We start from the raw sequence: 55,046 nt of genomic DNA, 5'->3' as shown, positions 1-55,046 counted from the left end.
TCCGGTGTGCCCAGCGTCTCTGCGATCCGCATCTGCAAGCCGTACGCCGTGGTGACCGCGCCTGCGCCGTCGATACGCACCAGGGCCACCTCAATGCCGCTGTCGAGCGCGGCGGCCCGCGCGAACACCTCCCATGGCGCGACCACGTCGAGGGGATCGAACCCGTCGAACACCACGATCTCGATGCGCACGGCTTCTAGTTGAACATGTCCAGGACGAGCAGCACTCCGGTCGCGACAAACAGCAGCACGAGGATGGTCACGGCGATCAGCCCAGCGACCGCGGTGGGCGTCATCCGGTGCCGTGGGCGTTCTTCGGGCTCCGACAGCCCGGAGCTCTGTGCCGAATCCGGTGGGGTCGCGCCGGGCCGGACACCGCCGCCGGGTTCTAGATCTGGCGTCTGGGCGGGGTCTGGGTCAGGGGGTTGGGCAGTTGTCATGGCCCAGACCGCGTACCCGAATGTGCCGTTTTGACACGTGCACCGCCGAAATCAGCGGCCCTGCCAGCGGGGTGTGCGCTTCTCGCGCCAGGCCGTGATGCCCTCGGTGACGTCCTCGGTGGCGCCTGCCACCTTGCGCATGGTCTCGCCGAAGCGGACCGACTCGATCCAGCCCATGTTCTCGGTGCGCCAGGCCACCTCCTTGGTTGCCCGTTGGGCCAGCGGCGCCGCCTCGGTGAGGGTCTGCGCCCAGGCCAGCGCCTGGGCCTGCAGATCCTCGGGTTCCACCAGGCGCCACACCAGCCCGATCTCCTTGGCGCGCTCGGCGCTGATCGGCTTGCCGGTCAGCAGCAGTTCCATCGCGTCGGCCCAGCGCACCCGCTGGGGCAGGCGGATGGCACCGACGATGGTGGGCACCCCGATGGACACCTCCGGGTAACAGAACGTGGCCTCGGTGCTGGCGATCACGAAGTCGCAGAACAGCACGCCGGTCAGCCCGTAACCGATACACGGTCCGTGCACGGCGGCGATGGTCGGTTTGAACAGCTCCATACCGCTTTCGAAGGAGTTGATCGTCGGTTTCTCCCAGAACGTGCCCGCGAAGGTGCCGACCGCGCCTTCACCGTCCTTCAGGTCGCCGCCCGCGCAGAACACGTCGCCGTTGGCGGTCAGAATCCCCACCCAGGCGTCCTCGTCGTCGCGGAACCGGTTCCAGGCCGCGTTCAGGTCGTTGCGCAGGGCGCCGTTGATCGCGTTGCGAGCCTCGGGGCGGTTCAGGGTGATGGTGGCGATGTGGTCTTTGCACTCAAACGTGACGAGGCTCATGGCTGCACCCTAATGTCAGGGGACCTGACCTTGATGGGAGTACGTGATGACGTCAATAGTGGACGCGACTGACCGGCTTACCGGGCTGGCCCGCGGGATGCGCGAGCTCGTCGCGGCCGAGGCGGCCGAGTCTGAGCGCACGCGGACCCTCACGCCCGCGGTCGTCGAGGCGATGTGGGACACCGGGTTGATGTCCGCGTTCAATCCCGTCGCCGCTGGAGGAGTCGAACCGTCGTTCGCCGAGATGATCGAGACGTGGATCGAAATGGCCTGGCAGGACGGTTCTTTCGGGTGGATCGGCATCGCCAACCTGCCGTCGTCGTTCGCCGCGGCCTGTTACCTGCCCGACGAGGGGTTCGCGGAGGTGTTCACCGCCAACGACAACCGGGTCGCATTGGGCGGGCAGTTCTTTCCCAACGGTCAGGGCCACGCCGTCGACGGTGGTTACCGGATCAGCGGATCGTGGAGTTTCGGTTCGGGCACGGGGCACTCCGAATACGTGGCGGCGGGCTTTCTTCCGATGGACGACGGGGAAGTGCGCTGGATCAGCGAGGGGGTGCCCGATATGCAGGTGGCCGTGATACCCAGGGAACAGATCGGCTTCAACGACGGCTGGCACGTCCAGGGACTCAAGGCCACCGGCAGCTACGACTACAGCGCCGACGATGTGTTCGTACCGGCGAGCCGGACGTTTCCGCTGTTCACCCGTGAGCCGCGCCGCGGTGCGTCACCGGCCACCCGGATGGGGTTGATGGGCATGACCGCGGCCGGACACGCGTCGTGGGCGCTGGGGGTCGCCAAGAGCATGCTCGACGATGTCGAGGAGCTCGCCGCCACCAAGTTCCGGATGAGCGATATGGCGTCGCTGGCCAGCCGCCCGACGTTTCAGAAGGGTCTCGCGCACCACGTCGCGGCGTGGCGCGCCGCGCGGCTGCTGGTGCTGCAGGCGTTCGGTGACGCCGAAACCGCCGTCGCCTCGGGTGCGGAACTGACCCCGACGCTGCGTGCGGATATGCGGGTGGCCGCGGTCTACGCCACCGACGTGGCCCGCCAATGTGCCGAATGGGCCCATCTGGTCGCGGGTACCAGCGCGATCCGCGAGGGCACCCGCCTGGAGCGGGCGTTTCGCGACATGTACACCGGCACCCAACACGCCTTCATCAGCGAGAAGGTCGCCATCGACTCAGCGCAGGTGTGGCTGGGTGTCATCGAGGATCAGTTCGGCCTCTGATCACCCGGTACGGGCGACGAGTTCGGCGATGATGCGGCCGAGTTCGTCACCCCGCTGCTCCTGAATGAAGTGGCCCGCACCCGCGACCGTCGTGTGGGGCTGGCCCTTCGCGCCCGGAACGTGGTCGGCGAAGACCTTGTCCCAACCGCGCGTTGCCGGATCACCGTCGGAGTACGCCGTGAGAAACGGCCGTCGCCACGCACCGAGCACGGCCATCGTCTCGCGTCCGATTGCGGCACCGGAATCGTTGCGAGTCAACGGAATCAACGCCGTCATCTGCCGCAGGCCGGCGGTGAACCTGCGGTCCGGGAATGGCGCGTCGTAGGCAGCCAGGACATCCGGGGTCAGCGGCCCGGCCACCGCGTCGAGAAAAAAGCTCGGAACGAGTTCCGGTGACCTCTGGTAGAACGCCACGTAATCGAGGAGAGTCTCTTGATGAACGACCCGACCGTCGCCGACGCCGTGGTGCGGCCACTCGAGCTTGTCCGCGAGTCCGGGGTCGCAGGTGTGCAGGATCGTGTTGGTCGCGACGACGCGGGCGAACCGGTCAGGCTCGCGCGCGAGCACGCTGAGGCCGATGGGTCCGCCCCAGTCCTGTACGACCAGCGTGATATCGGTCAAATTCAGCCGTGTGATCGCATTGTGCACCCACTCGATGTGGCGTTTGAAGGTGTAGTCCGTCGGGTCGGTCAGCTTGTCCGACCGTCCGTAGCCGATGTTGTCAGGTGCGATCACGCGCAGGCCCGCCTCGAGCAGTACGCCGATAACGTGCCGATACAGATACGACCACGTGGGTTGACCATGCAGCAGCACGACGACGGGGGCATCGGCCGGTCCTTCGTCGACATAGTGCATTCGTACCGGCGGGATTGCCCGCGCATGCACCTCAACGTAGTTCGGCTCGAACGGGTAGCCGGGTAGCGCGGCGAAACGTTCGTCGGGCGTTCTCAGCACCTTCATAGCGCACCCTCGATGATCCGCGTGCGCAACGTCTTTCGGTCGAACTTGCCGCTGGGCAGGGTCGGGATCTGGTCGCCGCTGGTGATTACGACCCAGCGGGTGGGCACCTTGTACGCGGACAGTTGAGCGCGGGTGTGTTCGGCGAGGGACGTCAGGTCGACGCCGGCGTCGGCGGGTACGACGACGGCGCACACCTGCTCACCGCGCACCGGGTCGTCGACACCGAGCACCAGACACTGCGCGACTTCGGCGGATTCGTCGATGACGGCTTCCACTTCGAGCGGCGAGACGTTCGCGCCTGCGGCCTTGATGAGTTCGGTGGTGCGTCCGACATAGAACAGGCGCGGATCGCCGGTTCGGCGGTAGACGCGGTCGCCGGTGTGATACCAGCCGTCGTCGTCGAACGTCTCGCATCGCTCGCGCTTGTTGTAGCCCGCCATGACGCCGATGCCGCGCACCAGCAGTTCGCCGACGGTGCCGTCGGGGACCGGCGCGCCGGCGTCGTCGACGATGCGCATATCGGTGAAGACGAACCCGCCTGCGGTCTCGGTCATGGTGCGGTGCACCGGATATCCGTCGGGCACGTCGACCATCGCGACGTCCAGCGGTCCGTCCCGCAACATCGGAGCACTGGACAGGTCGCGGCTGGCGAACGTCGGGTGCTCACGCAGCTTCTGGGTGAACGCCGGCCAGCCGATCACGCCGGTGGCCTGCTCGCCCTCGACGAGGTCCAGCGCCGTGCCGGCGTCGAGTCGCGGCATCGTGATCACCGTGACAGGTTCGTGCAGCGCCCCGGTGACGGCGAGCAGGCCACCGATCCAGAAGAACGGCATCGCCGACAAGATCCGCGGCGGCCCTTCGGATTTGGTGACCATCCGTACCGCGCCGGCCCAGGTCGACGTCTGACGGACCAGCGTGCCGTGGGTGTGCAGCACGCCTTTGGGCTCCGCGGTGGAACCGGAGGTGTGCACCATGACCGCGAGGTCGGCGGGGCAGACCTCGGATTCGGCGGCGGCCAGCACCTCGGGTGAGACACCGGCGGCGCCGTCGTCGTACCGCATCGCCCAATCCCGGTGTGGCCCAGCGGTGAACACGATGCGGCGCAGATACGGCGCCGCGGTCAGCGCAAGCCGCTCGGCGCGCTGACCGGACAGTTGCGGCCACGCCGTTTCGAATCGGTCGGCGACGTCGATGCTCAACACCCGATCAGGTGCGACCAGCAGCGCGATGTCGGCCAGCCTGGCGACCTTGGCGATCTCGGCGGGGGTGTACAGGGTGCTCAACGGCACCGCCAGCGCACCGATGCGTGACACCGCGAGCCACCAGATGACCCAGTCCACGCCGTTGGGGAAGAACAGCCCCACGCGGGTGCCCTTACCGACCCCCTCGTGAAGCAGCCACCGCGCGATATGCGCTGAACGCTGTTCGGCCTGCTGGTAGGTGAGCCGGTCGGTCGGGGTGATCAGGTAGGAGTGCTGGCCGAAGTCGCGCGCGCTGCGGTGCAGAAGTGCGGGAACGGTCAGGTCTGGGAGCGTCACCCACCGATTGTCTCCGACCCGGCGATTTGAGGAGCCTTAGCCGCGGTGAGAGCGGCTGCCGCTCCACAAATCGCAGGCCGGGTGACCTGTCAGGCGCCCAGTGTGCGCTGGATGTCGGGCTTCATGGCGTTGAGCTGCGAACCCCAGTAGCCCCAGCCGTGGGTGCCGTTGGCCGGGAAGTTGAACGTGCCGTTGGAACCGCCGGCGGCCTGGTACTGGCGCTGGAAGTTCTTGTTGCTGTCCAGCGTGATGGTCTCGAGGAGCTGGCCGGCGATGTCGCCGCCGCCCCCGAGCTCGGACGGAATACCGTTGCCGGCGTACACCCAGATGCGGGTGCCGTTGCTCACCAGCCGTCCGACGTTGACGGTGGGGTCATTGCGCTGCCAAGCCGAACTGCCGGGGGGACCCCACATCGCCGTGGCGCTGAATCCGCCCGCGTCGCGCATCGCGACACCGACCAGCAGCGGCCAGATGCCCTCGGAGAGGTTCAGGAACCCCGACAGCGAAGCCGCATAGCGGAACTGGCCCGGGTGGTAGGCCGCCAGGATCAACGCCGCACTGCCCGACATCGACAGACCCACCACCGCGTTACCGGTGGGGGAGATCCCCTTGTTGGCTGCCAGATACGCGGGCAGCTCGGAGGTCAGGAACGTCTCCCACTGGTAGGTGTGGGTGCCGCCGTTGCCGACCGCAGGACTCTGCCAGTTGGTGTAGAAGCTCGACATGCCGCCGACCGGCATGACAACCGACAGCCCGGACTCGAAATAGCTCTCGAACGCGGCTGTCTCGATATCCCAGCCGCTGTTGTCGTCGCGGGCACGCAACCCGTCGAGCAGATAGACCGCATGGGGTCCGCCGCCCTGGAACTTGACCGGGATGTCGCGGCCCATGGCCGCCGACGGCACCATCAGCGTTTCGACGGGAAGGCCGGGACGCGAGTAGGCCGACGCGGTGGCTGTCGTGCCCGTCACGGCGGCAAGGCCCGGCAGGACCAAAGCGACCATCGCACCGACGAGCAGGCGTCGCACGAAACTGGATAAGAACGTCATATTTGTGAACCTCGCGAAATGCCGCACGGGGACGGCGGTGCCTGGATGACGCGGAAGTGCGCCGATGCTTGACGCCTGCCGCGGTCAGCGGACTGCTGCACACCATTTGTCGGCGTGAGCCGTTCGGGTGTTACGCCGTCTTCTCGAGGTCAGCAGCTCAGTTCGCCGACAGCCGCGCTGACGATCTCGCCCGCGGCGGGAATCGACACGCCGAGATCCTCACGCACCATCATGGCCGCATCCGAACTCGGCATGCCCTGGCCAACGACATTGCAGATTTTGTGGCCTTCAGCAATCAACTGTTCGGCCGTCAGGTATGGGTACCGGCTTTGCAGTTGGCGCAGGTATTCATCTTGGTCCGCCGCAGCCTGCGGCGCGAAAATCACCGAAGCGGCGAACAATACGATCAGCGCGCGCGCGAATTGCACCACACAATCACCTCCGAATAAGGGCCCCCGAACGCCACATACCAACCGCATCGGGTAATACATGTCACAGTCACAGCGTCGAGCTGCTTCGTAGGTCTAACTGTATTCGGCGCTCGCGCTTTGTCGAATCGACCCTCGCGACACGGGTGGCGTTATCGGGTCTGCGGAAGCCGGAAGTCGTCAGTATCCTCCTGATAAATGGCGCACGATCGTTTCGGCGGGACCGCCCGCTTCCGCCGTGGAGTGCAAATCGCGCTTCGCGGACGTCGCGACCCCGCACCCGTCGCCGGTCAACGTAGCCGCGCCACCAGCGGGGTGGGCGATATCCACACCCGCAAGGTTCTCGACCTGACGATCCGGCTCGCCGAGGTGATGCTGTCCTCGGGTTCGGGCACCGCGGATGTCGTCGCGACGGCCCAGGACGTCGCCCGGGCATATCGCCTCACCGACTGCGTGGTCGACATCTTCGTCACCACCGTCATCGTGTCGGCACTGCCAACCGCGGAGAGCCCGCCGCTGACCATTGTGCGCAGCGTGCGGGCCCGGTCGACCGACTACACCCGGTTGGGCGAGCTCGACCGGCTGGTGCAGCGCATCACCTCGGGTGGTGTGAGCGTCGAACAGGCCCATGAGGCCATGGACGAACTGACTGAGCGGCCGCACCCTTACCCGCGGTGGCTGGCGACGGCGGGCTGGGCGGGCTTCGCCCTCGGTATCGCCATGCTGCTCGGCGGCACCTGGCTCACCTGCCTGTTGGCCGCCGCCACGTCGGCGGTCATCGATCAAGTGGGCAGGCAGCTCAACCGAATCGGCACCCCGTTCTTCTTCCAACACGCGATCGGCGCGACGATCGCGACGTTGGTGGCGGTAGCGGCCTACTACTACGCCGGCCAGGGGCCGACCACGCTGGTGGCGACCGGCATCGTGATGTTGCTGTCCGGCATGACGTTCGTCGGGGCCATGCAGGACGCGGTGACCGGGTACATGCTCACCTCCGTCGCCCGGCTCGGTGAAGCCGTGTTGCTCACTGCAGGCATTGTCGTGGGGATTCTCGTTGGACTTCAGATCGGCACCATGGCGGGCGTCACGATCGAGTTGCATGTCGACGCGACGGAATCGTTCGTCACGCCGCACGGGGCGCTGCCGATCTTCCTCGCGGTGTTCGGCGCCGGGCTGGCGGGTGCGTCCCTGACGGTGACGAGCTATGCGCCGTTGCGGGCCATCGGCACCGCCGGGGTCGCGGCAGCGGCTGCGGAAGTGGTGTTGATCGGGCTCGGGACCGCTGGGTTCGGCCAGGTGTTCGCCAGCGGTGTCGCAGCCGTCGGCGTCGGCATCATCGCGACCGTGATCTCGATCCGGCGGCAGGCGCCCGCACTGGTGACGGCAACCGCGGGCATCATGCCGATGCTGCCTGGGCTTGCGGTGTTCCGGGCGGTGTTCTCCTTCGCTGTCGACGGCAACTTCGACAACGGGTTGCGCCAGATGATGGCCGCGGTCGCCACAGCGCTTGCGCTGGGCAGCGGCGTGGTGCTCGGCGAGTTCTTGGGTTCGCCGCTGCGGTACCGCGCAGGACGGATCGGCAACTTCTTACGTAAGGAGGGGCTGCCCGGCCTGCGCCGCGCTATCGGGCCCGTCGTACACCTGCAGCCGGCCGAAGCTGACCAAGCGGCGGGCAGCCACCGACCGTCGTCCCGAAGCGTCGCGCTGGAACCGCCCAAGTCCGACGAAGCCGACGACGACGATGAGGAAGAACCCGAACCTTCCGACGGCCGAGACGACGAGGCCAAGGACCCGTAGCGGCGTAACCGACAAGACGCCGCGCGCGTTACGGGCTAGCCTTACTCGGGTGACGAAGCGACGACGCGGCATGCGGTCCGCCACGGCAGTGCGGTTCGCGGCTGCGGGCGCGATGATCCTCGGCGGTGCGCTGGCCGCGGCCGGCCAGGCCGGCGCCGACCCCGTGCTCCCCATCCCGGCCGATCCGGGGGCGCCCAACCCGCCAGCGCCGCCGCCCGTCGGTGCGCCGCCCGTTCCAGAGATCGCACCGGTCTACGGCCAAGGACAGTCGCCGGGCCAGTTCGGCTTCCTGCGGGATCTTTGGCACACCTTCCACAGCGGCAACCCGCTGGCCGCGCTGACCGCGCCGTCTGCCGTCGCACCCGGTCCGCCGCCAGGGGCTGGGCCACCGCCGCCGTTGCCGCCGGGGCACATCTCGCTGACGGCCCCGGAGTCATCGACGCCGCCGGCGGAAGTCGCGGGGCCGCCGGTCCCTGTCGCGCCGGCACCGATCGAGCATCTGCCGCCGACGCCGTAACCGACCGATGAGCCGTGCGCCTTCGGGGTGTCTATATGGGCATGATCATCGTCGCCGGACATATCACCGTGAATCCCGCCCAGCGCGAGGGCTACCTCGCAACCTGCATGAGCGTTGTCGAACAGGGCCGTCGCGCACCTGGGTGTCTGGACTTCGCAATCACCGCCGACCTGATCGACCCCGGTCGCGTCAACGTCTTCGAGCGGTGGGAGTCGCGATCCGCGGTCGAAGCCTTCCGCGGCAGCGGACCCGATAACGACCACGGCGCAGCGATTATTTCGGCATCGGTCGCCGAATACGAAGTCGCCGATGCCCGCTCGTTGTTCGGGCCGGGTTGATCAGTTGGCGGCGTCGAGGATCTTGATCGCGAAAACGAGGGAGTCGCCGGGCTGGATACCCGCGGCGGGCTGGCCTTGCGGGTAGCCGTCCTCCGATGTCATCGCGACACCGACGGTGGATCCGACCGTCTGTCCCGCGATGGCTTTCTGGAAGCCCGGCACCACCCCGGTGAGCGGGAAGTCCACCGGGGCGCCGCGCTCGTAGCTGTTGTCGAACACGGTGCCGTCACGGCCGTTGACGCCCATGTAGCAGACCAACACCGTGGCCGAGTCTGCGACCACCGGCCCTTCACCGGCCTGCAGCGTCTGCACCTGCGTCTCGGTCACGCTGAACGGTGCGGTCACGTCGATCTTCGGCGCCGTCGTATCGGTGGATCCCGTGACTGCGACGCTGCCCGTGTCGCCGGTCAGGTTCCATTCAGCGGTGCCGGCGGCATCCGGCGGCGCAGACGGGCAAGCGTTGGCCGCTGCGGGCGGCGCCGATTCGGTGACGGAGGGTGCGACGAGTTCGTCGATAGACGGAGCACTGGTAGTTGTGGCGGTGGTCTCGGTATCGGAGCCACATGCGGCGAGCGTCATCGCGAAGGTCGCGGCGCAAGCCGCGATGACGACGGACGAGGGCCTACGGGAGAAGTTCACGCTGCGTCACGCTACAGCAGTCGTTGCCGTTGAAACCCGGCGCGTTTATATCGATGGCGTAGATACGTCGCCGAAAATACCGTCGAACAATTTGCTGAATACCCCGGCTACGCGGGTGGAGTGTCGGGCGCGGCCGCAATTAGGATTTCGAGGGGCGGCGGAGGACGCACGGGTTCCGGCCATGCGATCGGTTGATTCACCGGCGATATCGCGCATTGGAATCGGATGGGAGTCGACGTTGCTGAAATCGATGGTGAGCGTCGGTTTAGTTGATGTGCCACCGAACTCGGACGAACTCTTCTAATGTGAACTTCGCGGGCTTTCAGCTTTGGCCGCGTCGTCGAAAGAGATTAGCGCCGCTGATGTGAGGATGACGGTCTCGTGCATGGGGAAACGCGGGGGTGGGAATGGTCCGCTGGGCCGCACGATTGTGGAAGCAACAGGACCAATATGACTGGCTCAGCGCATACCTGAACGAGCGGGGACTCCAGAAGTTCTGGCGATACGCGACGTCCGCCTTCACGCTTGTGTTCGCTGCCTTGCCCATCCTGTTGCTGTGGAGTCCGGCCGGCCCCAACCACACCGCGACCACCGTCGTCGCCATCCTTGCCGTAGGAGTCGGCGTCGGCGGTGCACTGCTGTGGTTGCTGCGCTGGCCCACCCGGCGGCAGTCAGTGGTGTATTCCATTTCGGCCGGCATTGCGATCGGCGCAATGGCTCTTTCGATGTCCAACCCGTACACGGGTTTGATGGGGTGCACGATCTTCGCCGTCATCGGCGGTGTCGTCGCCTACTTCCACACCAGCGGCCTCACGATGGTCAACCTGGGCTTCGCCATGGTGTGCGCGACCATCCTCTCGTACCGGCTCATCTCCACCAGCGGCGACGTCGCGCTGGCGGTCGCGTCGTTCCTCACGGTCGGCGCGCTAAACATCGGTGTGCCCTTTGGGATCCAGTCGTTGATGCAGACGTTGCGAACCGACCTGCGCGGTTCCGACCGCGATTCGCTCACCGGGTTGCACAATCGGCGGTCGTTCCACAACACGGTCTATGAACTGATGATGCTCGATCGACCCCGTACGGGAATGTATCTCGTCATGGCGATGGTCGACCTCGACAACTTCAAGCAACTCAACGACACCCTCGGCCACGCCGCGGGTGATGAGGCCTTGGTGATGGTGAGCGCGACGCTTCAGGAGAACTGCCGCGCCACAGCGGTCATCTGTCGGCTCGGGGGAGAGGAGTTTTTGGTCGCCGACCTCGATGACAGCCCGAACCCAGCCAAGATGGCCGAGCGACTGCGCGGAGCTATCGCCAGAATCCCGTTTTCGGTGACTGCGAGTATCGGCACCGCGGGCGCACCGCTTGATGGCTACTCGCCCAGAGACAACCTCCAACTAATCGATGCGCTGATCCGCACTTCGGACCTGGCGATGTATGAGGCCAAACGCGCTGGCGGCAACCGCGTCTGCCACCATCCGACGCTGGTATCCGTCGACCGCGAAACAAACTGAGCGGTCAGTAATCCCAGACGGCAGGTACACACCGAAACACGTCGCCTGCATATGCCACCCGGCAAACCGACGGGAACGGCAGGTGAGTGGCCACCATCGACTCGCCGGTCGCCGCCAACTCGCGCAACAGGCCGACCCGCACCCGCACCGACTCCTCAGGATCGTGCTCAAAGCCGTTGTGCCACTCGGGGTTATCGAATCCTGGTGCGAACACAGCGTCGCCGGCGAATGTCAGTCGCTCGCCGCCGGAGGCGAGGCGGACAATGCTGTGTCCCGGAGTGTGGCCTCCCGTACGAGACACGAGCACACCCGGCGCCACTTCGTACTCGGACTCGAACGTTCGCAGCTGGCCGCGGTACTCGTCCAGGAACTGCGCGGCGACCCGCCGGAGCACGTCCGGCACTGGCTGAGGCATATCGGTCCGGGAGAAATCGGGCGCCTCCCAGAACTCGGCCTCGAGGCTCGCCACGTGAATCTGCAGATCCGGGCGAAGCCGCTCCTTCAACCCTTCGGTGAGCAGGCCGCCGACGTGATCCATGTGTAAATGGGTGAGCACCACGTCGGTCACGCTTGCGGGATCGATCCCGGCGGCCGCCATCCGCCGGCCCAACTGCCCGGCCCGCGGAAAGTCCGGAAACTCCAAGCCCAGCCCGGCGTCGACGAGGATGGTCCGCTGGCCGCTGCGCACCACGACCACGTTCAGCGGCCAGTCGAGCACATCCGGTGGCAGAAACCTGTCGTTCAGCCAACCTTCGAACTCGACTGCGTCGGCGTTGGTCGCCATCGTCTTGCTGGTGATCGGCAATACTCCGTCGCTGATCACCAACACCTCGATGTCGCCGACCGCCACCGCATATCGCGAGGGCACCAACTCGTCGAGCCCTTGGGTACCGAAGTGGGAAACGTTGTCCAAGCTCATGGTTCTCCTCCTGAGCGCCTTGTCCCGAAGACATGGGATTGCCCTGTCTTTCCCGTAGAACGCGCCGCAGTGCGAGGAGTTATCCAGAGGGGGCGGTGACCACGAGTTCGTGGTCACCGGTGGCCCAGGCGGATTCGAACACATCGATGCTGACCTGCTCGCCGCGCGTGTCGTCGCTGCCGCTGTCGCCGAGATAGACCGCGTCGTTGTCGAAATCGATGGCCGCGACGGTGATCATGTGACCGCAGTTGGTCCGGTCGCCTTCGGTGTCCCAGATGATGCGGGAGTTCACGCACACCATCGCCTGTTGCCCGTTGCCGAGATAGCCGGCCAGCGCGTCGATGCCGGTGTCGAACCCGCCGTCGGCGGCTTCGGCGTCGTTGGTGTAATCCGCGTCGATCCCGTAGTGCTCCAGGAGGAGCAGCAGATCGGTCGAGCAGGTGCCGTGGCCGACGCCGCCGTCGCTGGGATCGACACTCTCGTCGTACACCGGTTCGCCTGGTGAGCACTGGCTTGGCGTGGCGGCTGCAAGGTCGATGATCTCGCGTTCGGTGGGGGCAGTACCGGTGACTTCACCGACGACCATGCGGGTGGCCATCAGACCGCAGTCGCTCTCGCTCTGCTGCGCCCAGAACCGGGTGGCGGCCCCGGGGTCTCCGTAGACGCCGCCGAGGATTGCGGTGTCGTCGTCCTCGGTGTCGTCTTGAATCGCATCGACGCTTCGCGGGGTACGCGGTTCGTCGTGCCCGCGACAGGTGAACGTCGGCGTTTCCGGCGCGGCTACCGCAGCCTCCGGCGGGGCTGCCGCAGGTTCTGTCGTGCCCCCGCAGGCGACGCCGGCTACGACCGCCAATCCGGCGATAACCGTGGCTATGAACCTGATTCGGGCTGGTTCACCTCTTCGGCGCAGTGCCACCCCGTGAAATTAGCAGATAGTTGTCCCGGCTAAGCACTTTTACGGTGTTCGATCGCGAACTGACGGATACACGCATTGATCTCGTCAGGGATCTCGGCTGGCAAGGCGTGGGACGCGGTGGGCCAGAGGTGATATCGCCACGCCGGCACCACGGACTGCATCCGTCGAATTCCCTTTCTGAATCGTGAACGGTGTTGCCCGCCAGAAGAACTTGGACCGGGATAGATACTGAACGCAACAGACGGTCGCTGGGGAAGCGCAGCGCTGGTGTGCGCACGGGTGGAGCGAAGGCCGCGAATCCTGCCGTGAACAACCGGGCAAGCGTATCGATGGAGCTGCCCGGTGTGGGGTGGCCCGCAATCCATGCCGCGGCTCTTCCGGCTCGCACGGAACGTGGGCGCGACATTATGAGCGCAAGACTTCGCCAGAACGTTGCAGAAGTCCGCGCCACCGTGCTGGCCGGATCAACCAGTGTCACGGTCGCCAGCCGACCGGGCGCACGCGCCGCAGTGTGGGTGGCGAGCCAACCGCCGTACGAATGCCCGACGAGGTGTACTGCACGCAGTCTCAGCCCCTCGAGGACTTCGTCGATGCTGCGTGCGCAATCTGCGGGAGCGAACATCGTTTTCGACTGAATGCTTGCCCCGGGTTGGCCCAACATATCCAACGTGTAAACGGTGAAATCGCTTGCCAACCCCGCGACTTGCTCCCACCACATCGCCGACGTCAGGAAAAAGCCGTGTATCAGCACGACGGGTATGCCGTCGGCCGGCCCGTGCTGGTATACCCGAACGGTGCCGAACCTGGTTGGAACGTCGTGTACGACATTCGGTGGCGGGCTCAGCGCCCGTAACTCGTCATACGCTGCCAGATAGTGCCTGCGCGCGTCGGCGCACTTGAACCCGCCGTCAGCTAAGCCCAGCAAGAACACCTCCTGCCGACGCGGCAATGCACGATCGAGCCACGGTAACGCTCAACAAATCCTTCTTACCGCAAAATCGCCATGAGGTAGCCTCAGCCGTTGAGAACGGTCACATCCGTGTATGCGGGTGTCAGGGAATCCGGTGGGAATCCGGAACTGGCGCGCAGCGGTATGGGGGACGGGCTCGACATTAGTCACTGGGAGGCCACTGGAATCCTGGGAAGGCGTCGAGTCCGGACGATCCCGAGTCCGAAGACCTGCCGTTCTCACTTGTGTCCACCGGTATCTCGCGCTCGGATACCCCGGCATATTGAGGCAAGTTCTCGACGTGACTGTCACCGAGAAGACACTTCGTCGCACCGGCGCGACGCCCGTGCCGACGGTGCGACGTGTCTCGGTTGTCGCACTGACCACGGTGCTCGCGATCCTCACGGCGGTGAGCATCGTCGTCTCGGTCGCCTTCGGCGCCGAGCAGATTCCGCTAGGTGACGTGTGGCGCACCGTCATCGGCCGCTTCACCGGCGCAACCGTCGAGACGGGATACGACGTCATCGTCTGGGATCTGCGCTTGCCGCGCTCGGTGCTGGCGGCGATCGTCGGCGCGGGTCTGGCGCTGGCCGGCGCGCTGATGCAGGCCCTGGTCCGCAACCCGCTGGCCGAACCGTATCTGCTGGGCGTCTCGGCGGGTGCGGCGGTGGGCGCGACGGCAGTGATGACGCTGGGCGCGCTGGCCGGGCTGGGGATATGGGCGCTGTCCGGCGGTGCGCTGATGGGCGCGCTGGTCGCGACGCTGACCGTCTATCTGGTGGCGCGCGCCCAGGGCGGGCTCACCGCGCTGCGCCTGATCCTGTCCGGCGTGGTGCTGTCGTCGGCGTTCATGGCGTTGTCGTCGCTGCTGGTGTTCACGGCGGGCGATCCGCACGCCGCCGAAAGCGTGATGTTCTGGCTGCTCGGCAGCGTCGCCGGTGCGACGTGGGCGAAGGTGCCGCTCGCCGGTGCGGTGGTGCTGATCTCGTTCATCGGGGCGCTGCTGATCCATTCGTGGCTCGACGCCTACGCCGCAGGCGCCGACACGGCCACCTCCCTCGGCGTGCCGGTACCCGCCCTGCGCAACGCACTGTTTCTGATCCAGGCGGTCCTGGTCGGTGTGCTGGTCGCTGTCTCCGGCGGCATCGGGTTCGTCGGGCTCATCGTGCCGCACGCCGCGCGGCTGGTGGTGGGGGCAACCCATCGCGCGATGCTGCCGGTCGCCGTCTGCACCGGGGCGTTGTTTCTGGTGTGGGTCGACGTGATCTCGCGCGAGATGGCAGCACCGCGGGAGATGCCGCTGGGCATCGTCACCGGTCTGATCGGCGCACCGGTGTTCCTGTTCCTGATGGGGCGCCGCCGCTACGAGTTCGGAAACAGCACATGAGTGCGGCCGCGATGTGCGCGCAGGGCATCGAGTGTCGCCGCGGTGGCAGAACCGTGGTGGCCGGTGTGGATCTGGCGATTCCCGCCGGCACCCGGTTGGCGGTGGTCGGGCCGAACGGCTCAGGTAAGACCACGCTGCTGCGTGTCCTGTCGGGCTTGGACGCGCCGGCGTCCGGGGCGATCCGGGTCGACGGGGAAGATCTGCACCGCATGCCCGCCCGGCGCCGGGCCCACACGATCGCGGTGGTCGGGCAGGAGGAGCGGCCTTCGGGTGAGCTCACGGTCGCCGAAGCCGTCGGGCTGGGGCGGACCCCGTACCGCAATCCGTGGTCGGGCGCGGGGCTGGGAGAGCAGGGCATCATCGACGACGCGCTGGACGCCGTTGGGCTGCGCGGATGGGGCGATCGGTCGTGCTCACAACTCTCCGGTGGTGAGCGCCACCGCGTCGTGCTTGCGCGGGCGCTGGCTCAGCGCACATCGGTACTCGTACTCGACGAACCCACCAACCACCTCGATGCCGCTTGGCGGCTGAGGTTCATGCGGATCCTCGATGACCTCGAATGCACGGTCGTCGCCGCGATGCACGACCTCGACCTCGTACTACGGCATTTCGACGCGGTCGCCGTCGTCGCCGGCGGGACCCTCTTCGCGCACGGGCCACCCACCGAGGTGCTGAACTCGCGGCTGTTGTGGGAGGTGTTCGACGTTGCCGGTGACGTCGTCGCCCATCCCACGACGGGCCGTAGCCATCTCCTGCTCACCCACGCCGATCCGGCATTCAACGAATCACGAGGAATATGACAGTGGCACAACACCTTCGGGTCAGCCTGGCCCTTTCCGCACTGTTGGTGGGCTTGAGCACCGCGTGCGGGTCGCCGACCGACGCGTCTTCTCCCGCCGACACGGTGACCGTCACCAACTGCGGTGAGGAGGTCACCTACGAGCAGCCGCTGGAGCGATTGTTTGTCAACGACGGCGGAATGATCGCGATCGCATTGGCCGCCGGCGCGCGTGAGCAGATGACCGCGGTAAGTTCCATGGCCCGCGACGTGGACGTACTGCGACTCGAATACGGTTCGCAGGTCGACGATCTCAACGAAGTGGCGCCGGCACAACCGACCCTGGAGAACATCGTCGGCGCGCAGCCGCAGGTGCTTTTCGCCGGGTTCAATTACGGCATGGGGGAGGCACGGGGGATCACGCCGGAAATCCTTGCGACACACGGCATTGACGTCTACCAGCTGTCGGAGGCATGCCGCCAGATCGAGGGGGAGGCCAAGCGCGGCACCATGGACCCGTGGGTCGCGCTTGACACCGACCTGCGCAACATCGGCACCATCACCGGAAACGCCGAGCAGGGCGCGCGAGCGGCCGACGATATCGTCGCGAGGCTGCAAACCTTGCGTGCCGCACCGCAACCCGAGCAGAAGCCGACCGTCTTCCTCTTCGACAGCGGCAAGGACACCATATTCTCGTCCGGCGCGTTCGGCGGGCCCCAGGGCATCATCGACGCTGCCGGGGCCCGTAACGCCACCGAAGATGTCCAGGACACCTGGACGACGGTGAGCTGGGAACGGATCACCACCGCCGATCCCGACCTGATCGTGTTCGTCGACTACCCGGGCCAGACGGCCGAGGAGAAGATTGCAGCGTTGAAGAGCAACCCGGCGAGCCGGAACCTCAGGGCGGTCCGTGAGAACCGGTTCATCAACCTGCCCTACGCCATGTGGGTGTCCAGCCCGCTGAACATCGACGCCGCGGAGACGCTGCGATCAGTGCTCGAAAAGCACGGTCTTGCACCACAATCGGGTATCACGCCGAGCCTTGACGTGGCACAGCTCGATCTTCCGGGCAACGATTGGTTGAAGTGACCTTCTAGGTGCGCTTGAGTGCGAGCACGGGGATGGTGCGGATGCCGGCGGTTTTCTGCTCGTACTCGCCGAAGCCGGGATAGCGGCGGGCTTGTTCGCCGTAGATGCGGTCGCGGTCGGCACCGGAGATCTCGGTGACGCTGACGTCATAGGTTTCGGTGCCGACCTCGACGCGCGCGGTGCCGGCTGACGTGAGGTTGTAGTACCAGGCGGGATGCGTCGGGGCGCCCGCCTTGGAGGCGAACACGTAGATGGTGTCGGGATCGTCGTCGTCGGGCAGGTACATCGTGGGCGTGACGTTCTGCTTACCGGTCTTGCGGCCGGTGTGGTGGATGAGGACCATCGGAGCGCCTTCGAAGTTGCCGCCGACCCGGCCGTCGTTTGCGCGGAACTCATTGATTATCTGCGTGTTCCAGTCACTCATCGTGTTGACATTACGCCGACCGGCCCTACCCGGCCAGATCGGGGCTCAGCCGAACAGCGGCAGGGTGCGTTTGCGAGCCAGTGCGTCCATCCCGCGCTGGATGCTGGCTTGTACCTCGCGGTACTTTTGCTGCACGTAATCGTCGTCGTCAGCGCGGGCCGGATCGTGATCGACGTCCACGGCAGGCATTAGCCGCGTACGAATCTTCGCCGGCAACGGGATCTGCGGCAATGCGGCAGGCGCGATGCCCCAAGGCAGCGACACGGCGACCGGGAACACCTTGAGCCGCAACACCTTGTCCAACCGCAACGCACGCGACATTCGATCGCCGCGGATCAGCACCGGCATAGCGTCAGAACCTCCGACCGTCGCGATCGGCACGATCGGCACGCCGGCTTTGATCGCCATGCGCACGAACCCAGCTCGGCCGGCGAGATTGGCGACGTCCCGTTCGACCCACGGCTGCAGCGAGTCGACCTCCCCGCCGGGCCACACCGCAACGTCGCGTCCTTCGGCCAGTGCGGTCGCCATCGAGTCCGGTGCGGCCGGCAACACGCCCATCGCGCGGAAGTAGCGACCGATCAACGGGATCGCCATCAGCGCGTCGTGGGCGGTGCCGTGCAGGGTGCGCTCCTGACCGAACCGGCGCCACCATTGCACGCCGACGGTCCAGGCATCCCACACGAACGGAGCACCGGAGTGGATGCCGACGAGTAGCACCGGCGGATCGGGCAGGTTCTCCCACCCGTCGAATTCCATCCGGAACCAGTGGTCGACCAGGAAGTTCCACAGGTATTTCTGGCGCTGCATGGTCGCCTCGTCCTGCCCGCCCAGGTCCCACTCTGCGGCTCGTTCGCTGAACCAACCACTGACGCCACCGTCGGTGTCGGCACGCCGCTGCGCCATCGTGCTGCGGGCCTGCTCAGCGTGCTGCTCCGCCTGCCGGCGGATGGCGTCGGGACGGGTATCGGCGTTGGGCATGACAACCGGGTACCCACGATGTGGGTGCAGTCACACCCACGCTCAGCGCTGATCGAGTGCGTCGATGAGTTTGCGATTCGTCGTTGGTCCGTACCTGCATGGCACACGAAAATATGAGCACCAACCGGATCGTCAACGCCACGCCCGACACCGTGTTCGCGGTGCTGGCTGACCCGACCACCCACCAGGAGATCGACGGCACCGGCTGGGTACGGGAGTCACTCGATAGAAAACAGCTGAGTGAGGTCGGACAGGTCTTTCGGATGGCGATGTACCACTCGAACTTTGGCGGCATGCATTACGAGATGGCCAACCGGATCACGGTGTTTGAACCGCCGCGTGCCATCGCGTGGCTGCCGGGTCAGGGTGATGACGATGCCGAACTCGAGATCGGCGGCTGGTTCTGGCGCTACGACCTCGAGCCGGTCGGCGATGACCGGGCGAAGGTCACCCTGACCTACGACTGGTCGGCGGTGCCTGCGGCGATTCGGCAAAACATCGAGTTCCCGCCGTTTGACGGCCAGCACCTGGACAATTCGCTCGAGCACCTCGCCGATCTGGCCGAAAAATAGCTCGGGGACGCCTACGCCGGCTAATGGTGTGCGACTCTTAGCCTGTGGTGGATGTTCCGCGGAGAACGGTGCGTCGTGGCGCGAAGTTGGCGGGCCTGCCGGTGCGCGCCGCCGGCCGAGCGGTGCTCGGCTGGGGGCAACGGCTGGCCGGCGGCGATGCGGACCTGATCGCTGAGCAGTGGTCAGCGCGCAGTGCCGAGCAGGTATTCGCCGTGCTGGGCGAACTCAAGGGCGGCGCGATGAAATTCGGCCAGGCCATGAGCATCTTTGAGGCGGCCATCCCGGAGCAATACGCGGCCCCGTACCGAGACGCGTTGACGAGACTTCAGGCGGCCGCGCCACCGATCACGGCGGATCGGATCCACCGCGTGCTGGCGGAGCAACTGGGGACACGGTGGCGCGAGCGATTCGGCGCGTTCGACGACGCGCCGGTCGCGGCGGCCAGCATCGGGCAGGTGCATCGGGCGCTGTGGCACGACGGCCGCTCGGTGGCGGTCAAGGTGCAGTATCCGGGTGCCGACGTCGCGTTGATGTCGGACTTGCGTCAACTCAGACGATTCAGCCGACTGATCGAGCCGTTGTTCTCTGGGCTCGCGGTGCGACCGATGATCGATGAGTTGTCGGCACGGATGGCCGACGAACTTGATTATCGCCATGAGGCAGACAATCAGCGCGCGTTCGCCGCGGCGTTCGCGGACGACCCGCAATTCCTGGTGCCCAAAGTGGTCGCGTCGGCGCCGAAGGTACTGGTCACCGAATGGGTGAGCGGGCAACCGATTTCAGATCTGATTAGAACCGGCGATCAAGACACCAAGAACCACGCGGCCAGGTTGCTTTTCGAGCTCGGCGCCGCTTCGATGGCGCGGCTCGGCGCCATTCATGCCGACCCGCATCCCGGCAATTACCAACTCGACCCGGACGGCCGGCTGGTCGTGGTCGACTTCGGCTCAGTGGCCCCTGCCGATCGTTCGGCGCTGGTGTTCCTGGACAGCATCCGGCTGGCCGAGGTCGCCGAATCCGTGCAACTGGCCGACATGGCCGATCCGGAGCTGCAGGCGCTGGTGTTGTCCGAAATCAACGACGAGCTGAGCGGTCTGGGGTTCAGCGGTTCGAACACCCAGATCGACCCCGAGGATGTGCAGTCCTTTTTCGGCCCGTTCATCGAACCGGCTCTGGCGCAGTCGTTCCGGTTCAACCGGCATTGGATGCAGCAGCTGGCCCCGCGCGTGCCGGGGTTGGCGCGCGGCCAGGACTTTCTCGACGGCGCCGTGCTGACCATCCCTCCAGAGCACGCACTGATGTTTCGCACCATCGCCGGCATCGTGGGAGTGGCGTGCCAGCTCGAGGCCGAGGTGGCATTGCGCGACATCATCACCCGCTGGTATCCCGACTTCGAAAACCCGAAGATTCCCCCGAAACTCGCCGATGCATTGGGGATCGACTCCTGATGAGACGTGGGTCGATCGGCATCACGACGACGGTGTGCGCGTGCGTCGCGCTCGTCGTTTCGCCGGTCGCTGGGGCCGATCGCATCGAGCCGCCACCGATATATGGCTACTACAGCGCGGTCATCGACTTCGCGAAGCAGACGTTCAATGGCATGCCGACACCAATGGATTCGGTCAGCTTTCCCGTCGAGTTCACCACCCACTGCGACGTCAACGGCTGTATTCCGCGCTGGGACAACACCCCCGACCACGACCGTAACCCAGGCGCTCCGTTGGTATTCGAGTACAGATGGAACAACAACCGTTGGGAAACAACCGGCGAGTATCCGTACTTCTGTGATCGCAATGACCCGCGCAGCGCAGTGCCATCCACGCGGTCCGACTACCTGATCCCGAACCCTGACGGCAGCTACTTCGGCGAGCGGACGCTCACCACCCATGGAACGGGCTGCCCAGGGGAGGGGCCGGGGACCCATCGGGTGCCGATATCCCTGACACCCATCGACCCGCCGCCGCAGTAGGTGCGGGTTGACCGTCCGGCGCTAGAACTTGAGATAGCCGCCGTCGATACGCAGCACGTCGCCAGTGTGATAGCGGCTCGCCGCACTGGCCAGATAAACGGCCACCCCGCCGACGTCGTCGGGGGCGCCCCAGCGGCGCAGCGGAACCCGTGGCAGTACCCGCTCGCGGAACCGCTCGTCGTTCAGGCCTTCCGAGGTCATATCGGTGTCGAACCAACCCGGCGCCACGGTGTTGGCGCGGATTCCGTAACGGGCCAGCTCGGCCGCCATGCTGTCGATCAGCGAGGTGACACCGGCCTTGGAGGCCGCGTACGCGGGCTGGCGCGGCATCCCCTGAAACGCCCCGAGGCTGGACACCGCGACCAGGCTGCCGCCGCGGCCGGCCTCGATCATCTGGCGGGCTGCTTCGCGCAGCGTGACGAACACGCCGTCGAGGTCGACGCGCGTGACGTCCCGGAACGCCTCTAGCGACGTCTCCAGCACTGGAGTGAACCCGCCGCGCACCCCGGCGTTGGCGAAACACGAGTCCAGGTAACCGAATTCGCTACGGATCCGCGCCATGGCCGCGGCGGCGGCGTCCTCGTCAGTGACGTCGCAGACGACTGCCAGCACAGGTCGGCCGTGGCGGCGGAGCTGTTCGGCGGCAGAGTCCAGTCGGGAGGCGCTGCGCCCGAGGATGGCCACGGAGGCGCCCGCGCGGGCCAGGCCGTCGGCGAATCCCAAGCCGATGCCGGAGCCGCCGCCGGTGACGACCGCGACGTGGCCGGACAGATCGAAGGGGTTGGTGGTGGCTGATGGTTCGGTCACGGGCTGACCGTACGCAGACGTGGGGCACGCAGGCGCGGGAGGTCCCGTTACCCGCGCGTCCTACTGGTGACCCGCCATATTCGATTTCGCGGTATTCCACCCGGTCGCAGGCGCGGGCGCGGGCGCGGACAGCTGACCGATCACGAAGTCGGCCGCTTGGTCGGCCATCCCGTTCACCTTGTACGCGCTGTGGGCGGAGCGATTCAGTCCGCCGGGGTAGCACACCGGATCGCCGGGTGCACACAGTTGTATCGCCTTGTTGACGTAGAGGTCTCCGATGGTGATCGGCGGCGCGGAGCGGTCGGCCAGGCCCAGAACCCAATCGTCTGGCGTCCCGAAGAGCACCACTGCGGCAACGTGGGGCGCAACCGACGTGGGCATCGGCCCGGACAGGCCGGCAGGCAGATTGATTCCGGCCGGCACGACGCTGGAGGTCGCGTACCCGGCCACCGCCGCGCCCTGCGAGTAGCCGCCGAGCACGATCTTCGTCGCCGGGCACTGCGTGGCGATCGACTCGATCCTGTTCACTGCGTCCGCGACACCGTCGGCCGCCTGACCGAAAGCTAACGACGCGGGGTAATTCACCCCGTAGACCTCAATGGCTTGTCCGGGCAGACGAGCATTGAGTGCATCGACGAACGCTTGGCCGGTTGCCCCGACGCCAGGTGGTTCCAGCGTGCCGCGGGCAAAAACCACTTCTACTGCGGCACAGGAGTCGTCAGCGGCGAAGGCGCTGGCAGCGGGGACGGTGAGCATTCCGGCAATGGCAGCCATCCATGCCAGAATCAGGACGTTTGCGGATCGCGCGACTGCGCCGAAGACGGCCGGCCGTGATGTCCTCATCGATCGTCTCCATCCTCCGGTGAGCGCCACGCCAGTCCGTTCCGCTGTCGTCAGCTAAAAGCCGCGCGGGCCCACCGAGATTCCGTCGACGTCAAGTGATCTGGCTCACCTGCCTGTGCACGGCACTACCTCGACGGTCGGGAATGCTGCGTCGCGGCGGGTTGTTGTCGCGACCGTTCGCATACGCCAACTGATCAGCGCCGGAGGAATTATGGCGTCACAGCAATCACCACATGGGGGAGAGATCCTCGTCATCGGAGCCGGCGAACTCGGCGGCAACGTTGTCGCCGCACTGACTCATCGGGACGACGCACCGCCGGTGACTGTGCTGCTGCGGCCGTCGGGCACAGCCCGGCATGCGCAGCTGCGCGATGAGTTCGCGGCCCGCGGCGTCGGAATCGTAGAGGCCGACGTTGCGACGGCGTCGGCGGCTGAGTTTTCGACAGTGCTGAGACAGTTCCACACGGTGGTGAGCTGCATCGGATTCGCGGCGGGGGCGGGAACCCAACGCAAGATCACCGAGGCCGCGCTGGCGGCGCGGGTTCCGCGATACCTCCCGTGGCAGTTCGGCGTCGACTACGACGCCATCGGACGCGGCAGCCCTCACGACCTGTTCGACGAACAACTCGACGTGCGCGACATGCTGCGCGCCCAGAGCACCACCGAATGGGTGATCGTGTCGACCGGCATGTTCACCAGCTTCCTGTTCGAACCAGACTTCGGCGTCGTCGACCTCACCACCAATACCGTTAATGCGCTTGGCAGTTGGGACACCGAAGTCACCGTCACCACTCCGGAGGACATCGGTGTACTCACCGCGGAGATCATCCAGACCCGCCCGCGTATCGCGAACCAGGTCGTCTACGTCGCCGGCGACACGATCACCTACCGCGAACTCGCCGAGATCGTCGAACGGACCACGGGAGCCCAGGTCATCCGCAATGAATGGACCGTTGCGCAGCTACTGCACGACCTCGACCGAAACCCCGACGACGCACTACGGAAGTACCGCGCGGTGTTCGCTGAGGGCGAGGGCGTGGCGTGGCCAAAGGCCGGTACGTTCAACGCCATCCGCGGCATCCCGACGACGACCACTGAACAGTGGGCGCGCAAACACCTCAGCGCGAGACATTAGTTAGGGCTGGGAATATCGCCTCATGCCGCCCGGGCAGGGGGAGAATTGCTGCATGTCGACCGCGCTCTGGATCGTCGTTGCCCTATTCGCCGTGGGGACGGTGGTGGGCGGACTGATGCGGATGCAGGCGTGGTTGCGTAAGCCGGTACCGCCTGAAGTGATCGAGGCCGCGCACCGCGATGACGCCGAGGACGATTAGCCGGGGGAGTCGTGGTCTGTGGCCAGGTGCTGCAGGATTCGTTCGTTGAGGGTGGCGAGCGTGTCGAGTTCGGCCGGGGTGAACAGGTCGATGAAGTTCCGGCGGACGTCCTCGACGTGTCCGGGCGCGGCCTTCTCGATGGCGGCGCGGCCGGCCGGCAGCAGGCAGACCATGGTGCTGCGGGCGTCGTCGGGGTTGGGCTCGCGAACGATGAGCCCGTCCTTCTGCATACGTCGCACCTGGTGGGAGAGACGGCTTTTCTCCCAGCTCAGCGCGTTGCCCAGGCGGCGGGCCGACATGCGATTGCCGTCGTGAGCCGAGAGTGCCGCCAGCACCTCGTAGTCGGCCCCGGACAGCCCCGACTGCTGCAGGCGCCGGCTCAGGTGGGCCTCGAGCTGTTGATGCGCGTATACGAATGCTTGCCAGGCGCGGCCTTCAGCAGGGCTCAGCCAGTTCGGTTCCATCGGCATCATGTTACGCCGAATGGTTGATGTATCATCCAAGGAGGTGCGTCGGGCGTGCCGACGAAGGCCAGCCTGGCGTCCCTTGCCGTCAAGCCGTCCGACGAATGTCCCATGTGGTGGTTACCTGGCTGGCGAAGTCGAGCAGTTGCTCAAGGCTGCGGAACAGCGGGATGGCATCCACGATCGCCTCGTCGACACCGTCGGCCGCGAAGCGTTCGATCTTGTCGACCACCGCATCAATGGACGTGCCGGGTTCGAGGCTGATTCGCATGGCCGTCTTCAGCGCGTCAGGATCGCGGCCGGCTTCTTGCGCCGCACGGCGCGCAATCGGCCACAGCCGGTCGGAATCCTGCAGGCCCTCGACGCCGAGCCAGCCGGTGCCGATGCGGCCGACCCGACGCATCGCGGCCTCGCTGGCACCGCCGATCCAGATGGGCGGACCGCCGGCCTGGACCGGGCGCAGGTCGACATGGACCGGCGGCAGCGAGAAGAATTCGCTGTCCCAGGACACCGGAGTGGTCGTCCACCACTTCTGCAGGAATGCCAGCACGTCGTCGAGCATCCGCCCGCGGCGGCGCCTGTCGGCACCGCGGGCGATGTCATGTTCGTCCTTCATCCAGCCGACTCCCACGCCAACGTCGAGGCGGCCGTCGCTGAGCACATCGAGCGTTGTCAGTTGCCGAGCCAAATGTGTTGGCTCGTAGTAGAACGTGCTGAGCGTGCTGGCGTTGAGTCGCACGCGGCTGGTCGCTGTGGCGGCGACCGTCCACAGCAGCACCGGATCGAGGTAGCGGGTCATCTGCGGCGGCGGCTTTTTACCCGGATAGGTGGACTGCATGTTCACCGGCGTGACCAGTCGATCGCCGACCCACAGCGTGTCACAACCAAGGTCCTCGAGCCCTCGGCAGAACGCGCTGAGGCCAACGGCGCTGGTGATGGCCGGGCCGATGATGGGAATGACGAAACCAAGCTTCATCGTGTCCTCCGCTGGCTTTCTGCGGCTCAGCCGGGAACTTTGGTGACACCGAGGGCGATGTCGAAGTTCCCCGCGCCATAGCGGGCGACGCCCATGAGGACCAGGCCCGCTCCCTCTAGCCAGTGCGCCATTTTCAAGCCACCGACGTCCAGCGGGCGTAGCCCGACGCTCTCGATGAACTTCGACACGTGTGCTTTGGCTTGCGTGTCGTCGCCGGCGAAGAACACATCGAGTGTCTGGCCTTTCTCCAGGACGTGACCGAAGACGGTGTTGAATGCCTTCACCACGTTGGCGTCGGCCGGGGCCGCCTTGGCGACTTCCTGTGCGACCGAGGTGCTTTCGGGGATGGCGAGCCCGTCTGCCGTGGCATTGAAGGGGTTGGTGATGTCGACGATGATCTTGCCGGCCAGTGCGTCCCCGAACTGGCTGACGATTGGTGCGGCGCTGTCGAACAGCACGGCGAGGATGACGATGTCGCCGGCTGGGGCGGAGCCCCACGTTCCGGTCGTGACACCCTTGCCTAGCGCGCCGGCCAGGGCTGCGGCCTTGGCTGCATCGCGACTTATGATTTCGACGGTGTTGCCGCCCTGGACAGCCAGGGCGCCGATGGCCCTGGCCATGTTTCCCGAGCCGATGATGCTGATGCTTGTCATGATGTGCTCGCTTCTGCTTGTTGGTTGGTTGGTGGGCCGGTGGCCCGGGTGGGGATGAGGGGTCGGCTTCGCTGTTACGCCGTATGGGTGAGGAGCTTCCAGGGCTGCCCGCCGAGAAGACCCGCAAGGCGCCCTTGCATCTCGACGCCGGATGGCAGCGGGCGCCACCAGATGGTGACCTCGGCGATCTTGCCGTTCCCGTCGAGACGGATGCGGTCTATTCCGTTGACCACGGTGTCGTCGATCTGCAGGCGGAAGGGCGCGGCGTGGTGCGTCTCGCCGCTGAGAACCTCCCCATAGGTGAGGTCGGCGGCCGCCGCGCTGACGGTCCGGATGGCGTCCAGGACTGCCTCGCGGCCGGTGATCGGCTCGTCGTCGAGCGGGCCGATCAGCACCACATCCTCGGCGAGGATGTCCGAAAGTGCTTCTCTGTCTGCGCCGGCGTGCATGCTGTCGACGAATTGGTCGACGGTGTCGCGGTGCGGGGCCAAGGTGGTCATCAGATCGCCGCGACGCCGCCGTCGACAACCAGTTCCATGCCATTGACATAGCTCGAGTCGTCGGAAGCGAGGAACAACGCGGCCGATGCGAGTTCCTCAGGGCGGCCCATCTCTCCGCGTGGGATGAGGGATTCGAACTGCGCCTTCATCGCCTCGTCGAACAGCTCTTCCTGCTTCGCCGTGGCGACCTGGCCGGGGGTCAGTACGTTCACGCGGATATTGCGGTCCTTCAACTCCGAGACCCACACCCGCGCGTAGGCAAGCTGCACGGCCTTGCTCGCTGCGTACACACTCCACTCGGGGTAGCCCTTCAGCGATGCGTTCGACCCCGTCATGAAGATCGAGCCGCCATCGTTGAACAGCGGCAGCGCCTTCTGAACCGTGAACAACGTGCCGCGCGCGTTCAACCCGAAGGTGGCATCGAAGTGCTCCTCGGTGATCTCGCCGAGCCTTGCCTGTTCGCCTGTCCCGGCACTTGCCCACAACACGTCGATCGAGCCTTTTTCCTGTTTGACCGTGTCAAACAACCTGTCCAGATCGTCGAGATCGGCCGAATCACCCGCCACACCGGTCACGTTGCGGCCGATCAGTTCGACGGCCTCGTCCAGAGTGTCCTTCCGTCGGCCCGAGATGAAGACGTGAGCTCCTTCGTCAACGAACAGCTTGGCGCCGGCCAGTGCCAAACCACTTGTCGCACCGGTGATCACCGCGACCTTGCCATCAAGTTTTCCCATGATCTCTTCCGTTTCGTTGCGCCGATACTATGTATACCGATCTGTGTACCTAACCTACTCGCATTCATGCTCGCCGCGCAAGCTATGCACACCGATCGGTACCCAATTGGGCTAAGCTGGGCATATGACGGAGTTGGCGAAGGGGCCGCAAGGCTTGCGCCGCGGCAGGGGAGCGCGAGAGCGCATCCTCGCCGCTTCGCGGCAGCTGTTCCGCGATCAAGGCATCAACAGCACCGGCTTGGACCAGCTCTGCGCGGTGGCCCAGGTGTCCAAGCGCACGTTCTATCAGCACTTCAGCAGCAAGGACGAGCTGATCGCCGAGCACCTGCGTCGTTTCGATCCCGACGTTCTGCCCGAGGTGTTCGACCGCACCGACCTCACACCCCGCGAACGGCTGCTGGCCGCCTTCGACATCGAGGGGCCGCTGTGCCCGTTCATCGCGGCGGCCGTCGAAATCAACTCCCCGGACCATCCCGCGCGCGTGCACGCCCGCGACTACAAGAAGGCCTTTGCCGCGCGGTTCGCCGAAACCGCGCGCGAGGCCGGCGCTGCCAACCCCGAACAGCTCGGCGAACAACTGGCGCTGCTGCTCGATGGCGCCTCGGCGCGCAACCGAGTCCTCAACTCCGAAGGCTTCGCCACCGCCGCCGCCATCGCCGCCGTTCTCGTCGACAACGCGCTCCCCGCAGCAGAGGTACCGCTTGGCACACGCTGAGATTTCGACGTCGGCCGTTGGGCCTCAGCAGTGTTGCTCGTTCAGCGAAAGCGGCGGACGAAAACCTCACGGCTGATGGCGATTACGACGCCTGCTCGCTCAGGGTGGGCCTCGATCTGTTGATGCGCGTATAGAAGGCTTGCCGGGCGCGGCCTGATCACATTATCCCCAATGGTTGACGCATCATCCAAGTAGGTCTATGGTTGAGGAATCAACCAATTCGAATGTCATCGAGACGGGACACCTCATGAGCAGCATCAGCATCATCGGCGCCGGAACCATGGCCAGTGCGCTGGCCGAGCGGGCGCTCGCAGGCGGCAACGACGTCGAGATCGTCGGGCGTGACCAGGCCAAAGCGAAGGAATTGGCCGTCAAACTGGGTGGCGGCGCCACTGTCGGGACGACCGGAACCGCACCGGTGGGGGACATTGTGATCCTCACTGTGCCGTACTCGAGCGCGGCGGCGGTGGTCAGCGCGTACGGGGATGACTTGCGCGGCAAGATCATCGTCGACATCACCAACCCGGTCACCCCCGATTTCACGGGGTTTGTCACCCCAGAGGGCAGTTCCGGCGCGCAGGAAATCGCCAAGGCCGCCCCCTCCGGGGCGCTTGTCGTCAAGGCATTCAACACACTGTTCGCCAATGTTCTGACCGACGGCCCGGCCGAGGGGCACCCGTTGGACGTGTTCATCGCCGGTGACGACCCGCAGGCAAAGGCAAGCGTTTCGAGATTCATCGAGACCCTGGGGCTTCGCCCGATGGACACCGGGCAGCTGCAGATGGCGCGGGCCCTGGAGAACGTGGGCCTGATGCAGTTGGGCCTCATGACCCACTCCATCAAGCACACCAACTTCTCCCTCGGCGTCAACGTTCGCAGCTGAGCGCCCCCGTACCTACTTTGAAAAGGACAGTCACATGCAGGTTTTCATCACTGGCGGGACGGGCCATTCCGGTTCACACATCATTACCGAGCTCATCGCCGCCGGGCACGAGGTCACCGGGCTGGCCCGGTCCGATGCGGCCGCGGCGGCGGTGTCCGCGCTCGGCGCGAAGGTGCGTCGCGGCAGCCTCGAGGATCTCGACGGGCTCAAGGAGGCGGCCGCGGCCTCCGACGGCGTCGTTCACGTCGCGCACCGGCAAGACCTGCTGCCCTCCGGCGGGATCGACGCAGTGACCTCCGCGGAGGTCCCGGTCATCCAAGCCTACGGCGAGGCACTCGCGGGAACCGGAAAACCGTTGGTCGCGGCGGGTAGTATTGCCTCGTCGTCATTCGGGAAAATGGGGCGCCCGGCTACCGAGCAAGACCCGGCCCTGCCCACCGGGCGGGAGTACTCGGGCACTCTGCGATTCCGTAACGCCGTAGAACTCGCCGTGGTCGGCCTCGCCGAGCGCGGAGTGCGGTCGTCGATCGTGCGGTTTCCCACCATTGCGCACGACACGACCGACACTGCCGGATTCCTGCCCGGGCTGATCGCACTCGCGAAGGCGAAGGGCTTCGCCGGTTACCCCGGCGACGGCGCGAACCTGTGGAATGCGGTGCACGTCCGCGATATCGCCACCCTGTTCCGGTTGGCGCTGGAAAAGGGTCCGGCCGGGAGCTACTGGCACGCCGTCGAGGACGAGGGAGTTCCGTTCCGCGACATCGCCGAGGCCATCGGCAGTCGTCTGGGCCTGCCCACGGTCAGCGTGCCCGTGGACGAACTGATGCTGCCGGGATACTTCGGCATGTTCACGAATCTGGTCACGATGGACCTTCCGGCCTCCAACCTCATCACCCGCCAGACCCTGGGCTGGGAACCCACCCAACCCCGCCTGCTCGACGATCTGGACAACGGACACTACTTCACCGAACGCAGAAACGCTGTTGCCCACCAATAAATCTCACTCGCCAACAGGAGAACCATGACCGTATTCGCCTCGCACCGCGACACCATGGAGTCCTTCGTGGACTGCATCAACGGCGGCGTGGACACCGACACCCTCACCGGCCTGCTCGCCGAGGACGTGGTGCTCTACGGCCCGTTCAGCGATGAGCCGATCACTGGCCGCGAGGTCGCCGTGCAGACCATCAAGACCGTCAACGGGCTCTCGTCCGACGACACCTATCTGGAGGTCCTCAGCGGCGACACCCACCACGGCGCACGCTTCCGGCTGCAGGTCGGAGACGCCACTGTCAACGGTATATTCCTCGTCCTGCTGGACGCCGACGGCAGGATCGCCGAGGTCAACATCTTCTACCGCACGCTGCCGGCCGGCGTTGCGCTGCAACGTAAACTGGCGGTCGTGACTGGCATGCCGCCCTGGGAACTGCGGACGAACGGGGAGTGAGTCTCTGTCTGGGGCCTGCGTTGATGAGCATCCCCAGGTAGCTCAGACTAAGCGTAAAGCGGGGCCGTAGCTCGATGTGTTGATTGTCGTCCCAGCCAATCTGACTATCCGGCGACCTGGACCCGGCGTTACATGTAACATGCTGTCATGGCGGTGAGAGACAGGGTCGGCGAGTACCGCCGGCGCATGCGGGAGCGGGGCCTGCGCCCACTGCAAGTCTGGGTGCCCGACGTGCGCACCGACAGTTTTGCCGCCGAGGCTCATCGTCAATCGTCACTGGTGGCGCGGGCGAATGAAAGCAGCGATGACCAGGACTTCATCGAAGCTGTCTCGACGCCATGGGACGAGGAGTGAACCGAGGAGAGATCTGGACCGTAGCGGGGGGTGTCTACGCGACAAAACCGCGTCCCGCGGTGATTGTCCAGGATGATCTGTTCGATGCCACGATGTCGGTGACGGTTGCGCCGATCACCAACGCATTACTGGAGGCTCCGTTAATGCGCATTCGGATAGCCGGCGGAGATGGGCGGTTATGCGGACTCGACCACGACAGTGACGTGATGATCGACAAGCTCACAACTGTCAGGAGGTCGAACGTCCACGCGCGAGTCGGTCGGCTGACTGCGGAACAAGTCGTCGAAGTCGAGCGAGCCATGATGGCATTTCTCGGGCTTGCGCGGTAAACGAGAACCGTTGGGCAGGGAGGGCAATGCGGCTTAGTTGACTGGTAATCCGCCATATTCGATTCGGTCGTATTCCTCCTGCGAGGAGTCTCCGGCGATTGCTAGCTCTCAGCCTAGACGCCACCCCAGAGCCAGCGCTGGTCGCCGGTGACCTGCGCCCACAGCTCGTAATCGCTGGCCTGTCCGCGCATATGGGGCGTTGATCGACGAGCAGCCGCCGATTACCCGGCCGCGGGCGTAGTGAATACTGCGGCCGGCCAGACCTGGGTCGGCCTCGGTCGTGAAGCACCAGTCGGTGCGGGGGTTGGCAATCATGTACAGGTAGCCCACCGGCACCTTGATCCAGAACCAGTTGTCTTTTCCGCCGGCCTCGACCAGGAGCACACGGTGATCCGGATTGGCGTTGAGTCGGTTGGCGAGCAGACAGCCCGCACTGCCTGCTCCCACGACGATGAAGTCGAATTCGGCGACTAGGCGCATTTCCGGCATCGTCCCACCATGACGTCGGATGCGTGTCCCAGTGTGCACGACCGCACGGCACCGTCACGTGTGCGACGGATGTTTGCCGGCCGTGTCGACCTCGAGCGGTTCGTCGCCATTGCCGTGGAGGAGTTCGGCCGGCTCGACAGGAGCATCGGGTTCCTCAGTTTAGATAGGCTCCGTGAATGCGCGTACCTCGACGGATCGCACAGTTCAACAAGCGAGTCACCAACCCGGCCGCGCGCCGGATCACGCCGTGGCTTCCGTACCTCGGGACGCTCGAGCACGTCGGGCGAAATTCAGGTGAGCGATATCGAACACCGCCTTTGGTATTCAAGACCCACGATGGCTACGCCATCCTGATCGGCTACGGCCCGCAGACGGACTGGTTGAAGAATGTCCTGGCCGGCGGTCCGACGGTGCTGCGCAAGCGTGGACACGACGTCGCGCTCACTAATCCACAGGTGGTGAGCAAGGCCGAGGCGGCAGCTCTCGTGACACCGCATGCGCGGCTCTTCTACCGGGTGTTTCCCTATGACGAGGCAGCTCTGCTGCTGACGGGTGCGGGCATCGACCACTGACGGGGCAAGCTTCAACCGATATTGCTCGAGTGCCGACTTCCCATAGGTTGGTCGTCGAAGCAAATCCGGACCGGCGAGGATTCGGCCGCGAGTCAAGGCGTGAAAGTAGGGTGTCCCATGATACGAACATATCCCGTTCTCCGGCGCTCGTCGGTCTAGCCACCTTGGCGTTGGTAGGTCCATCGTGAAATGAAGCTTCGCCGACGCGTGCCGCGACAGTCGCACCGGAATGGAGGCGCCCGAATCTCGTGCACGTGCCGTAAGTCGTTGGTGTCGAGGCGCTTTGGCCATATCGATCCGACGCGGCAGACGAGGGTACTTCGGGTGCCACATGATTCATCAGATGAAAACGGCGTATTTTACTGGTAACACTGCATATTCGATTCCGCCGTATTCCTCCACTACTCAGCGGCGCATCGGCCGAGATGGGGCAGGGGAGAGGCGCTGATTCCCGGGATGGATGTGGCCCGATCCCCCCGCGCGCCCCTGCAAGGTTTCGAGACATGTTGGTTTGCTGGAGCTCGCGGTCGGCGGGAAGCATCGGCCAGTTAGCGGCGTCGGCGCCGAATCTCTTCAGCTCCAACTCGTTCCAGCGTCTTGAGTAGTCGACGCACCGTGTCGGGCACGTTCGCGTGAGGTCGGATTACCGCAAGAAGGTCGACGAGCCGTGGAGGAGGTTGACGGACCTCTGATCGTGCGGCATCGACGCGGGACAAAGCGTGAACGAACACGGCGAGTGTCTCACAACCGGGTAGTGCGGCTGCTGGGGCCAGTACGGCGTCAAAGCCGGCGTCGCGGGCGACCGCTGCGATCGCTTGGGTGGTGGCATAGTCGTCTGAGACGAGGTCTGCCTCGTTCACATTTAGATGCGAGCGAGTCTCCTCGTCGGTGAGGTCAAGTACCTGGTGAGCCCTGGTGCCAGTATTTCCCGGTCAGCTTGCGGCGTGGTGCGGTCGCGACCGCATCGGCGAGCGTCACACGTAGGAGCCGTCGATGAAGGATTCGGCCGCGCCGCGTACCTCCTCGTAGCGCTCCTCAGCAAGCAGGTCAATAGGGCGTTCGCCGTCCAGGAGGCGATTCTTGGCATGCAGCCACTGGCCGACGCCTCGGGCAGTCAATGAGCCTGAGAGCAGGAGGACGAGGTCACGGAGCTGCGCGAGCCGATCGTACCGGTCAGGGCGGATGTCGCCGGTTCGCCAGCCCCGCACGGCCCGGTCAGAGACCTGCGTTACTGTAGCGACGTCGACCTGCGTGACGCCGAACGGTTTCAAGGCATCGACAATCTCAGTGGCTTCGACTGCCCGGTCCAATGTGTCCGTCATAACGAGAAACCCTTCAACTTCCGGTTATACTACCGGTTATACTACCGGTTATACTACCGGTTATACTACCGGTTATACTACCGGTTATACTACCGGTAGGTAGCGGCGCCTGGCAACGCTCCCGGCGACCCGCGACGGTGCGCATCTCCACCGGGTCGCCGGCGCGCTCCGAAGACACGCGATCACTGGGCGAATAAATGTTCGAAGGTTGTCGGAGACGGATCTAAACTGGACCCAGTGCGCACCCGCGATGAGATCGACGCCGAGCAGCGCCTGCGGGCCCCGGTACGGCGGTCGATACGCGAACAGGGTGGCGAACCGTCGAGCCGTCAGGTCGACGAGCTGCTCGATCAAAGGGCGGGGCGGGAAAGTTGACCGACCAGACACAACCGGATCTCACGAGGCTGCCGTCCGGCGAGCTCGAATGGCCCGAATTCATCCAAAAGGCCGCCGGGGCTGGCGATCTCATCGAACGTCACTTCATCGAGTTGAAGTCGGAGATCGACCCAACCGGTAAGGACGGCGCAGCCAAGGTCGCGAAGTTCATCCTGGGCGCGGCGCACCGCGACCCCGAGCGCGCTGCGAAATACCTCGGCGGATACGCCGTGATGCTTCTCGGCGTCGGCGCCAACGACGTTCACGGCCTTGCACGGTTCGAAGCGAAGGATCTCGGGGGCGCGGTTCAGCAGTACCTCGGCGAGCCCGGCCCGCGGTGGGACTTCGTGCGCGTTCGTGTCGACGACGACCACGACGTCATCGTGATAATCGCCGAGCCGCCGGTCGTCGGGAGGGTATGGCCGTGCTGCCGCGAGGGCGTCGGCCTCGCCGACGGGCGGATCTACATACGCGGCGACGGAGAAACGCGCGAAGCGAACCACGACGAGATCCGGGCGCTCGTTGAGCGCGTGCGCGGGACGCCGGCGAGTACTCCGCTCGACCTCGACGTCACCCTCGATGGCGTAGTCCGCCGGTACACCTGCGACCCGTCCCTGGTCGACGAGTATGTCGGATTCGAGCGCCAGCGCCTCGAAGCGGCGGCACCCGAGCCGCCCGCTGTGAAGGCCGAAGAGGTCGGACGGCGAGTTTCTGCGGGCGCCGCCGGGTTCCTGTCGTCCGGCGTCGCCTCCAGTGTAGGAAGCAGCATTTTCGCTACAACGGAGCCTGACCCACGAAGCCGCGAAGAATACATCGCGGAAATCGACGAGTGGGAGCAAGAACTCCGCGCCGACTGGCCGAGGTTCCTTGGGCACGCCGCTGCCATCATCTGTCGCGAAGACCCTGCGCATATCGTGGCGCGCAGCCGCCGCTGGCTGGAGGACGTGAAGATCAAGATTCATCTCGACGGGCCCGTTCGAGCTGACGAAAATCCCGCGGACGACAAGGATTACGTGCCATTGCCGCGCCCACCGCGACCGTGGGGCCCGCGACCCGTCTCTCCGTTCACACCGGACGTTCTGCGCCTACCCAACATGATGGGTATCGATGTACCGCCCGCGGTCTATATGCGGTACGACAACATCGGCATCGACAACTCGGGATCGGTCGACCTGGAAGTGCTCGTGGGTGAGATGCGACCAAACGACCCATACATCAGCAGTGATGGGTTATTCCTCAGTGTGCCTTCCGAACACGGCGATCCGGTCATGGGGAAATGGACCGCAACAGCCAAGGATTACCACGAGATGCTGTCAGGTGAGTTGCAGCTCGAACTCGATGACCCACCCGACCTGACGGAAACCATGCGCAGTTTCCTCTTCAGATCCGACGACGAGGACGACGAAGAGGGTGACGACTGACGCGGCCTATCGCCCTGGAAATCAGCTTCCTCCAGGTGCTCAGACTGCCGCACGATGCCGTCCTGCCCGGGCGGCACGCTTCGAGATGCCGACTGCACTGAGAATCATCGACGAATCCGCCGAATGCTAGATTGATTGCGAAAACTGCCAAATGCACCGAGACCGGACAATCACAGCCTACGCGAAAACTATTGGGGCGCAGCACAGTCTAGCGTAGTTAACTTGACATAATGTCGCTTATCGGCGTTTGAGGACCTGGGCATTTACTGCCGGCCGTCCTGAGAGCGATCCTGCAAACTGACACCGCGCTGCAGATCCGGGCCGTGTCCGACCGCGCGTCGCCATAGACGGTCATCCATCGAAACCGTCCTCCGCGAAATGCGCACCGTCCTGACGGACCCCGTGTCCGCATGAACTGCATCACCGGCGGTACCGCAAGCGTTACGCCGCCCGGGCTCCGTCGAGTCATTTCGTCACTGTGACGTATTCGTGGGTGATGTACCGGCGCCCCGGCGGGGCCAAGCTTCACGTTCATCCCATCGCCGTTCTGGCCGAGCGCCGGCCGCTTGGGTGGTAGCCGGTCATAGTCCCAGCACACGCCGGAGTCCCCGATCAACCTCGTGCATGATGCTCGGCAGCACATCACCAATCCGCGCCGACAAGTCCGCCTTGTTCAGAGTGACGAGCGCAGTAACGTCCACAACTGAATCCCGTGGGAGGCCCGTGGCGGCCGCAGGAAGGAACACATTGCCGGGCATCGCTGCCAGGGCCGTATTGGCGGTGATTACTGCGCAGAGCACGGTCGCAAGGCGGCTGGCGTTGTACGGATCGGACTGAATAACCAGCACGGGACGGCGCTTGGCCGGTCTCCCGCTAGACGGCGCTCCGAAGTCGGCCCAGTAGAGCTCAGTTCGGCTGATCACCACTCGTCGTCCACTGCGTCCAGCACGCGGTGTCCCACGGCCACGCCGACGGCTTGCGCCTCGTCAACGCCATCAAGCCGCTCCAGGGCGCTGTCGATCTGGCGGGTCAGTGATTGGGTTTCCAACTCGTCAAGGTAGCGCTGCGCCGCTCGAGCGAAGAATTCGGAACGGCTCATGCCAAGCTCGGACGCCGTTCGAGATACCCGGGCGAACGTCTCGTCGGAGACGGAGATGGCTGTCTTCACCACAGGAGTATGACTCGGTATAACTACGTGGCGGGCCGGTGGCGAGGATTCCTCAGCGGTATCGGTCAACGGTTCCTCCATGCGAGGCACCATATCGACGCATACCGACAACTTGTCGGCACCGTGGCGCATACTTCCTCTTCCACGGCCGGCCGGTTGCTCGGCGGCGAGTTCACGATGCTTGATTGCGAAGCCTTTACGAGGCGATCTTCGCTCTCGAGATGGTCAAAGACAGCTTCCAACGTGCGATGCTGAGGGCATTGGAGGCAACCAGGGAACGGGTGTCGTGAACGGAGGGACTGGCGCAGTGGTTCCGCCCGGGAGGGGACGCGATTGATTGACGACGTTGGCGGCAAGCGGCTGGGACAGGGGCAAAAGCCAACGCCATACGACTTCGACAGTATTCCCAACTACGACGACCCTCTTCCCGACTACAGAAGCTTGGCCCGCGAAATCGGACATAGCATCGCCGCCACCCGGCCGCCGAATGTCCTGGCGCACAACGGCCGGGCATTCTGGAAGCTCACCGACGCCAACAGTGGAGCACTCGCCTGGCTCGCATTCACCCGGACAGATGCGCGGTCGGCGCTGGCCCGGCGCAAGGTATGGACACTGATCCCATACCTGCAGGTATTCATCGCGAACTGGTTCGTGAGCGTCGACCACGAGATCACCGATCAGAACCAGTGGATACACACAAACATCGACGTTTATGAGGCACGCGAACTGGCACTGCTGGTGCCGCAGCCAAACGTCGAGGACATCAAGCGGATCACCCGGCCCGAAGCGGTGCTGACCCTCGACGAGATCGACCGGCACAAAGTGACGACCGTACTGGGCAAGGGAACTGCTCAAGTGCTGAAAGCTCGACGATGACTCACTTGAACAAACAGGAATTCTGGGAGTGGGCGTAAGGCGCGCGACGCTGGTCAAGATCAGAGCCGATGCCGAACTCGCGTCGGCGCGCTAGGAAGTCACGATTACCGCTCGGCCGCATAATGGTCAGTGACCCGTACGGCGAAGGAGCACACCGGTGGCAGATTCGACGGTCCGCAGCACAACTCGGGTCGCTGGCTTTGAGGATCCCGAGCTCGATTTTCAACTGCTCCGCCAGCTCGGGTCGGCCGCCTACGGCGGGGCGTCGGTCGGTGAGTGCCTGGCGGCCGCCGCCCGCATCCGCGAAGCCGGCGCGCACACCTGGACCGACGTTTTCGCCGAACTCGCTGAGCAACAACACACCAACGCACAACAACTCGCCGCGACCGGCAACCGGCTCAGCGCGCGTGACCGCTACCTGCATGCGGCCAACAGCTACCGCGCAGCAGAGTACTTCTCCCCGTTCGGAACCGACAGGCACATCGAGCTGGGTCTCGCCAGCCGCGCCGCCTTCCTTGCCGCCATGGCCGAAAACCGCACGGACATCGAGGAATTGTGGCTTCCCTGGCGCGGGCAGCGGCTTCCCGGCTACTGGTTCACTCCCAAAGGCGGCGTCGGCCGCGGGAAGACGCTGATTGTCACAAGCGGATTCGACGGAACGCTCGAGGAAACCTATTTCCAGATCGGCCTAGCAGCCCTCGAGCGTGGCTGGCGGGTGCTGCAGATCTGCGGACCGGGCCAGATGGATACAGCCCGCACCGAACCGGCAACATCGTTCGTGCCCGACACCGAGAGCTGGGTGTCGGCATGGATCGACATCGCACTGGACCGCCCAGAGGTGGAACCCGACCGGCTTGGGTTGCTGGGCATCAGCTTCGGCGGCTATTTCGTGCTGCGCGCCGCCGCGCATGAGCCGCGCGTTCGCGCGTTGGTGGCCAACTCCCCCGTCATCGATCTGCGCGCATATATGGTTTCGTTTCTGGCCGGCATGGGCGGTGACCCCGAGCAAGTACTCGCACCCGCAGAAGATTTCAGCCTCGACGACATCGACCAAATCCCCGATGCCGAGATGCCGCCCACCATCAAGGAGATGTCGCGGTCGTTGATCCGACGCTTCGGACAGTCGACGTTCCTCAACTCATTTCAGTACCTACGGGAGTTCAACGTCGACCCCGCCGCGATTACCTGCCCTACCCTCGCGCTCGTCGGTTCCGGGGAGGGCGGTGAACCGATCCGCCAATACGAGGCGTTCGCCCAACAATCCGGTGGTCCGGTGACACAGCGGATGTTCACCACCGCCGAAGGCGCGGACACCCATTGCCAGCTCGGCAACCTGACCCTGTCCGCCGCCGTGACACTGGACTGGCTCGACAACATTCTGGACCGCTAACGGTGTCTCGCGACACGACTGATCGTCACGGGATAGTCCGCCGCGCGGATCGACGCGGAACACTCGCAGCGGCGCCAGAAGGTGCCATCCCAGGGATCGTCATACCAGCGAATCATCATCGTGCACTGCGCCCCGTGGCTGCACAGACCCGCAGCGCACTTGCGACATTCGGTCAGTTACTCGCTCCCCTCTGCGCCACCTCGGCGCTCGTAGCACTTAGCTGTATAAGCGGGAGACTTCGAATATCTCACCTTTGACCGTCCAGTTGTTACCACCGCCCGGAGGCGTTCGTTCTGCAGCGAGCAACTCCCCTGCCACGCAGAGGTGGTCGGAAGGATCCCATTTGACGCCGTCTCGGTAGGGAGAGACGAGACGGTGCACGGCGCCGAGCACTGCTCGGCGTTGATCCAATAGGTGGTGTTCGATCTCGATGGAATCTGCCGGAAGTACCGTTGCCAGCCGCGCCGTCACTTCCGGTAAGACCGTCGTGTCGGTGTGCGCCTGAAACGCGCAGACCACCCCGTCGAGGATCCCCTTCATCAGTCCGCCCCACACCGGCGAACGGCCGTGCGGCGGTCGAACCTCGACTCGGACGCCGAACGGTGTGTCGGACGCAGCTGTGGTGAATGCCTTTGGCTCGCCGCGTTTCAGCGCGAGCCACACTTTTGCCAGTTCGGTTCCATCGCTGGTCGCACCCAGGTCGGTCCAGCCGAACTCGGCCAGCGTTTGCTCCCGGCGCCAGTGACGGAAGGTATCCGACTGCGGTGCTAGCGCGTAGCGGTAGCCGAATTGATACGCCGCATCATCGGTACGCGGGAGCAACCCGGAGCCATGTTCGAAGCGAAACCCGTTTCGGCCGGCGGTCTCAAACGAGCCGATGTTGTAAAGCAGAATATTTTCGATATCGGCTCTGGGGTGCTTGGCACCGAAAAACGTGGCGTGCAATACCTGCTCGGACGACGGTTCAAGTTGTCGACAGCGACTACGGATCCCGTCGCGCAGACGCTGTTGCCAAGCAGCCAGGTTATCGAAAGGGATGTACTTATCGGCCCAAACCTCGACTGTGGCGCTGCCCTCCGACGGTCCGTGGATCGAGTGGCGAACCTCAGCTGACGCGGCCGTCGCCGGCGCGCTGTGCTTGGTTGAACTGGACGGTGCAGCGATGCGATCTGGGTGGCAGGTTCCGCACCGGACAATCAGCGCGCCGACCTCGTTGATCGCCCACTGATCGAGTTCAGCGACTTCCTCCGCCCACACCTTTACGTACGTTCCGGTCAAGGCACCCCCTTTGGAGTTCTCACCGTTGATCGTCCGGCAGTCGGCACGATGCAGACGCGCATGATTAGCGCTGTAGCTGCGCAAAATATTGATCACGTAGCCATCGGGGTGTGCGGCGAGCCATGCCAGATAGCCCGCGTCGTCGTCACGAAACTCAAAGACATCAGGGTCAGCGTCGCCATACTCTTCAGATTCGATCCCCTCTTCCAACAGTGTCTGGGTCGAAGAGTTCGTAGGACTGGATCCTGACCCTTCGGCGACGAACCGCGCATCCACCGAGGCGGTGACCTTGATGTCCGCCGGCACCAGTTCGACGTCGGCCCCGTGTGCGGCCTGTCTCATCGGGGCAGCCATCAACTCGTGGGGCTGCCCGCCGCCGCCGGAACGAGGGTCAGCCGACAGCATTCCAGGGTCGGCGATCGCAACAGGGCTGATCGCGCCGAGCCCGAGGGCGGCGGCGTACAGTCGAGCCCGTTCGACGGCGTCGTGAACGGCCCGTTCGCGCACCTGCCGCACCAACTCATCGCGTCGGGCCCTCGTCAGCGCCCACACGATGTTGGCGACCCGAAAGCCTTCGGTGTTCGTGACGTGCTCACCGACCCAGGACGACAGCGCGGTGAAGTCACGAAACCTCACCTCGATGTTGACGCTGGCATGGTGTACGAGCGGCAGCTGTTCGCCGTCCTGGTTCCACGGCCGAGTCGACCAGGTGCGCAACCGCTCGGTCGACCAGCGGGTGACCGCGGAATCGTCCCCCGCCTTCAACTCGGCCACCGACGCCTGCACCACGTCCAGATCACGTACCACCTGCGTGTATACCGGTTCCATCGACGGACCTGAGTAGCTGATTGATGCGTGGACGGTGCCTCGCTCAGGCGGTTGGGATTCCTCGAAGGAGCCACGAACCGTGATCTCAGTAGCCATGCAGTGAGACTAGCGTCGCCCACTGACATCGAAGCCGAACCGTCGCCGGCGCCCGCTAGCCAGAATCATCGAGAAGTACAGGTACACAACGGAATGCAGCCCGCGCCCGACAGGATCAGCCGCAGCGCGCTGAGGCTTCCCCCGTCGCACACCACCGCGTACATGATCAACGACCACGAGTCAGCACCCCTCGCGAACCTGGGCCGCTGCACGCAAAAAGTTATCCGTGGACGACCGCAGTCAGCTAACCTCTGATAATCAACTACACCGCGGTGAGCTGCCACGCGAGCCGCGATCGCTTCTTGGGGGAAATATGTTCCGGCTCTTTGCCGTCGCCGCGGCCACAGCTGCGCTGGCCTTTGTTGCGGCTCCGATCGCTTCGGCACAACCCGATCCAAAGATTCCCAACGGAGCAGCCAATTGGTGCCCGGGCGGGCAGAAACCGGGACAGGGCGGGCAACGATACTGCCTCGGCGAACCGTTCCCCGATGGCTCGTTCTACTCGCAGACCTGGAGCTTAGGCGCGGGCGGCCCCTTCGGACCGGGCTCCTGGAACAGGATGGCGTCGTGCAGCGCGATGGTAAACGGTTCGATACAGGGCGGTCTGCCCTACGGCGGTGTTCCCGAATGCGGGGGCGGGCCGCGCGTCATCTACTTCTGACGGTCTGGTCATCGAAGCGCGTAGCGAGGTCCGCGTCTGCCGTCTTGAGTAGATTCCTCCTCGGGAGGCAGGATGCACATCGACACAGACGTCGCGGTAATCGGTGCGGGCCTGGCCGGATTGACGGCAGCCCGTGTCCTACGCCGCACCGGTGTCGAGGTCGCCGTGCTGGAGGCCCGCGACCGCGTCGGCGGACGCACGTTGAATCACCGCCTCGGCGACCCGTACGGCGATGCCGTAGTCGAAGTCGGCGGTCAATGGATCGGACCGAACCACAAGCGCATCCGCGCACTGATCGACGAACTGGGCATCACCACATTCGACACCCACGACGAGGGAGCGAAACTGTGGGAGCGCTACGGCCGCATCCGCCGCTACCGCGGTGAGGTCCCCAAGGCGGGCCTGTTAGGCCTGGCCGACGTGCAGATCGCATTGACGCGGCTGGAACGGATGGCGCGCCGAATCGACCCCGCGGCGCCGTGGGCCGCCAAACGTGCACTGGATTGGGACCGCCAAACCGTCGCGTCCTGGGTGCAGCGGCACGTGCGGACCTCGCTGGGGCGCTCGTTCATCGGGCTGGCGTGCGAAGCCGTCTGGGCCGCCGACGCCGCGGACCTGTCGCTGCTGCATCTGCTGACCTACACCAGCTCTAATCACGGTCTGGCGCACCTCATCTCCACCCGCGGCGGAGCTCAGCAGACCCGTATCATCGGTGGAGCGCAACGGATCTCGGAGGCGATGGCCGCCGAACTCGGCGACGGCGTACACCTCGGCGCCGCGGTGCGTACCATCAGGTATCGCGATGGCGTCGACATCTTTTCCGACACCGCGACGGTGCGCGCCAAACAGGTGGTCGTCGCCATGAGCCCGGCACTGGCGGGACGCCTCACCTACGACGAGCCCCTGCCGGCCGACCGTGACCAGCTCACCCAACGCATGCCCAACGGCTCGGTCATCAAGTGCATGGCCGTCTACGACGAGCCGTTCTGGCGCGCCAACGGACTTTCCGGCCAAGGTGTCTCGCTGAGCGGACCGGTGAAGGTGTTCTTCGACAACTCTCCGCCCGCCGGCACACCGGGCGTGCTGCTCGGCTTCCTGGAAGGCAACCAAGCCCGGGACTTCGCCCGTCTCGGTCCAGCCGCGCGCCGTAGCGCCGTCGTCGACGCCTTTTCCACGATGTTCGGTGCGCGTGGGGCACAACCCATCGACTACATCGAAAAGGTCTGGGCCGCCGATGAATGGACGCGCGGCTGTTACGGAGCTTTCCTGCCGCCCAACACGTGGACCACCCACGGGCACGCACTACGCAAGTCCGTCGGGCCAATCCACTGGGCCGGCGCGGAAACGGCGGTGGAGTCGATGGGCTATATGGACGGCGCGGTGTCCTCGGGCGAACGTGCCGCGGCCAGCGTGCTTGCCGCGCTATAGCGCGGCCACATCACCAACGCAACAGTGCCGCAATGCCGTTGGCGTCGCTGAGCGCACCGGCGGCCGCGCCTTCGACCGGACTGATACGAGCCTTGGTCTCGAGTGCGCGGTCGATCAGCCGTTCGGTGAAGCGGGGTTCCGGTGTGCCGCCCCCGGGGCCGACCTCGTCGCCGCCGTACAGGGCGCCGTCCGCACCGATCGTCCCGGCATATCTGACCTCGGGGTCGTACACCAGGTGAGCGACCCGCCCGGCGGTCAACGCCACGGCGACTTCAGACAACCCGAGTACACCGCCCCCTGCACCGGCGGCGTCGCGCACACGGCTCAGCAACTGGCCCTCACGGTCTCCGTGTTGCTCATGAGCCCACTCGGTCACCGTCGCCGCCAGGGCATTGTCGTCGAGACCGCTGAGCACCCGGGCGTCGGCGAACACGATGTCGCGCAACTGTTGCGGAAATCGCGAGATCGCTGCCTCGGTGAAGCGGTCGCCCCCGCTGACCAGGATCCGCTCCCAACCCCGCTCCTCGGCGAGTTTCGCTGCCGCCTCGACGGCCTGGTCGAGGAACCGCTCGCTGTGCTCGCGTTCGCGTGACTGCCGCTGTTCTCGTTTCGGCGAATTGAACTGCCCCGGCGGACCGCCGCCGATTTGCCCCGCCCGCTCATGCGGGGCCTGAATATAGTCCTGCTCCAGCGTGCGCAGATCTTGCAGCGCTCCGAGCCGCCACTCGAGCATCCGCGCACCGCTCGCCGAGAGAACAACGACACCGGCCGCGCGCCCCTCGTCGAGCAGTTCGAGCAGCGGATGCAGAAACGGCCCCTCGTCGAGAACCAGCCGATTAGCCACGGGCAGCGAACTCTGCAGATGCAGCATCCAATCGCTGTCCAGAGCGACGAATGAGACCCGGCTGCGGCCGGTTTCCGGCCGGGCCGCCAGGCCCTCGATCTGCGGCCAGAGTCGCTCGAGCGCGGCGACCACGTCGCGGCTGCGCTCCGCCTCGGCATCCTCGCCGATCCGCCGCTGCAGTTCCCGGTACCGGTTCTTGAGGTCGATCGCGGTCGCCCGCAGGGTCGGGTCGGGTCGGGGATCGACGTCCACGTAGACCGACAGCACGCCCAGCGCATCTGTCCGACGCGAGAGTTCCCGCAGCCTGTCCTCGTCGAGTCGCTCCAGAGCTACCACGGTCCACCTGCCCTTCGCTTCAGTGGCTGTCTGTACCGACTACCCACAGTCCCGCCGCATCAAGCCCACCGATAGAGCGGTTCTCGCCTCACGCTATTCGTAGTTGAGCTCGGCTACCGGGAATTGCCGGTTGCTGAAGTCGATCTGCGCGGCCGGGTTGGCCACCGCGGTCACCACTCCGGATCCGAAGGCACCTTGGCGGTCGAACAGCGTTGCGGTGCCTACCGCGATCCCGTCGGCCGCCCAGTGCGAGTCGGCCTGTACGGCAAGCCAGTCGTCGAGCGGCAGCCGCGACAGCGCCACCGTCAGGTCTCCGTTGATGTAGCCGATCCCTTTGGTGCCGAGGTTGGTCACCAGGCTGGTCGACTCGGCGATCATCGCCGCCCGGACAAACGGTGAGTTCTTCTCCCCCGCAACGACAACGATTCCATCGTTGAAGAAGCACTTGCGCGATGTGTTCTGATGCGTCCCCGGCGAGCGCGTCCAGCCGACTTCCTCGCTGCCGACGTACGGCAGTACCTCACCGTCCGGCTGCGGCGGCTGCGGGACCGACACCGGTGCGATCCACTGCTCACCGGGCGGCGCCGATGAACGCCGGTACTGCAGCAGCGTTGCGCGCGCCACCGCTTTACCCTCCTGCAGCACATCGCATTCCGCACTGCGCACCCGGCGGCCGTCGCGCACCACCCGTACCTCGACGGTGGTCTTCACCCCGCGGGCAGCCTTGAATAGGTCCGTCGTCAACCGCGTGGGCATGAAGTCATCGGATCCGCAATGGGTCTCCAACACCCGGGCGACCAGTCCGACGACCGCAGGGCCGTTGAGGTGGTCGTCACCCCAGTGGCTCTGGGCGAAACGCGTCGGCATGAAGGCGCCGTCGTCGGTCAGCGTGAAATGCGCCGGTTCCGTGCTCATTTGCGGATCTTTGCACAGCCCCTGAAAGCGGTCGCTGTCAGGTGTTGCGTCCGCCGTTGACGCCCAGGATCTGGCCGGTGATGTAGCCGGCTTCTTCGGAGGCGAGGAACGCGCACGCGGCGGCGATATCCTCGGGCCGACCCATCCGGCGCACCGGTGTGGCGTCGATCGTCGCCTGGGTGTCGCCGAGGTATCCCTTGGCCTCGGCCTTGCGCAGCATCGGCGTGTCGATGAAGCCGGGCGGCACGGCGTTGACGGTGATCCCGGCCGGGCCGTATTCGAGCGCCAGTGTCTTGGTCAGCCCGTTGACCGCCGACTTGGCCGCCACATAGTGCGCCATGTAGGGCGCACCGGAATGGGTGCTCGAGGACGACACGTTGACGATGCGGCCCCAGCCCGCCTCGATCATGTCTGGCAGCACGGCCTGCACACAGTGGAAGACGCCGTTGAGGTTGACGTCGATCACCTTCTGCCAGTCCTCGAACGTGATGTCGATGAACCGTTTGAAACCGTCCAAGCCCGCGGCGTTGACCAGGATCGCGACCGGGCCCAACTGCTTGCGGATGGCCGACATCGCGGCGTCGACCTGGGCGCGGTCCGTCACGTCCACGGCGTGCGCGAACTCGTCGTCGCCGGGCGCGAGGTCGATGATCGCGACGCGGTGCCCGTCGGCGCGGAGCCGCTCCACTACCGCGCATCCGATGCCCGAGGCGCCTCCGGTGACAACCGCTGTCTTCATTGCGTGTGTTCCTTTCCTGGATCTGCGGTGCGCCGTGGTGTCCGCAGGCCGAGCGTGCGCCGTCCCGCGTTCACCAGGTGTTGGTACAGGGCGTCGTCGTCGTGCTCGGCCCACATCGGGCCCACGGCCCCGGCGATCCCGGCGAACACCATTGCGGCCTTGATCTCGCCCGCCGAGCCGGCGTCGACGTCGGCGAGCAACCCCAGCTGGCGGTCGATCAGCTCGCGCCAGTTGGGCTGCTCCTGCAGCGCGGTGGCCACGCTCGGGTCTGCCGCGAGGACGGCGGCAAGCGCGCGGTTACGCACCGCTAGCGCGACGTATCCGCTGAGCATGGCCTCCGCCCTGGCACGCGGGGTGCGCCGGGTTTCCGCGTCGCCGACGATGGTGCGCAGCTCGTCGAGGATTGGGTCGAGTACGGCGGCGAGCAGTTGTTCACGGGTCCGAAAGTGGTGGTAAATCGCGGCTTTGGTGAAGCCCAGCTCGTCGGCGATCATCTGCAGCGACGTGCCGGCGAAGCTGTGACGGATGAACAGCGCGATGGCCGCGTCGATGAGCCGCTGTCTGGTGCCCGCGACAGCAGTCAACGATCAGCTCCTCTCACCTTTACGGTCGTAAAGGACGATACTAGCCGATCGTAAAGCTGGTGCCGACGCGGCGTATGGCAGTGCCAAACTGCCGGCTCATCTGCTCGAGCCGCGCGCGTAGCCATTCGGCGTCATCGTCGGGCGCGTGTTCGAGGCGCATCCGCCGCATTCGCATCGGCGTCATCGAGAGGTTGGCGAGTTGGCCGGTTCGGCGGTCGATCGACGCGAAGTACAGCAGGCGAAGCTCGTGTCGGAAGGCCTCGTAGCTGCCGATGCCCTCGTAGTCGTCGACGGTGTCGCCGCACCCGTAGAGGATCAGCTTGCCGCGGTACACCTCGACGGGGCGCGGATGATGCGATGAGTGACCGTGCACGACGTCGACACCCTCATCGATCAGCCGGTGCGCGAAGCGGATCTGCGCGGGCGGCACCTCGTAGCCCCAGTTGGAGCCCCAGTGCACGGAGGCAATTGTGATGTCGCGGTCCCGTTTTCGCTCCCGCAGGCGGTTGGCGACGGCGGCGGCGGTGGCCTCGGACAGGTCGGGCAGCAGTGCCACCCCCGCGCGGTCGCCGGTGGCGGCCCAGGGCGCCGGGATGCCGCTCGTCACTGATCCGACCGAGGCGATCACCGCCTGCCCTGCCGCCCGAACAGGTTCGTGGGCCTGTCCGATGTCGGAACCCGCTCCGGCGCAGCCTATTCCGGCGCCGGTGAGCACGTCCAACGTCTCGACCAGGCCACGATGACCGAAGTCGAGGACGTGGTTGTTCGCCAGCGCACAGACGTCGGGCCGGATCGCGGCCAGGCACCCGATGTTGTCCGGATGCATGCGGTAGTGCACGGCCTTTCCCGAGGCGAACTGGCTTCTGGTGGTGATGCTCGTTTCGAGATTGATGAGGCGGACGTGGGGCCGAATCTCGTCGAGGACGGCCAGCGCTTCACCCCACGGCCACGCGAAGTCGACCGGAACGGGGATGGGGCCGTTGGTCTTTTCGGCAAGCGACACATACGTTCGCGCGTCCTTGACGACGGCTTCGCGCAGCGTCGGATCGCCGGGGTGCGGCAGGACCTGATCGATGCCGCGAGCGGTCATCACGTCGCCGGTCACAAATACGACGACGTCGTCGGTGCCCGCTCTCGACGGCACACCGCCAGTGTCCTCCGAACCCCGCGAGCGCGCAGAACGTCAGGGCCGGCGCGCCCGCACCACCCATACGGGGCGTCGTCCGACGTGGCTGCTCTCGACCACCGCGTCGCTGAAACCAGCCGTATGGCACTGCGCGGCAAAGGAATCAGCTTGTTGACGGGTCCAGCCGTGGCTGGCGAACCCGGTCGCACCCGGCTGTGTCTGGCGCTCGACGGCGAGCAGCCGCCCACCTGGCACCAGCACGCGATGCGCCTCGCGCAGCCCGGCGGTGACATCCTGCCAGTGGTGCACGGTGGCCAGCGACCACAGCACCGTTGCCGACTCGTTGCGCAGCGGGATGCTCTCCGCGGTGCCTTCGACCCATGTCACGTTCGCCGACTTCCGTGTGACCGCCCGCGCCATCTTCAGAAACATCGACGACGGGTCGACTCCGGTCGCGTGGGCGCCGCGGCGCGCGGCCTCCCGGACCGCGCTACCCGGCCCGCAGCCGATGTCGATGACGTGGTCGTCCGCCGAAATCCCTGCGAGGTCCATCACCAGGCGCGCGTTCTTCGGCCCCATCAGCAGGAAGACCAGCCCGCACAGCACGGCCATGACACCGGAGAAACCGGGATGATCGGCGTGATGGTTGACCGGTAATGCCGGTGTTGAGTTCATGACTTCAGCTTGCCGCGTGTCCGTTCCCATGGCCAGGTCATCGCCGCCCACACCGTGAACACCAGAGCGGCGGCCACCACCGGGTACCACGGCCACGGCCCGAATACGTCCAGCAGCGACGCCGTCGATGGCTTGCCGTTGAGGAACCCGTAGTTGGACCCGGCGATGCTGTTGAACGTCATGGTGACCACCGCCCACCCCAACGTCACCGCCACCACGATGCGGTAACTGCGCCACCGCGGCCGCATCCCCCGGCCCCAGGTGAGATAGATGGCGGTCCATACCACCACCAGGTGGATCCCCCAGAACGCCAGGAACCGGTAGTGCGGAAAGTCGGGACCCGTCAGCGCGGGTGAGATCAACGCCTGCACGCTGAGCACCAGTCCCCAGTAATAGGTCACCGCGTACGCCCAGTGCTTCTGCGACCACAACGCGTACGCGGTCACCATGGTGGCCAGGTCGGTCAGGTGCAACGGCATGGACCACCGCACATCGAACGGGACGAGGCCGTAGACCAGGACCCCGGCGTAGGTCAGCGCCGTCACGGCACCGACGATGCGTCCGAAGCGTCGGGACTGCGCTTGGGTCTGCCGTCGCCCCAGCCCTACCAGCAGTGCGGCGCCGACGGCGAAGACGGCCAGCGCGGCCCAATGCGACGGGCCATATGCGGTGAACTCATCTTGTGCGGTGATGTCCACAAGTCTGGCTGGCCTCGCCGAGGGGGCCAAACGAGTGTGAGCGCCGCCTCAACCCATAATCGAAAGAACCGAAGATGGGCTAACGATCGGAGCGGGTGTGGTCGGAACGGCCGCGGGCCATGCACCCGTACGGTCCCCGAGCCTGTTGGTGGCCGGGCTGTCCGTCGTGGTCATCACCGTCGCTGTGCTGCAGACCGCGGTGGTGCCGGTGCTGGGCGTCATCGCCGAACAACTCCAGGTGTCCACGATCGCCGTGAGCTGGGCGGTGACCGCGAACCTGTTGGCGGCGGTGGCCGCGACGCCGTTGGTCGGGCGGCTGGCCGACCTGCACAGCAAGAAGCGGGTGCTGCTGTGGGTGCTCGCGGTCGTGCTCGTCGGGTCGGTGCTGGCGGCGACGACGTCCTCACTGCCGCTGCTGATCATCGGCCGCGTCCTCCAGGCGGCCTCCTATGCCCTCTACCCCATCAGCATCGCGATCCTGCGTGAAGAGTTGTCGCGCGAGCGGTTGATGTCGGCGATGGCGGTGATGTCGGGCGCGTTGGGCTTCGGCGGCGGTGCGGGACTGGTGGTCGTCGGGCTGTTGATGAGCGGCGACGCCGGCTATCACCGGGTGTTCTGGCTGACCACCGCGTTCACGATCATGGTCATCGCCATCGTGGTGTTCGTGGTCCCCAACCGTGAGCGCAACGCGATTGGAACCATCGATTGGCTTGGCGCGGCCGGGCTGGCTGCCGGTTTGTCGACGGCGCTGTTGGCGATCACCCAGGGCTATTCGTGGGGCTGGGCCTCGCCGGCCACGCTGGGCTGCGCGGCGCTGGGCGTCGCACTGCTCGTCGGTTGGTGGCAGTGGGAACGCCGCGCACGCCAGCCGCTGGTGTCGACGGCGATGCTGGCGCGACGACCGATCCTGCTGACCAACCTCGCCACGATCTTCGTCGGGATGGGGTTGTACTTCGCGTTTCTGGGTTTGACGCTGTTCGTGCAGATACCCCGGGAGACCGCCGGCTACGGCTTCAGCGCATCGGTATTGGAAGCCAGCGTGGTGTACCTGTTACCGGGCGCGGTCACCGGCTTTCTGGTCGCGATGGCCAGCGGCAGGTTCATCGACCGGTTCGGTGCCCGGCCGGTGCTGGTGGTCGCGGCCGTCGCCGGCATCGCGGGGTTCTTGTTCGTCGCGTTCGCGCATTCGCAGGCCTGGCAGGTGATCGTGGCCAGCATTCTGGCCAACGCCTACATCAGCCTGGGTTACGGCGCGCTGCCCGCCCTGATCGTCAGCGAGGTCGACGCCGACGAGACGGGGGTGGCCACGAGCATGAACGCGATCGCCCGCACGATCGGCAGCTCGACGGCCGCCGCCGTGGTCGCGATGCTGCTCGCCCGCACGATGGCCGGGTCCGATGTGCCGGTGCAGAGCAGCTACGTGGCGATCTTCCTCGGCGGCGCGGTGACCGCCGCCCTGGCGCTGATCCTCATCGCGTTCACCGGTGCACGTAAGCCGACCGCGAAAACCCTTGAGGCGCAGTATGAAACACGCGCAATGAACCGCGAGTGGGGTTAACGCAGCGCCGCGAGGTTGTTCACCGACTTGCGCACATCGGATTCGACGACCTTGGCCACCAAGTTGCCGACCGGGGTGTTGAGCAGACCGCCGGTCAGTTCGGCGACCACCCGGAAGGTCGTTCCGGATTCTCGGCTTTCGACGTGCAGGCACAGCCGGATGCAGACGCCGCCACGCCCCTTGCCGATCAACTCGATCAGCTTGGGTTCGTCGTAGCGGGTCACGTGCCAGTGGATGACGTTGCGGAATCCCTTGACCTTGATCAGCGATGACACGGACGTGCCGACCTCGATGTCGGCGGGCACGTCGCTGCGCCAGCCGCCGAAGATGGTGAGCCATTCGTCGAAGCGTCTCAAGTTCGAAGCCAGCGCCCACGCCTGCTCGGGATTCAACTCAGACGACACCGCCACGTCTACCGTTGCCATGCCCTATCACTACCCGACGACGCGGACCGGGAAACGAACCGAAGCACCCGCCGGGCGGCACAGTGGATTCTTTGGGCGCACGTGGAAGCAACGAAGGATTCCATTGTCATCACGTAAATTCGTCACGGAATCGCTTGCGAAGGTCCGACTCCCCCTCCGACGAAAGGCACCGCCGTCATGCCGTCTTCCTCCGAGGCACTCGATCCCCGCGTCGCCACCTCACGGCGACGCTTCATCGGTGGCGGCGCTGCGGCCGCCGCCGCGATGGTCCTCGGTCCGTCGTTCCTGGCGGCGTGCGGATCCGAGGCCGGCCCTTCAGAGACCGCCACCGGCACGGACGGCCCCGCCAGCGGGACGTTGCGCATCTCCAACTGGCCGCTATACATGGCCGACGGTTTCATCGCGGACTTCCAGGACTCCTCGGACATCACCGTCGACTACAAGGAAGACTTCAACGACAACGAGGAGTGGTTCGCCAAGGTCAAAGAACCGCTGTCGCGCAAAAAGGACATCGGCGCCGACCTCGTGGTACCTACCGCGTTCATGGCAGTCCGGCTTCGCAACCTCAACTGGCTCAACGACTTCACCGAAGGCACTGTGCCGAACAAGAAGAACCTCCGGCCCGACTTGCTGAACGCCCAGATAGACCCTGGTCGCAAATTCAGCGCGCCGTACATGACCGGCATGGTCGGGTTGGCCTACAACCGGGCGGCTACCGGGCGTGACATCACCACGCTGGACGACCTGTGGGATCCGCAGTTCAAGGAACAGGTGAGCCTGCTCTCCGATGTGCAGGACGGCCTCGGCATGATCATGCTGGCTCAGGGCGCCGATCCGGCGGCGCCGACGGTCGAATCGGTGCAGCGGGCCGTCGACCTGGTCCGCGAACAAAAGGACAATGGCCAGATCCGCCGCTTCACCGGTAACAACTACGTCGAGGACCTGGCATCGGGCAATGTCGTGATCGCCCAAGCGTATTCGGGTGATGTGGTGCAACTGCAGGCCGATGACCCTGATCTGCAGTTCGTGGTCCCCGAGTCCGGCGGTACCGACTTCGTCGACAACATGGTGATCCCTTACACGACGCAGAACCAGGCCGCGGCGGAGGCGTGGATCAACTACGTCTACGACCGGGCCAACTACGCCAAGCTCATCGCGTTCACCCAGTTCGTGCCCGTGCTCTCCGACATGACCGATGAGCTCAACAAGATCGATCCGGGGTTGGCGAAGAACCAGTTGGTTAATCCGCCGCAGGCCACCATCGACAAGATCACCGCGTGGGCGCCGCTGGCCGATGAGCAGAAGCAGGAGTACGCGTCCATGTACGCAGCGGTCACTGGCCAGTAGCGGAGCCGGCCGGCGGGGTGGCTGCTGTTGCCGGGTGCGGTACGGCAATGCGCGGCACCAGCATCGGCACGCTCCGGCGATAGGCCTGATAATCCGCGCCGAGGGCGACAGACAGGTCGCGCTCCTCGAGCTGGATGGCCACCAGGATGTAGCCGGTGGTGACGGCCGCGAACAGCAGCCGCCCGCCTGACATCGTCGGCGCGGCCCAGAACGCGATGATGAAGCCCAACATCAGCGGGTGGCGCACCAGCCGGTACAACACCCGGACCTGGAACGGGAGCTCGGTGTAGGGCTGTCCCCGCCACGCCAGATAGACCTGCCGAAGACCGAACAGATCGAAATGGTTGATCAGAAACGTCGCCGCGAACACCATCGCCCATCCGATCCAGAACAACGTCCAGATCGCCACCCGGCCCGCGCTCGACGTGACGTCCCAGACCACCACGGGCACAGTGCGCCACTGCCAATAAATCAGCAGCAGTACCGCGCTGGCCAGCAGCACGTAGGTGCTGCGCTCGATGGCCGGCGGGATCAGCCGGGTCCACCACCGCTTGAAGGCCGGTCGGGCCATCACGCTGTGTTGCAGGGCGAACGCTGCGAGCAGTGCCACGTTGATCGCGAGCGCCTGGCCCAGCGGCGCCGCGATGCCCTGTGACACGCTGCGCGGAACGGCGATGTCGCCGACGAACCCGATGGCATACAGGAATGCGACTACGAAAACGGCGTAGCTGACCACGCCGTAGCTGACGATCAGAATTCGGCTCATGGCCTTATTACGGTTCATCCGGTGATGTTGGTTCAACGCCCTGCGTCAAAACCTGAGGCAAGTGCCTCAAATACCGCGATCGACCTCGTCAACCAAGCCCTGTTGCAGGGCATACATGCTGGCGCCGATACGGTTTGACACCCCGATCTTGGCGTAGGTGCGCTCGACGTGATTGCGCGCCGTCTTCTCGCTGATCACCAGCGCTTCAGCGATCTCCTTATTGGAGGCGCCGCGGGCGACCAGGCACAGCACTTCGATCTCGCGCGGGGTGAGGCCGCCGGGACGGCGCACCCGACGGTGCGCACGTTGCCCTGCGGTGTGCAGAACCGCCTCCACCGCCGTCGGATCGAGTTCGCCCGCCCGTACCCGCTTCTCGAGCCTGCGCGCCGCGGATGAGGAGGACAGTTGTTGGCGGTAAGGGCGCGGCTCACAACCGGATTGGTAGCTCACCGCGGCCGCCAGGATGCGGTCGGGCCTGCTGAGCGCGGCGCCGGGAAGACCGCGTGGATACCCGGTGCCGTTGACACACTCGTGGTGGTTGCCCGCGAGTTGCGCAACGCGTTCCAGGCCTCGCACCTGGCTGAGGATGCGCACCGTCAGATACGGGTGCAGCCGAACCCGCTCGAACTCGGCTGCGGACAAGGGTCCTGGTTTGGACCACACTTGGTTGGACACCCCGATGCGTCCCAGATCGTGCACGTGGCCCGCCCGTCGGGTCATCGCGACCGTGTCGGCATCGAGCCCGCACGCCGCCGCTGCGTCTCCGGCGAGCTGACCCACCCTTCGTGAATGCCCAAGTGTGAACGGACATTTCAAATCGACAAAGTCGCCAAGCGCCATGAGGATCTTGTCCAGCGCGTGCTCATCCAAGCGCTGGTCATGCTCGGGTGCCTCGCGTAGCGCCGCGGCCCACGCATCGCCCGCCGGTGGGCCGGCCAGGATATCGTCGGCGTACGCGACGAACGTATCGACAAGATGCGGGTCGAACTGTCCGCCACGTCTGCGGCGCGCCATCGCGACCGCGCCTTCCACACCCCTGATCCGGTGGTGGACCTCGCCCAGCTCGGCGAGCTGGGCGACGCGCGTCTGCACCGGTATCGCGTCGCCGTGTGCGCCTGCCGGTAACCCGCCGCCGTCGTAGCGTTCAAAGGCGAAAGCCAAGGCCGACTGCACATCTGGGCCGAGCCCGATCCGGTCGGCGAGCAGAGCCGCCGAGGTGCAGTGGGAGTGGATCAGTTGGGACAGGTGCCCTCTGGCGTTGGTGAACAAGGTCGTCATGACGCTCAGCCGGTGCATCAACGGCTGACCGCGGCCGACGTTGCTCATCAAGAACCACAGGTACGGCAGCCCCGACCAGTCCAGCAGGTAGGAGTCGCGGCGCACGGCGATGTCGTCGCCGAACCACCCGGCGTACTCGTGGGAGTCCGCGTGGCATCCGATCCACAGGATCAGGGTCGTGTAGTACACGCAGTTGCGTTGTGCGGGGCTCAGACCCAGCCGGTCGGCCAGCCGGGTGGCGATCAACGCCGAACGCAACATGTGCTCGGCGGGCTGCCCGAGGCCGAGGTCGATCGCCACCGACAACGCGGCCAGAAGCTCCGCGCGGCACGGCAATTCGGCCGTCTCCGGTTCCGGCCGGTGCAGTGCCATGAGCTGATTGTGCACGTCTTAACCGGTGTTGATCAGCGGATCGAGATCGTGTTTTCGACGACCCGGTGCCGAGCCGGGTCGAACGACTCGAAATGCCCGGAGCCGACGACGAAGATCCCGCGCTGCGGAGGACGGAAATCGGCGAGCCGGGCCTGCCGGTCAAGCGGCCCCACCGGCC

At 65.6% G+C, this 55,046-nt stretch carries 61 protein-coding genes, 2 pseudogenes and 1 riboswitch (1 of these 64 running past the window's edge); of the genes and pseudogenes, 26 read left to right on the top strand and 37 right to left on the bottom strand.

Annotated features, from left to right (window positions below):
- The 3 genes in view from ABQE44_RS18050 to ABQE44_RS18040 are tightly spaced (at most 51 nt apart) and all read right to left on the bottom strand, a layout consistent with a single transcriptional unit that may run on beyond the window.
- A protein-coding gene (locus ABQE44_RS18050) for a DJ-1/PfpI family protein (protein ID WP_448393866.1) crosses the window boundary here: on the bottom strand, positions 1-191 show its 5' end (the start). 421 nt of this gene lie to the left of the window's left edge; only the first 191 of its 612 coding nucleotides appear in the window; the start codon lies at positions 189-191; its stop codon lies off the left edge, out of view.
- 5 nt (positions 192-196) lie between these two features.
- The gene (locus ABQE44_RS18045; RefSeq protein ID WP_448431168.1) at positions 197-439 is read right to left on the bottom strand and encodes a DUF6480 family protein; all 243 of its coding nucleotides are present in this window, start codon (positions 437-439) and stop codon (positions 197-199) included.
- Between the two features lie 51 nt (positions 440-490).
- Positions 491-1,264 carry an enoyl-CoA hydratase/isomerase family protein gene (locus ABQE44_RS18040; RefSeq protein WP_448393864.1) on the bottom strand — a complete coding sequence of 258 codons (774 nt, stop codon included), beginning with the start codon at positions 1,262-1,264 and terminating at the stop codon, positions 491-493.
- Between the two features lie 46 nt (positions 1,265-1,310).
- Between ABQE44_RS18040 and ABQE44_RS18035 the strand changes: the two genes are divergently transcribed.
- Positions 1,311-2,495 (top strand): acyl-CoA dehydrogenase family protein, encoded by a 1,185-nt coding sequence (locus tag ABQE44_RS18035; RefSeq protein ID WP_448431166.1) that lies wholly within the window; start codon positions 1,311-1,313, stop codon positions 2,493-2,495.
- Here ABQE44_RS18035 and ABQE44_RS18030 read toward each other — a convergent pair whose 3' ends face one another.
- From ABQE44_RS18030 to ABQE44_RS18015, 4 genes are all read right to left on the bottom strand, one after another.
- Positions 2,496-3,455 carry a haloalkane dehalogenase gene (locus ABQE44_RS18030; protein WP_448431164.1) on the bottom strand — a complete coding sequence of 320 codons (960 nt, stop codon included), beginning with the start codon at positions 3,453-3,455 and terminating at the stop codon, positions 2,496-2,498.
- Positions 3,452-4,993 (bottom strand): class I adenylate-forming enzyme family protein, encoded by a 1,542-nt coding sequence (locus ABQE44_RS18025; protein WP_448431162.1) that lies wholly within the window; start codon positions 4,991-4,993, stop codon positions 3,452-3,454. Before ABQE44_RS18025 ends, ABQE44_RS18030 begins: the two co-directional genes overlap by 4 nt.
- A gap of 89 nt (positions 4,994-5,082) precedes the next feature.
- Positions 5,083-6,042: an esterase family protein gene (locus tag ABQE44_RS18020; RefSeq protein WP_448393860.1), complete on the bottom strand. Its 960-nt coding sequence runs from the start codon at positions 6,040-6,042 to the stop codon at positions 5,083-5,085.
- Between the two features lie 149 nt (positions 6,043-6,191).
- A complete protein-coding gene (locus tag ABQE44_RS18015) occupies positions 6,192-6,473 on the bottom strand; it encodes a DUF732 domain-containing protein (protein ID WP_448431160.1) in 282 nt (93 codons plus the stop codon).
- A gap of 195 nt (positions 6,474-6,668) precedes the next feature.
- Between ABQE44_RS18015 and ABQE44_RS18010 the strand changes: the two genes are divergently transcribed.
- The 3 genes from ABQE44_RS18010 to ABQE44_RS18000 are packed head-to-tail and all read left to right on the top strand — an operon-like array spanning position 6,669 to position 9,122.
- Positions 6,669-8,267: a threonine/serine exporter family protein gene (locus ABQE44_RS18010; protein WP_448393858.1), complete on the top strand. Its 1,599-nt coding sequence runs from the start codon at positions 6,669-6,671 to the stop codon at positions 8,265-8,267.
- Positions 8,268-8,316: 49 nt separating this feature from the next.
- Complete coding sequence (locus ABQE44_RS18005; protein WP_448393857.1) at positions 8,317-8,784, top strand: hypothetical protein; 468 nt, start codon at positions 8,317-8,319, stop codon at positions 8,782-8,784.
- A 41-nt stretch (positions 8,785-8,825) separates the two neighbouring features.
- Positions 8,826-9,122 carry a putative quinol monooxygenase gene (locus ABQE44_RS18000; RefSeq protein ID WP_448394076.1) on the top strand — a complete coding sequence of 99 codons (297 nt, stop codon included), beginning with the start codon at positions 8,826-8,828 and terminating at the stop codon, positions 9,120-9,122.
- On the opposite strand, the gene ABQE44_RS17995 is transcribed toward ABQE44_RS18000, so the two are convergent.
- The gene (locus tag ABQE44_RS17995) at positions 9,123-9,761 is read right to left on the bottom strand and encodes an FKBP-type peptidyl-prolyl cis-trans isomerase (RefSeq protein ID WP_448431159.1); all 639 of its coding nucleotides are present in this window, start codon (positions 9,759-9,761) and stop codon (positions 9,123-9,125) included.
- 539 nt (positions 9,762-10,300) lie between these two features.
- On the opposite strand from ABQE44_RS17995, the gene ABQE44_RS17990 reads away from it, so the two are divergent.
- Positions 10,301-11,275, top strand: coding sequence for a GGDEF domain-containing protein (locus ABQE44_RS17990; RefSeq protein ID WP_448431157.1), 975 nt, complete (start codon positions 10,301-10,303; stop codon positions 11,273-11,275).
- Between the two features lie 4 nt (positions 11,276-11,279).
- Here ABQE44_RS17990 and ABQE44_RS17985 read toward each other — a convergent pair whose 3' ends face one another.
- From ABQE44_RS17985 to ABQE44_RS17975, 3 genes are all read right to left on the bottom strand, one after another.
- Positions 11,280-12,194, bottom strand: a complete 915-nt coding sequence (locus ABQE44_RS17985) for an MBL fold metallo-hydrolase (RefSeq protein WP_448393854.1) — start codon at positions 12,192-12,194, stop codon at positions 11,280-11,282.
- Between the two features lie 79 nt (positions 12,195-12,273).
- On the bottom strand, positions 12,274-13,047 hold the full coding sequence (locus ABQE44_RS17980; RefSeq protein ID WP_448393853.1) for a hypothetical protein: 774 nt from the start codon (positions 13,045-13,047) through the stop codon (positions 12,274-12,276).
- Between the two features lie 40 nt (positions 13,048-13,087).
- Complete coding sequence (locus tag ABQE44_RS17975; protein ID WP_448394075.1) at positions 13,088-13,828, bottom strand: alpha/beta fold hydrolase; 741 nt, start codon at positions 13,826-13,828, stop codon at positions 13,088-13,090.
- A 293-nt stretch (positions 13,829-14,121) separates the two neighbouring features.
- Positions 14,122-14,311: riboswitch (cobalamin riboswitch) on the top strand.
- A gap of 94 nt (positions 14,312-14,405) precedes the next feature.
- Between ABQE44_RS17975 and ABQE44_RS17970 the strand changes: the two genes are divergently transcribed.
- The 3 genes from ABQE44_RS17970 to ABQE44_RS17960 are packed head-to-tail and all read left to right on the top strand — an operon-like array spanning position 14,406 to position 17,316.
- On the top strand, positions 14,406-15,446 hold the full coding sequence (locus ABQE44_RS17970; RefSeq protein ID WP_448394074.1) for a FecCD family ABC transporter permease: 1,041 nt from the start codon (positions 14,406-14,408) through the stop codon (positions 15,444-15,446).
- The gene (locus tag ABQE44_RS17965; RefSeq protein WP_448431155.1) at positions 15,443-16,246 is read left to right on the top strand and encodes an ABC transporter ATP-binding protein; all 804 of its coding nucleotides are present in this window, start codon (positions 15,443-15,445) and stop codon (positions 16,244-16,246) included. Before ABQE44_RS17970 ends, ABQE44_RS17965 begins: the two co-directional genes overlap by 4 nt.
- Positions 16,243-17,316 carry an ABC transporter substrate-binding protein gene (locus ABQE44_RS17960; RefSeq protein WP_448393851.1) on the top strand — a complete coding sequence of 358 codons (1,074 nt, stop codon included), beginning with the start codon at positions 16,243-16,245 and terminating at the stop codon, positions 17,314-17,316. The genes ABQE44_RS17965 and ABQE44_RS17960 overlap by 4 nt, the downstream gene beginning before the upstream one ends.
- A gap of 4 nt (positions 17,317-17,320) precedes the next feature.
- Here the strand turns inward: ABQE44_RS17960 and ABQE44_RS17955 are convergent, their stop codons facing one another.
- Complete coding sequence (locus ABQE44_RS17955; protein ID WP_448431153.1) at positions 17,321-17,740, bottom strand: nitroreductase family deazaflavin-dependent oxidoreductase; 420 nt, start codon at positions 17,738-17,740, stop codon at positions 17,321-17,323.
- A gap of 45 nt (positions 17,741-17,785) precedes the next feature.
- Positions 17,786-18,721: a lysophospholipid acyltransferase family protein gene (locus tag ABQE44_RS17950; RefSeq protein ID WP_448393849.1), complete on the bottom strand. Its 936-nt coding sequence runs from the start codon at positions 18,719-18,721 to the stop codon at positions 17,786-17,788.
- Positions 18,722-18,819: 98 nt separating this feature from the next.
- Between ABQE44_RS17950 and ABQE44_RS17945 the strand changes: the two genes are divergently transcribed.
- The 3 genes from ABQE44_RS17945 to ABQE44_RS17935 all read left to right on the top strand — a co-directional run bounded on the left by ABQE44_RS17945 (position 18,820) and on the right by ABQE44_RS17935 (position 21,262).
- Positions 18,820-19,293 (top strand): SRPBCC family protein, encoded by a 474-nt coding sequence (locus tag ABQE44_RS17945; RefSeq protein WP_448393848.1) that lies wholly within the window; start codon positions 18,820-18,822, stop codon positions 19,291-19,293.
- 68 nt (positions 19,294-19,361) lie between these two features.
- Entirely contained in the window at positions 19,362-20,741 is a 1,380-nt protein-coding gene (locus ABQE44_RS17940; RefSeq protein WP_448393847.1) for an ABC1 kinase family protein, read from the top strand.
- The gene (locus ABQE44_RS17935) at positions 20,741-21,262 is read left to right on the top strand and encodes an MBOE_33420 family protein (RefSeq protein WP_448393846.1); all 522 of its coding nucleotides are present in this window, start codon (positions 20,741-20,743) and stop codon (positions 21,260-21,262) included. Before ABQE44_RS17940 ends, ABQE44_RS17935 begins: the two co-directional genes overlap by 1 nt.
- A gap of 21 nt (positions 21,263-21,283) precedes the next feature.
- On the opposite strand, the gene ABQE44_RS17930 is transcribed toward ABQE44_RS17935, so the two are convergent.
- Together ABQE44_RS17930 and ABQE44_RS17925 are read right to left on the bottom strand one after the other, a co-directional pair.
- The gene (locus ABQE44_RS17930; protein WP_448431151.1) at positions 21,284-22,069 is read right to left on the bottom strand and encodes an SDR family NAD(P)-dependent oxidoreductase; all 786 of its coding nucleotides are present in this window, start codon (positions 22,067-22,069) and stop codon (positions 21,284-21,286) included.
- A gap of 60 nt (positions 22,070-22,129) precedes the next feature.
- Positions 22,130-22,912 carry a cutinase family protein gene (locus ABQE44_RS17925; protein WP_448394073.1) on the bottom strand — a complete coding sequence of 261 codons (783 nt, stop codon included), beginning with the start codon at positions 22,910-22,912 and terminating at the stop codon, positions 22,130-22,132.
- Positions 22,913-23,123: 211 nt separating this feature from the next.
- On the opposite strand from ABQE44_RS17925, the gene ABQE44_RS17920 reads away from it, so the two are divergent.
- Both ABQE44_RS17920 and ABQE44_RS17915 read left to right on the top strand, forming a co-directional pair.
- A complete protein-coding gene (locus tag ABQE44_RS17920) occupies positions 23,124-24,047 on the top strand; it encodes an aromatic alcohol reductase (protein WP_448393844.1) in 924 nt (307 codons plus the stop codon).
- A 52-nt stretch (positions 24,048-24,099) separates the two neighbouring features.
- Positions 24,100-24,246, top strand: coding sequence for a hypothetical protein (locus tag ABQE44_RS17915; RefSeq protein WP_448393843.1), 147 nt, complete (start codon positions 24,100-24,102; stop codon positions 24,244-24,246).
- Here the strand turns inward: ABQE44_RS17915 and ABQE44_RS17910 are convergent.
- The 5 genes from ABQE44_RS17910 to ABQE44_RS17890 all read right to left on the bottom strand — a co-directional run bounded on the left by ABQE44_RS17910 (position 24,243) and on the right by ABQE44_RS17890 (position 27,573).
- Entirely contained in the window at positions 24,243-24,710 is a 468-nt protein-coding gene (locus ABQE44_RS17910) for a MarR family winged helix-turn-helix transcriptional regulator (protein ID WP_448393842.1), read from the bottom strand. The genes ABQE44_RS17915 and ABQE44_RS17910 overlap by 4 nt on opposite strands.
- A gap of 88 nt (positions 24,711-24,798) precedes the next feature.
- Entirely contained in the window at positions 24,799-25,686 is an 888-nt protein-coding gene (locus ABQE44_RS17905) for a TIGR03619 family F420-dependent LLM class oxidoreductase (protein WP_448393841.1), read from the bottom strand.
- A 26-nt stretch (positions 25,687-25,712) separates the two neighbouring features.
- Positions 25,713-26,339, bottom strand: coding sequence for an NADPH-dependent F420 reductase (locus tag ABQE44_RS17900; protein ID WP_448431149.1), 627 nt, complete (start codon positions 26,337-26,339; stop codon positions 25,713-25,715).
- A gap of 74 nt (positions 26,340-26,413) precedes the next feature.
- Positions 26,414-26,839, bottom strand: coding sequence for a nuclear transport factor 2 family protein (locus tag ABQE44_RS17895; protein WP_448394093.1), 426 nt, complete (start codon positions 26,837-26,839; stop codon positions 26,414-26,416).
- On the bottom strand, positions 26,839-27,573 hold the full coding sequence (locus ABQE44_RS17890; protein WP_448394094.1) for an SDR family NAD(P)-dependent oxidoreductase: 735 nt from the start codon (positions 27,571-27,573) through the stop codon (positions 26,839-26,841). Before ABQE44_RS17890 ends, ABQE44_RS17895 begins: the two co-directional genes overlap by 1 nt.
- 124 nt (positions 27,574-27,697) lie before the next feature.
- Here ABQE44_RS17890 and ABQE44_RS17885 point away from each other — a divergent pair, with 124 nt between their 5' ends.
- The 6 genes from ABQE44_RS17885 to ABQE44_RS17860 all read left to right on the top strand — a co-directional run bounded on the left by ABQE44_RS17885 (position 27,698) and on the right by ABQE44_RS17860 (position 31,301).
- Positions 27,698-28,288 carry a TetR/AcrR family transcriptional regulator gene (locus ABQE44_RS17885; RefSeq protein ID WP_448394095.1) on the top strand — a complete coding sequence of 197 codons (591 nt, stop codon included), beginning with the start codon at positions 27,698-27,700 and terminating at the stop codon, positions 28,286-28,288.
- Positions 28,289-28,535: 247 nt separating this feature from the next.
- Positions 28,536-29,171 carry an NADPH-dependent F420 reductase gene (locus tag ABQE44_RS17880; RefSeq protein WP_448394309.1) on the top strand — a complete coding sequence of 212 codons (636 nt, stop codon included), beginning with the start codon at positions 28,536-28,538 and terminating at the stop codon, positions 29,169-29,171.
- A 34-nt stretch (positions 29,172-29,205) separates the two neighbouring features.
- Entirely contained in the window at positions 29,206-30,168 is a 963-nt protein-coding gene (locus tag ABQE44_RS17875) for an SDR family oxidoreductase (RefSeq protein ID WP_448394096.1), read from the top strand.
- Positions 30,169-30,192: 24 nt separating this feature from the next.
- Entirely contained in the window at positions 30,193-30,618 is a 426-nt protein-coding gene (locus ABQE44_RS17870) for a nuclear transport factor 2-like protein (RefSeq protein ID WP_448394097.1), read from the top strand.
- Between the two features lie 147 nt (positions 30,619-30,765).
- Positions 30,766-30,972 carry an antitoxin MazE-like protein gene (locus tag ABQE44_RS17865; protein ID WP_448394098.1) on the top strand — a complete coding sequence of 69 codons (207 nt, stop codon included), beginning with the start codon at positions 30,766-30,768 and terminating at the stop codon, positions 30,970-30,972.
- Positions 30,969-31,301: a type II toxin-antitoxin system PemK/MazF family toxin gene (locus ABQE44_RS17860; protein ID WP_448431147.1), complete on the top strand. Its 333-nt coding sequence runs from the start codon at positions 30,969-30,971 to the stop codon at positions 31,299-31,301. Before ABQE44_RS17865 ends, ABQE44_RS17860 begins: the two co-directional genes overlap by 4 nt.
- 119 nt (positions 31,302-31,420) lie before the next feature.
- On the opposite strand, the pseudogene ABQE44_RS17855 reads toward ABQE44_RS17860, so the two are convergent.
- A pseudogene (locus tag ABQE44_RS17855) lies at positions 31,421-31,781 on the bottom strand (GMC family oxidoreductase N-terminal domain-containing protein); the annotation flags it as partial.
- 185 nt (positions 31,782-31,966) lie between these two features.
- On the opposite strand from ABQE44_RS17855, the gene ABQE44_RS17850 reads away from it, so the two are divergent.
- Positions 31,967-32,362 (top strand): nitroreductase family deazaflavin-dependent oxidoreductase, encoded by a 396-nt coding sequence (locus tag ABQE44_RS17850; protein ID WP_448394099.1) that lies wholly within the window; start codon positions 31,967-31,969, stop codon positions 32,360-32,362.
- A gap of 548 nt (positions 32,363-32,910) precedes the next feature.
- Here ABQE44_RS17850 and ABQE44_RS17845 read toward each other — a convergent pair.
- The 3 genes and pseudogenes from ABQE44_RS17845 to ABQE44_RS17835 all read right to left on the bottom strand — a co-directional run.
- A pseudogene (locus ABQE44_RS17845) lies at positions 32,911-33,267 on the bottom strand (RES domain-containing protein); the annotation flags it as partial.
- Between the two features lie 69 nt (positions 33,268-33,336).
- On the bottom strand, positions 33,337-33,684 hold the full coding sequence (locus ABQE44_RS17840; protein ID WP_448394100.1) for a DUF2384 domain-containing protein: 348 nt from the start codon (positions 33,682-33,684) through the stop codon (positions 33,337-33,339).
- A gap of 350 nt (positions 33,685-34,034) precedes the next feature.
- Positions 34,035-34,433 carry a hypothetical protein gene (locus ABQE44_RS17835; protein ID WP_448431145.1) on the bottom strand — a complete coding sequence of 133 codons (399 nt, stop codon included), beginning with the start codon at positions 34,431-34,433 and terminating at the stop codon, positions 34,035-34,037.
- On the opposite strand from ABQE44_RS17835, the gene ABQE44_RS17830 reads away from it, so the two are divergent.
- Complete coding sequence (locus ABQE44_RS17830; RefSeq protein ID WP_448431143.1) at positions 34,407-35,480, top strand: hypothetical protein; 1,074 nt, start codon at positions 34,407-34,409, stop codon at positions 35,478-35,480. The genes ABQE44_RS17835 and ABQE44_RS17830 overlap by 27 nt on opposite strands.
- A gap of 581 nt (positions 35,481-36,061) precedes the next feature.
- On the opposite strand, the gene ABQE44_RS17825 is transcribed toward ABQE44_RS17830, so the two are convergent.
- Both ABQE44_RS17825 and ABQE44_RS17820 read right to left on the bottom strand, forming a co-directional pair.
- Positions 36,062-36,406, bottom strand: a complete 345-nt coding sequence (locus tag ABQE44_RS17825) for a type II toxin-antitoxin system PemK/MazF family toxin (RefSeq protein WP_448431141.1) — start codon at positions 36,404-36,406, stop codon at positions 36,062-36,064.
- The gene (locus tag ABQE44_RS17820) at positions 36,400-36,648 is read right to left on the bottom strand and encodes a ribbon-helix-helix protein, CopG family (RefSeq protein WP_448394103.1); all 249 of its coding nucleotides are present in this window, start codon (positions 36,646-36,648) and stop codon (positions 36,400-36,402) included. Before ABQE44_RS17820 ends, ABQE44_RS17825 begins: the two co-directional genes overlap by 7 nt.
- Positions 36,649-36,981: 333 nt before the next feature.
- Here ABQE44_RS17820 and ABQE44_RS17815 point away from each other — a divergent pair, with 333 nt between their 5' ends.
- Both ABQE44_RS17815 and ABQE44_RS17810 read left to right on the top strand, forming a co-directional pair.
- A complete protein-coding gene (locus tag ABQE44_RS17815; RefSeq protein WP_448431139.1) occupies positions 36,982-37,524 on the top strand; it encodes a hypothetical protein in 543 nt (180 codons plus the stop codon).
- Between the two features lie 157 nt (positions 37,525-37,681).
- Entirely contained in the window at positions 37,682-38,914 is a 1,233-nt protein-coding gene (locus ABQE44_RS17810; RefSeq protein WP_448431137.1) for an alpha/beta hydrolase family protein, read from the top strand.
- Between the two features lie 216 nt (positions 38,915-39,130).
- Here ABQE44_RS17810 and ABQE44_RS17805 read toward each other — a convergent pair whose 3' ends face one another.
- The gene (locus ABQE44_RS17805) at positions 39,131-41,116 is read right to left on the bottom strand and encodes an SIMPL domain-containing protein (RefSeq protein WP_448431135.1); all 1,986 of its coding nucleotides are present in this window, start codon (positions 41,114-41,116) and stop codon (positions 39,131-39,133) included.
- A 733-nt stretch (positions 41,117-41,849) separates the two neighbouring features.
- Here ABQE44_RS17805 and ABQE44_RS17800 point away from each other — a divergent pair.
- Positions 41,850-43,205, top strand: a complete 1,356-nt coding sequence (locus ABQE44_RS17800; protein ID WP_448431133.1) for a flavin monoamine oxidase family protein — start codon at positions 41,850-41,852, stop codon at positions 43,203-43,205.
- A 10-nt stretch (positions 43,206-43,215) separates the two neighbouring features.
- Here the strand turns inward: ABQE44_RS17800 and ABQE44_RS17795 are convergent, their stop codons facing one another.
- The 7 genes from ABQE44_RS17795 to ABQE44_RS17765 form a co-directional block, all read right to left on the bottom strand.
- Positions 43,216-44,385 carry an MSMEG_1130 family ribosome hibernation factor gene (locus ABQE44_RS17795; RefSeq protein ID WP_448394108.1) on the bottom strand — a complete coding sequence of 390 codons (1,170 nt, stop codon included), beginning with the start codon at positions 44,383-44,385 and terminating at the stop codon, positions 43,216-43,218.
- A 93-nt stretch (positions 44,386-44,478) separates the two neighbouring features.
- Positions 44,479-45,300: an acyl-CoA thioesterase domain-containing protein gene (locus tag ABQE44_RS17790; protein WP_448394109.1), complete on the bottom strand. Its 822-nt coding sequence runs from the start codon at positions 45,298-45,300 to the stop codon at positions 44,479-44,481.
- A gap of 37 nt (positions 45,301-45,337) precedes the next feature.
- Entirely contained in the window at positions 45,338-46,039 is a 702-nt protein-coding gene (locus ABQE44_RS17785; RefSeq protein WP_448394110.1) for an SDR family NAD(P)-dependent oxidoreductase, read from the bottom strand.
- A complete protein-coding gene (locus ABQE44_RS17780; protein ID WP_448394111.1) occupies positions 46,036-46,623 on the bottom strand; it encodes a TetR/AcrR family transcriptional regulator in 588 nt (195 codons plus the stop codon). Before ABQE44_RS17780 ends, ABQE44_RS17785 begins: the two co-directional genes overlap by 4 nt.
- Before the next feature lie 40 nt (positions 46,624-46,663).
- Positions 46,664-47,767, bottom strand: a complete 1,104-nt coding sequence (locus tag ABQE44_RS17775) for a CapA family protein (RefSeq protein ID WP_448431131.1) — start codon at positions 47,765-47,767, stop codon at positions 46,664-46,666.
- A gap of 39 nt (positions 47,768-47,806) precedes the next feature.
- The gene (locus ABQE44_RS17770) at positions 47,807-48,424 is read right to left on the bottom strand and encodes a class I SAM-dependent methyltransferase (RefSeq protein ID WP_448394113.1); all 618 of its coding nucleotides are present in this window, start codon (positions 48,422-48,424) and stop codon (positions 47,807-47,809) included.
- Positions 48,421-49,122 carry a YwaF family protein gene (locus ABQE44_RS17765; RefSeq protein ID WP_448431129.1) on the bottom strand — a complete coding sequence of 234 codons (702 nt, stop codon included), beginning with the start codon at positions 49,120-49,122 and terminating at the stop codon, positions 48,421-48,423. Before ABQE44_RS17765 ends, ABQE44_RS17770 begins: the two co-directional genes overlap by 4 nt.
- 97 nt (positions 49,123-49,219) lie before the next feature.
- Between ABQE44_RS17765 and ABQE44_RS17760 the strand changes: the two genes are divergently transcribed.
- Positions 49,220-50,680: an MFS transporter gene (locus tag ABQE44_RS17760; RefSeq protein ID WP_448431127.1), complete on the top strand. Its 1,461-nt coding sequence runs from the start codon at positions 49,220-49,222 to the stop codon at positions 50,678-50,680.
- Here the strand turns inward: ABQE44_RS17760 and ABQE44_RS17755 are convergent.
- On the bottom strand, positions 50,677-51,105 hold the full coding sequence (locus ABQE44_RS17755) for a type II toxin-antitoxin system Rv0910 family toxin (protein WP_448394116.1): 429 nt from the start codon (positions 51,103-51,105) through the stop codon (positions 50,677-50,679). The two genes, ABQE44_RS17760 and ABQE44_RS17755, sit on opposite strands and share 4 nt — an antisense overlap.
- Positions 51,106-51,282: 177 nt before the next feature.
- Between ABQE44_RS17755 and ABQE44_RS17750 the strand changes: the two genes are divergently transcribed.
- Positions 51,283-52,452 carry a polyamine ABC transporter substrate-binding protein gene (locus tag ABQE44_RS17750; RefSeq protein WP_448394117.1) on the top strand — a complete coding sequence of 390 codons (1,170 nt, stop codon included), beginning with the start codon at positions 51,283-51,285 and terminating at the stop codon, positions 52,450-52,452.
- On the opposite strand, the gene mddA is transcribed toward ABQE44_RS17750, so the two are convergent.
- Positions 52,439-53,218, bottom strand: coding sequence for a methanethiol S-methyltransferase (gene mddA / locus ABQE44_RS17745; protein WP_448394311.1), 780 nt, complete (start codon positions 53,216-53,218; stop codon positions 52,439-52,441). The genes ABQE44_RS17750 and mddA overlap by 14 nt on opposite strands.
- Positions 53,219-53,284: 66 nt before the next feature.
- Positions 53,285-54,868 (bottom strand): HD domain-containing phosphohydrolase, encoded by a 1,584-nt coding sequence (locus ABQE44_RS17740; RefSeq protein WP_448431125.1) that lies wholly within the window; start codon positions 54,866-54,868, stop codon positions 53,285-53,287.
- Positions 54,869-55,046 lie beyond the last annotated feature (178 nt).

It is taken from the genome of Mycolicibacterium sp. XJ2546 (assembly GCF_053483195.1).
Note: the sequence above shows the minus strand (reverse complement) of the source record. Positions and strands in the feature narration are given on the sequence as shown.

Bases quoted from the DNA above. Each gene is read 5' to 3' on its own strand.
- ABQE44_RS18045 (WP_448431168.1), bottom strand. From the start codon at position 439: ATGACAACTGCCCAACCCCCTGACCCAGACCCCGCCCAGACGCCAGAT.
- ABQE44_RS18040 (WP_448393864.1), bottom strand. From the start codon at position 1,264: ATGAGCCTCGTCACGTTTGAGTGCAAAGACCACATCGCCACCATCACC.
- ABQE44_RS18035 (WP_448431166.1), top strand. From the start codon at position 1,311: ATGACGTCAATAGTGGACGCGACTGACCGGCTTACCGGGCTGGCCCGC.
- ABQE44_RS18030 (WP_448431164.1), bottom strand. From the start codon at position 3,455: ATGAAGGTGCTGAGAACGCCCGACGAACGTTTCGCCGCGCTACCCGGC.
- ABQE44_RS18020 (WP_448393860.1), bottom strand. From the start codon at position 6,042: ATGACGTTCTTATCCAGTTTCGTGCGACGCCTGCTCGTCGGTGCGATG.
- ABQE44_RS18010 (WP_448393858.1), top strand. From the start codon at position 6,669: ATGGCGCACGATCGTTTCGGCGGGACCGCCCGCTTCCGCCGTGGAGTG.
- ABQE44_RS18000 (WP_448394076.1), top strand. From the start codon at position 8,826: ATGATCATCGTCGCCGGACATATCACCGTGAATCCCGCCCAGCGCGAG.
- ABQE44_RS17985 (WP_448393854.1), bottom strand. From the start codon at position 12,194: ATGAGCTTGGACAACGTTTCCCACTTCGGTACCCAAGGGCTCGACGAG.
- ABQE44_RS17975 (WP_448394075.1), bottom strand. From the start codon at position 13,828: ATGTGGTGGGAGCAAGTCGCGGGGTTGGCAAGCGATTTCACCGTTTAC.
- ABQE44_RS17965 (WP_448431155.1), top strand. From the start codon at position 15,443: ATGAGTGCGGCCGCGATGTGCGCGCAGGGCATCGAGTGTCGCCGCGGT.
- ABQE44_RS17960 (WP_448393851.1), top strand. From the start codon at position 16,243: ATGACAGTGGCACAACACCTTCGGGTCAGCCTGGCCCTTTCCGCACTG.
- ABQE44_RS17955 (WP_448431153.1), bottom strand. From the start codon at position 17,740: ATGAGTGACTGGAACACGCAGATAATCAATGAGTTCCGCGCAAACGAC.
- ABQE44_RS17950 (WP_448393849.1), bottom strand. From the start codon at position 18,721: ATGCCCAACGCCGATACCCGTCCCGACGCCATCCGCCGGCAGGCGGAG.
- ABQE44_RS17945 (WP_448393848.1), top strand. From the start codon at position 18,820: ATGGCACACGAAAATATGAGCACCAACCGGATCGTCAACGCCACGCCC.
- ABQE44_RS17935 (WP_448393846.1), top strand. From the start codon at position 20,741: ATGAGACGTGGGTCGATCGGCATCACGACGACGGTGTGCGCGTGCGTC.
- ABQE44_RS17925 (WP_448394073.1), bottom strand. From the start codon at position 22,912: ATGAGGACATCACGGCCGGCCGTCTTCGGCGCAGTCGCGCGATCCGCA.
- ABQE44_RS17920 (WP_448393844.1), top strand. From the start codon at position 23,124: ATGGCGTCACAGCAATCACCACATGGGGGAGAGATCCTCGTCATCGGA.
- ABQE44_RS17915 (WP_448393843.1), top strand. From the start codon at position 24,100: ATGTCGACCGCGCTCTGGATCGTCGTTGCCCTATTCGCCGTGGGGACG.
- ABQE44_RS17910 (WP_448393842.1), bottom strand. From the start codon at position 24,710: ATGGAACCGAACTGGCTGAGCCCTGCTGAAGGCCGCGCCTGGCAAGCA.
- ABQE44_RS17905 (WP_448393841.1), bottom strand. From the start codon at position 25,686: ATGAAGCTTGGTTTCGTCATTCCCATCATCGGCCCGGCCATCACCAGC.
- ABQE44_RS17900 (WP_448431149.1), bottom strand. From the start codon at position 26,339: ATGACAAGCATCAGCATCATCGGCTCGGGAAACATGGCCAGGGCCATC.
- ABQE44_RS17895 (WP_448394093.1), bottom strand. From the start codon at position 26,839: ATGACCACCTTGGCCCCGCACCGCGACACCGTCGACCAATTCGTCGAC.
- ABQE44_RS17890 (WP_448394094.1), bottom strand. From the start codon at position 27,573: ATGGGAAAACTTGATGGCAAGGTCGCGGTGATCACCGGTGCGACAAGT.
- ABQE44_RS17885 (WP_448394095.1), top strand. From the start codon at position 27,698: ATGACGGAGTTGGCGAAGGGGCCGCAAGGCTTGCGCCGCGGCAGGGGA.
- ABQE44_RS17880 (WP_448394309.1), top strand. From the start codon at position 28,536: ATGAGCAGCATCAGCATCATCGGCGCCGGAACCATGGCCAGTGCGCTG.
- ABQE44_RS17875 (WP_448394096.1), top strand. From the start codon at position 29,206: ATGCAGGTTTTCATCACTGGCGGGACGGGCCATTCCGGTTCACACATC.
- ABQE44_RS17870 (WP_448394097.1), top strand. From the start codon at position 30,193: ATGACCGTATTCGCCTCGCACCGCGACACCATGGAGTCCTTCGTGGAC.
- ABQE44_RS17865 (WP_448394098.1), top strand. From the start codon at position 30,766: ATGGCGGTGAGAGACAGGGTCGGCGAGTACCGCCGGCGCATGCGGGAG.
- ABQE44_RS17850 (WP_448394099.1), top strand. From the start codon at position 31,967: ATGCGCGTACCTCGACGGATCGCACAGTTCAACAAGCGAGTCACCAAC.
- ABQE44_RS17840 (WP_448394100.1), bottom strand. From the start codon at position 33,684: ATGACGGACACATTGGACCGGGCAGTCGAAGCCACTGAGATTGTCGAT.
- ABQE44_RS17805 (WP_448431135.1), bottom strand. From the start codon at position 41,116: ATGGCTACTGAGATCACGGTTCGTGGCTCCTTCGAGGAATCCCAACCG.
- ABQE44_RS17800 (WP_448431133.1), top strand. From the start codon at position 41,850: ATGCACATCGACACAGACGTCGCGGTAATCGGTGCGGGCCTGGCCGGA.
- ABQE44_RS17790 (WP_448394109.1), bottom strand. From the start codon at position 45,300: ATGAGCACGGAACCGGCGCATTTCACGCTGACCGACGACGGCGCCTTC.
- ABQE44_RS17785 (WP_448394110.1), bottom strand. From the start codon at position 46,039: ATGAAGACAGCGGTTGTCACCGGAGGCGCCTCGGGCATCGGATGCGCG.
- ABQE44_RS17770 (WP_448394113.1), bottom strand. From the start codon at position 48,424: ATGAACTCAACACCGGCATTACCGGTCAACCATCACGCCGATCATCCC.
- ABQE44_RS17755 (WP_448394116.1), bottom strand. From the start codon at position 51,105: ATGGCAACGGTAGACGTGGCGGTGTCGTCTGAGTTGAATCCCGAGCAG.
- ABQE44_RS17750 (WP_448394117.1), top strand. From the start codon at position 51,283: ATGCCGTCTTCCTCCGAGGCACTCGATCCCCGCGTCGCCACCTCACGG.
- mddA (WP_448394311.1), bottom strand. From the start codon at position 53,218: ATGAGCCGAATTCTGATCGTCAGCTACGGCGTGGTCAGCTACGCCGTT.
- ABQE44_RS17740 (WP_448431125.1), bottom strand. From the start codon at position 54,868: ATGGCACTGCACCGGCCGGAACCGGAGACGGCCGAATTGCCGTGCCGC.